The organism is Rhizobium sp. AAP43, assembly GCF_001296045.1.
GTDB lineage: Bacteria > Pseudomonadota > Alphaproteobacteria > Rhizobiales > Rhizobiaceae > Allorhizobium.
In genome coordinates this window covers 576475-634145 of the sequence record NZ_LJHS01000005.1, presented here as the reverse complement: position 1 = coordinate 634145, position 57671 = coordinate 576475, and the positions used below count along the sequence as shown (strand labels likewise).

Below are 57671 nucleotides of genomic sequence, written 5' to 3'. Positions count from 1 at the left end.
GGTCATACTGGCGGTCGTTCGGATCGTGCCCGGCCTGGGCCTTTCTCCCTACCTTCTTGTAGAAAAGCTGCATATCCAAAGACTGACGACTACGCTTATTGTCCGCATTCATCGCTGTTTTCCATGTGACGATGGCCAAGCTTCGTCTGCACTGCAATCAAGCACGCTTACCGATCGAGGATGCTCTGGATTTCCACCATGTTGGAGCGAACGCGCAGGATGTAGAATCCCATGGTCGCCAGATGGGTCGGCATGATCCAGCCATCCTCGCTGCCATTGGAAATGATCGCCGGCTGCACCCGAAGGGCCGACTGCAGCTGCCGCTCCATTTCGGTCCAGATGGTGGTGAGATTACGCTCGCGGATGACATTGCCGAAATCGGCCCGTGTCGCCTGCAGAAGCGCATACTGGGCATAGAGCTGGCCATAGGCGAACCAGAACCGGTCATCCGCGCGAGTGTCGAACCAGCCGGCATTGAACTCTTCCGAGCGGCGACGCAGGATGTCGGATGTATTGCCGAGATCGCTTGCCATGCCATCCAGCAGCTGCAGCAGATTGTCCGAGCGCGTGTCGAAGATGGCATCACAGCTGGCCAGAGACGTATTGAAGCGGTTCCAGCTCTCGACGGCAGCGCGGTAATAGCTCGGTGTCGGCGTCTTGAAGCCGAAGGGATCTGTCCCGAAATACCAGGTGCTTTCGTCGAACTGGATATTGCCGCGCGCATCCTGCAGGTCATTGTTGATCCCGGAGGTTCCACGAACGCGGCCGAGATTGTCCGCAAGCTGGATGCCGGTCCGGCGCACGACCTGATTGACGCCCCGCTGGAACGACGCCTTGTTATCCATGAACGGCGTGTTGTCCCAATCGATACCGAAGAAGCCGAGCTTATAGGCAAGCGTCGAGGACACCCAGCTGTTCTGGTTGACGTTCTGATCGGTGAGCGTCGCACTCATCATGACAACGGCCGAATCCTGGCACCGATCGGCCTGATCCGGCAAGGCAGCCCCCGCCGGCACGGTCCGTTCGTCAAATTTGTACGCCTGCACAAAGGCCGGGTCGAAGCCGTGCCAGACCTGCGTACGGTAGAAGAACGAGCCGTAAAACACGACAAGCAGCACAAGGAAGGCGAGGATCGGGCCGCGAATGACCCAGGTCCGATCGCGATACCAGCCATGGGCGGCGAGAAATGGCCAGAGCAGCCAGGCCACGCCCATGCCCACACCACGCCCGAAGGCGGCAAAGATGCGCTGGAAAAACGCGATGATCGGATCAAGCATGCTGATCTCCTAGTCCATAGAGGCGGTTTCGAAAGCCCGTTTTATCCTGCAGATAAGTCGCCTTCAGGCGCGATACAACATAATCCCGGTAAGCCTCGGGATAATCGTCGTAAGTTCGGTAAAAGCCCTGCTTGTCGAAGACGAAGCGCGAGACAAAATCGTCAGCGGTCAGATGGGCGATCAACCGGTTTGTCAGCCACTGATCGGCATGCGACGGCAGCGCCCTGACGAGCCACGGACGATAGCGCGGCTCGACATCAGCGATCCTGAGGCCACCGGTTTTCTGCAGCGTGCGAAGCGCCTCCTGAAGCACGGGATAGACGCCGTGTTCGGTAATCGCCCGCGCCTGACCATGCTGCAGGGTCTGCAACCAGACCGGATCGACACGGGTGAAGCTCGGCACCGGATCAAGTCGCGAGGCGACGGAGAGCAGCACCATTTCGGCGCGGTGTGCAAGAAGGCCGGACGCCTCCACCCAGCTCGCACGCGGCAGTTCGATCCGTCCGGTACGGGCGAGAAAGTCGAAGACCTGCGCGCTGTCGTGGATCGAGATATAGCTCACCTGCCAGGGCCGCGACCGCCGGAAGCTAGGCGCCTCGGGATCACAGATAACGGTGGTGATCTTCTCGTCGACAAAGACGAAGACCCCGCCGAAATGATCGGCCCAGAAGGCGTCATGGCGAAACACCAGCTTGTCCGGCACCAGCGTATTCTGCCTGATGTCGCCGGCCTCGCTGGCCAGCGCCACCATCCGGTTGAGCATCGCATCGTCACGCCAGGCGGTCGCACTCGTGGCCAACTGATCGCACAGCCGGCGCAACTCACCCGCCTTTCCGAGCAGATCCTCGGCCGACAGGACCTTGAACGTCACCTCGTTGATCGACAGCAGATGCTCGAGCGTCAGCACTTCCGCGACGCTGTCCTCGATTTCACCATAGAGCGTATCCTTCAGCGTGATCGCATGGATCGCCCTGAGATTGGCGGCAAAGAACTCGTGCATCAGGCCGGCCGTGTTGGAAAAGCTGGTATGCACGACCGGCAGTTCGTTCTGTTCCGGCGTCAAAATGATGAAGCGCCGGTTGACCTTCTTCGGATCGAGATAGTCCGGATCGCCAAATTCCGCCGCGATCTGCGGCGAAAAGCCGGTGATGTCGATATCGAATTCGGCCAGCTTCGTTTCAGGCAGCCCGAAGCCACTGAGCGCCTTGTTGTAACGTGCGACGAGATGCGGTTCGCGAATGGTGAGCAGGCGACCGTAGATGAGTTCGGCTTCGAGGAGGCGGTTCATGGGAGACGGCCTGCCGGCAGATATGTCAGGTCTCCGCTGATTGTGCCTTCGGTACGACGACCATCAAGTACCGCGATCAGGGTTTCCAGCACAGCCTCGCATTCCTTGAGGATATCGACGTTCCAAAACCTGACCACTGACCACTCATTCGCGTTCATAAAGGCATTCCGTCTTGCATCATACGCACTGTCAACGTGCTGGCTACCGTCCACTTCCACCATCAGAAGTGCCTCACGGCAGGCAAAACCGGCATAGTAGGGACCGATTGGGAACTGGCGGACGAATTTTCGCCCCGCAAGACGCCGTCCTCGAAGCTCAGCCCGCAATACGGCTTCGGCATCGTTGTCGACTTTTCGCAGGCTTCTCGCACGTGCCGTCCTCCCCTTGTTCGCCCCTCGCATGTATTGGCCCTCGCCCAGTCGTTCGGCGTTCTGCAAATGCCCCTCAGCCTACCCTCTCCCCGCAAGCGGGGAGAGGGAGGAGCGCTCGGCCGGCGGCGAGGCCTTCTCCTCGTTTACGGGAGAAGGTGCCCGAAGGGCAGATGAGGGGCAAGCGCAACATCAGCCCCTCACCACGTCCCCTCCGCCTTCAGCCTCCCGATCTCGCCAATCGCCCGCTCCCGCTGCCTTTCCCGCCGAATGATCTCGTTGACCGCCGCTTCATCCGACTTGTCGGCATAGCGGAATTCGCTGTCGGCGTAGCGGTTGATCTCCTGCAGGATCATCGCCATCGTTACCGGGCCGCGCAGCTCGGAGATCATCGCTTTCTTCTCGTCATAGGGCTTGTGCAGGAAGACATCAGGGCTCTCGAACCAGACATCGGGCAGCTCGACATCCATGGCTCGCATCTTCACGGCGTCGGTGATGTTCTTGATGGCGCGGCCAGTGAAGCGAGGCTCGGCAAGCTTGATTGCGTGCAGATAGGCGCCGACATCGGCCAGCGTCTCGATCTTGCCGTTCGCCGCTTCATGACGCTCCCAGACCGCCACAAGCCCCTCTTCCTTCGGCCTGTCGTGCTCGCCATAGGACCGGCTGACGGCCTTCTGGATCTCCTGACCGGCAAAGAGCTGATGCTCGCCTAGCGGAATGTCGTGGTTCTTGCCGACCAGCAGCGAGAAGATGTCGATATAATCCTCGCGCGTCTGCGGTCCATCGACCAGCCACCGGGCGCCGGCGCGCTGGCGCAGCGCATCGTCGACATTTTCCGGATAGTTGGAGAACATGCCGAAGGTGGCATTGCCGCGCACGACGGTCGAGGCGCCGGCAAAGCTCTCCATCAGCACGGCGGTCACCTCATGCTGGCCTGATGATGCCCGATCGTCGGAGCGCTTGGCCGTGACCTGGTCGACGTCGTCGATCGTGCCGAAGCCGATGACGCGCGGGTTGAGCACGTTGTTGACGAAGCTCTTGGCATTCTGGCCCGACTTGCCCTGATAGGACGAGATCTGATCGACGCCGAAATTCTCGTAATGGAAGGCATAACCCGCCATCCGGCAGTAGTCGTTCAAGAGACCCGCCAGCATCTGGATCAGGATCGTCTTGCCGGTGCCCGGCATGCCATCGCCGATAAAGGTGAAGAGAAAGCCGCCGAGTTCGACAAAGGGGTTCATCTGCCGGTCGAAATCATAGGCCATCAGCATCTTGGCAAGCTTCAGCGCCTGATACTTGGCGATGTGATTGCCAATGATCTCTTCCGGCTTCTTGAAGCTCATCGACAGCGGTTTGGATTTGGCGCTCGGCACGGCGTCGAAGCCATCAAGGGTAAAGTCATCCTGGTCGACGCGGATATGGGCGTTCTCGAAGGCTCCGAGATGCTCGAAGCGGGCCTTGCGCGTCAGCAGCCCCTGCAGGGCAAGTTCGGCAAAGGCGCGGCTTCGGCCGATCACGGTCGTGTCGTCGCCCGCCCCCTTCAAGGCTGTATCCAGTCCGCCGATCAGACTTTTCAAGCCGTCCTGGGGCGTATCGAACAGGAAATCCGGCTCGCGCAAGCCGTCAAGCTGCGCGCTCTCGCCCGCAACCGTTGCCAGCAGATAGGCTGAAAAGGCGAAGGCGCAGACATAGGATGCCGAGGCTAGCAGCCCCTTGAACCGGGCCGCCTCCTCGCCCTGCAAAGGGGCGGTGATATTGCGGGCCTGCAGGCTCTCAAGCTCGGTCTGGCGGGCAAAGACCTCGCCGACGGCAAGCGCAATCTGAACGCCGCGCCTGATACGGTAAAGCACCGTATGCTGGGCAGGCGTCATCAGCGGATCGCCCTGCCCCGTCGCCTGGATGGTCTTTACAAGCTCGACCTCGCGGGTCTTGCGCACCGCGCCCGTCGAAACGGTCGAGACGAAGCGCCGCCCCGTGCCAGCGATGGCGCTGCCTGCACCCTCGCCATCACCGCTGTCGAGCATGATGAAACGGGTGACGAGCCCCTGGGCAACGGTCAGGTGTTTGGCAATATCGGCTTCGTGCAGCGTGGTCAGGCCTGCGGTCAATTCGCTCATCTCTCAAACCTCGCTGACGATCTGATCGCCGGAAATCACGTGTACCTTGAAATTCTCGAAGACCGCCTTGGTCTCGCCGGCTGCATACAGCGCCTGATAGGCATCATGCGGCACAAGCGCGTGCTTCTCGTAAGCCGAGACGCCCATGCGCGCCGCTTCGAGATCATGGGTCTCGATGTGGAATTCCTGCGATGCCGGCGTCGAGGAAAAGAAGCCCTTCACCGCTGGCTGCTCGCGTTTGGAAAACACCTCCTGCACGGTCCAGGTCATGACCCAGGCATTCTCAGGCTTGCGCACCCGGCTGAGGATGTCGTTCACACGCCCGGTATTCTCGGTAATCCCGGCGGAATAAAAGGGACCGAGGACGACACGGCCGAGCGATTTCGGATGCAGCATCTCGAAATCCCGATCCATGTTTGTGGCGATCGTCGCCGGCGTCAGCGAATAGGACGAATTCTTGCCGCAGAAATCATCAAAGGCCCGTGCAAGGTCCGGATTGAGCAGGCCGCCCACCGGCAGCGGAATCTCGACCTCGGCGTTCAGCCTGCCTTCCTCCGTCACCAGGATACGGCCGACATTCTCGGAACTGTCCTCGACGGTGGCCAGATAGATCATCGGCAGCGTGCTCGTGCCATCAAACGCTGCCCAGCTGACGAGATAGCTTGGCCGACGCGACTTCGGATTGACCGCGACCCCCACGGTCGTCGGCAAGACCAGAGGCGAGAAAATTTCGCCGGCACTGACACGCTCCAGATAGAGGCGCTCGGCGATCTGCTGCTGCAGGGCTGACGGAAAGGCACGCTGGCGCAGGATGAAATCCACCATGTCCTGCTTCAGCGCATCGGCAGCCGGAATGGCGGCGAGCCGTTGGGCGGAACCTGCCCGGTCGTTTTCCAGTTCCAGGACGTTCTGAAAGACGGGAAAACCGCTCTCAGCCCGGGCGATGCGGAACTGCCCGGTAAAGTCGATGCGGTTCTGCCAGCAGGCGAAGGAATTGCGCAGCCGGTCCAGATAGGGAAGCATGTGAAGCGCTGATTGCCCAAGCAGCGCGTCCGCCGGCTGCGGACCGGAGAAAAATGTCTCCAGTCCGCCAAGCGCCGAGCGAATGGCGTTGAAATAGGGCGAAACCGCCGTTTCGGTTGCATGGATCATCGCGTCATCTCCCTCGTCCCCCGACGCTATCTCTCTGCGCCCTTACTTCGTGCCGATAAAGGGCACGGCCGCTCCCGGGATCATCGTCGTCGGAAGTTGCCCATCCCAACGCTCGGCAGCGGTCAGGTTGATCAGTTCCGGATTGTCGCGCAAGGCCGCACCCTTGGCGCGGATCGCATCGGCCTCGGCGTCGCCGGCAAGACGAGTGGCTTCGGCTCGCGCCTCGGCTTCCGCCCGGATCGATGCCGCCTGGGCGTTGGCCTGGGTGACGGTGATCTCGGCCTGAACCTTCTCGCGCTCGGCATTCTGGCGCAGTTTCTGTACCTCGACCTCCGCCAGCATGCGGTTTTCGATCGACTGCTCATAGGCTTCGGAGAAATCGATGTTCTCGACCTGCACGCTGTCGATGATCACAGGCCCGATGACCGATTCGCGGATTGCCTGCTCGATCTCGGCATTGAGGCGCGCGCGCTCCTGAATGGCGGTCGCCGCATTGAACCGTCCGAAGACCGTCTTCGTCTGCTCATAGACCCGCCGGTCAACCAGGCGGCTGACGAGACCATCCTCGCCGCCGTAATCGGCATAGATCCGCTCCACCTGGTCGGGCGGCAGGCGATAGTTCACCGAGAGCTTCAGGTTTGCCGCCTGCTGGTCGCGGGAATAGGTGGCCACTTCGTCATAGATCTGGGCGCGGCTCTGCGTGCTCACCATGACCACCCGGTCAAGGAAAGGAAGCTTGAAACCAAGGCCCGGCTCGGCTGTCCCGACCACGGCGCCGGTGCGCAGGATGACCCCGCGCTCACCTTCGTCAACCGTGTAGAAACTGCCGGTGACGACCATCAGGACGGCGATACCCGCAACACCGGCCAGAATGAGGCCACGCAGAACCGAGCTGCCCACGCCGGATTGCGCAGGCACCGCATTATTACTCATGCTATCTTTCTCCTGAAACAGCGGGCGGCTCCGGCCCGCTTCAAGGCTTCACGTAATTGGCCGAATTGTGCTTTTCGATCACCGTCTGGAAGCGGCGGGAAAATGCATCGTCGGCGAGCTTCTTGCGGCGCTGGATATCTGCGGTCGAGAGCATGTTCTTCTCGTGCAGCTCCAGGAGATCGCCGATATGGCGCTGGGCGGCAGCACCAATACCGGCCATGGTTTCCTCGGCCGCCGTATCGACCTGGGAACCGAGCGTGTTGATCCGGTGAGCAACCTCCTGCTGGGCAGCGGTCTTCAACGAATCCTCAAGCGCCTTGTAGAGCACGATGCGCTGCTCGGTATCGATGGTCAGCTTGTTGATCAGCGTGTTCTGCGCCGCGATCTGGTTGTTGAGCGAATCGACGAAGGTCTGGAACATCGAGGTGTAGCGTTCCAGCGTCTGGCTTTCCGCCAAGAGCTCCTGCTCGCGTGCCTGGGCCTGATTGTATTCGGTCGCAAGCTTGGAGCGCTCTGCCTCCAGATCGGTCCGCTCGCCGGTGTCGGTCGAGGCGGCGATCTTGCTTTCGATGTCGAGCAACATCGGGTTCAGCTGCTCGATCCGGGTTTGCGTCGTCTCCAGATTGGCAATGGTCTGCTTGCGCCGTTCGATGACCTGGATCAGGCTCTGTTCCGAACTCGCATAACGCTGCTCAAGCACAGCCTTCTGGTCCTTCAGGATGCCGACAATGCTATCCGACTTGGCCAGCAGTTCCTGCAGATTGCCGGCAAGCGACATGTTGCGCACGCGCTCGGTGCGCATCCGTTGCGCCCGCTGCCTGGAAAAGACACCGATGAATTTTTCAAAGCCGGAGAAGCTCTTCATGCTCTCGAATTCGGAGCCGAAGACATTGGTCGCATCCTCGAGCCCGATGATCAGGTCGGCGATGTTCGATTCCATCACCTTCTGCTGATTGAGCACATCCGAGATCCGGGCGTTTTCAATGTCGAAATTCGGATCGGTGAGCTTGCTGTCGCTCTTCGCCAGCGTATCGAGCACACTGCCCGACTGCTCGATCTTGCCACGCATCTCCGCAACGATCGCCCGCGTCTTCTCGATTTCACTGTCGAAGGATTGCAAACTCGCCATGTCGTCTCCCTGTCGTCCCACCGGCAAAGCGCCGGACCCTTGTCGTGGCCACCATAACGCGTTTCCAGACACGAAAAAGTATCGCATCGCACACATGCGTTACACCCTACCGATATGGAGGGTGTTGATGACGCTACAAGATCTTCTGGTGGAAAATTGCGACAGCGGAGCAACACCGTCGCAATTCAGGGTCGAAATACAGGCCTTACTGACCGCCGGCCGCCGGATCCTTGAGATAAGCGATGATGTTGGCGATATCCTCGTCTTTCTTGACGCCGGCAAAGGCCATCTTTGTCCCTTTGACCATGGCCTTCGGCGCCTTGAGATATTCGGTGAGAAGCGCTTCGTCCCACACTTTTCCCTGGCCGAATTCGGTCATGGCCGGCGAGTATTTGTAGCCTTCAGCCGTACCCACGGCGCGGCCAACGACGCCAGAGAGATGCGGGCCCACCTTGTTCTTCGCCTCGGTGGCGACATGACAGGCCTGACAGACTTTGAAGGCCTTGGCGCCGGCAACCGGATCCCCGGCCGCAATCGCCGATACCGGCGCGGCCAGCATGGCCATGGCACCGGAAAGCAACACGAATTTGGACGACGTCTTCATGAACACTCCTATATTCCCTTCACGCGCTGCCGATGCAGCATCGCTGATAAGAACCATGATGGACCGGTTCCACAAGTCCGCGCTTTGACGCGGATCAATCCGGGCAAGATCGGCGTCCAGCGCGACGAACACCGCATCTCAGACACAAAATTTGTCAGAGTCGCAAACGGGGCCGCTCCTGCGACGCAAATGCGCGGGCCTCCTTGCAATTTCGGGTATTGAATGTTGAGTTGGGAACCTCAAAAAAAGAACCGGGAGTCTTCACTATGAATAGCCTCACCACTTGTCGTCGCCTTCTCGCAGCCACCGTATCGCTGATCGCCGTCAGCGCGGCACCGCTCTCCGCTGCCGAAGCCGAAAGCTGCTCGACCGTTCGCTTCTCCGATGTCGGCTGGACCGACATCACGGCCACCACGGCAACCGCTTCGGTGCTCCTGAAGGCGCTCGGCTACGAGCCGACGACCACTGTTCTCTCCGTACCGGTCACTTACTCGTCGCTGAAGAACAAGGACATTGACGTCTTCCTCGGCAACTGGATGCCGACCATGGAAGCCGATATTGCGCCTTATCGCGACGACAAGTCGGTCGAAATCTTCGGACCGAACCTTGAAGGCGCAAAATACACGCTCGCGACCAACGCCAAGGGCGCTGAACTCGGCATCAAGGACTTCGCCGATATCGCCAAGAACAAAGACGCCCTCGGCGGCAAGATCTACGGCATCGAGCCCGGCAATGACGGCAATCGCCTGATCCTCGACATGATCGACGGCGGCAAGTTCGGCCTCGACGGTTTCGAAGTGGTTGAATCCTCCGAACAGGGCATGCTGGCCCAGGTTGCTCGTGCCGAAAAGGATGGCGAACCCGTCGTCTTCCTCGGCTGGGAACCGCATCCGATGAACGCCAACTTCAAGCTGACCTATCTGTCCGGCGGTGACGAGATCTTCGGCGCGAACTTCGGTGGCGCGACCATCTTCACCAACACACGCGCCGGCTACACGGCCGAGTGCCCGAATGTCGGCAAGTTCGTCACCAACCTCAAGTTCTCGCTCCAGATGGAAAACGAGATCATGGGCAAGATCCTGAACGACGGCGAGGATGCGGAAGCGGCCGCCAGCGCCTGGCTGAAGGCCAACCCGGCAGCAATCGAGCCCTGGCTCGCCGGCGTCACGACCAAGGACGGCAGCGATGGTCTTGCTGCAGTGAAGACGGCCCTCGGCCTCTAATCTTCGTTCATCGAATGTGGAACCGCGCGGCCGGGAGGGAGGACCCTGCCGCGCGGCCTCCAGGCAATGATCATAAGCCTATTCGGGGACACGCATGGATTTCCTGACTGACTACAAACTGCCCATCGGCCCCGGCTCGAAGAGCTTCGTCGACTGGCTCACCGCCAATGTCGATTTCGTTTTCGACTTCATCGCCACCATTCTGAGCGCGTCGATCAACGCCATGCTCTTTGTGCTGCAAGGCACCTTCGTGAAGGGCACGGCGGCAGAGAGCTTTTATCCGATCCTGATGATCCTCGTCTTTTCGCTGGTCGCCTGGGCCATACGCCGTTCGGTCGGCGTCGTCGCCTTCACCTTCCTCGGCCTGCTCCTCATCTACAATCAGGGCTACTGGAAAGAGACGATGGAAACGCTGGCCCTGGTGCTGGCCGCAACCGGGGTCTCGATGGTGATCGGCGTGCCCGTCGGCATTGCTTGCGCCCGTCGCCCCTGGCTCTATGCAGGCGTTCGCCCCGTGCTCGACCTGATGCAGACCATTCCGACCTTCGTCTATCTGATCCCGGCGCTGATCCTCTTCGGACTTGGTATGGTGCCCGGTCTGATCGCAACGGTCATCTTTGCCATTCCCGCCCCGATCCGCCTGACGCGCCTTGGCATCATCTCGACGCCGCCTTCGCTCGTCGAAGCGGCTGTCGCCTTCGGTGCAACGCCGATGCAGGTGCTGCGCAAGGTGGAACTACCCTTCGCCATGCCGCAGATCATGGCCGGCCTCACCCAGACCATCATGCTGTCGCTGTCGATGGTGGTGATCGCAGCACTCGTCGGTGCAAGCGGCCTCGGCGTGCCGGTGGTGCGTGCGCTCAACACCGTCAATATTGCCCGCGGCTTCGAGGCGGGCCTGTGCATCGTCATCCTGGCGATCATCCTCGACCGGATCTTCCGCATTCCAGGAGAAGACGCATGACCGACGCAGTCATCTTTAAAAATGTCGACATCGTCTTCGGCGACAATCCGGCCCGCGCCATCGAAATGATAGACGAAGGCAAGACCCGCGACGAAATCGGCCGAGAAACCGGCCTCGTGCTTGGCGTCGCCGAGGCCTCGCTCACGGTCAAGGAAGGCGAGATCCTCGTGCTGATGGGCCTATCCGGCTCTGGCAAGTCGACCCTGCTGCGGGCCGTCAATGGCCTCGCCCCAGTGGTCCGCGGCTCCGTGGGCGTCAAGACCGCGGAGGGCTATGTCGACCCCTACAAGACCCCGGCGGCACATCTGCGCGACCTGCGCATGCACACCGTCTCCATGGTCTTCCAGCAGTTCGGCCTCCTGCCCTGGCGGACCGTCGCGGAAAATGTCGGCTTTGGCCTCGAGCTGGCGGGCGTGCCAGATGCCGAGCGCCAGAAGACTGTTGCCCAGCAGCTGGAACTGGTCAATCTCGGCCAATGGGCGCACCGCAAGGTCAACGAACTCTCGGGCGGCATGCAGCAGCGTGTTGGTCTCGCTCGCGCCTTTGCCACGGGCGCCCCGATCCTTCTGATGGACGAGCCCTTCTCGGCACTCGATCCGTTGATCCGCACCCGTCTGCAGGACGAGCTCCTCGAATTCCAGGCCCGCCTGAAGAAGACCATTCTCTTCGTCAGCCACGACCTGGACGAAGCCTTCCGCATCGGCAACCGGATCGCCATCATGGAAGGCGGGCGGATCATCCAGTGTGGAACGCCACAGGAGATTGTCCAGAACCCAACGAATCAGTATGTCGCGGACTTCGTTCAGAACATGAACCCGATCAACATGCTGACCGCTGCCGACGTCATGCGCCCCGGCGCTTCGTCACAGGACGCCATGGTCAGCGGCACCACAGCGCCCGGAACGGCGCTGGTCGAGGTGCTTGACGCCCTGTCGCAGCGACCAGGCACAATCGGGGTCGTTGACAATGGCGCCGTCATCGGCACGATCAATGCACAGGATGTGATCACCGGACTGACGCGGCACCGCCGCAAGGCTTGAACCTTGGGCGCGTCGCCTCGTCCGAAACAGGATGAACGATGACGACGCCCGAGACAGAGCCCAGGCAGCAGCCAGCGGGCGAGCCCGCTGGCCAGCCGACGGAAAAACCCGCCGACCGGCCCCAGGTGATTCGCGAGACGGACGAGGATGCGCGCCGACAGGCACGCGTGCTCCTGCGTGGCGCACGCTATGCGGCCATCGGCGTGATCGATCCGGACACGCATTTCCCCGCCGTCAGCCGGGTCGTGATCGGCAGCGATAGCGATGGCGCTGCCGTCATTCTTGTCTCTGAGCTCTCCGCCCATACCAGGGCACTGACGACCGATCCACGCACGAGCCTTCTCGTCGGCGAGCCAGGCAAGGGGGACCCGCTCGCCTATCCCAGGCTCAGCCTGCAATGCAGCGCGCAGGTGGTTGAACGCGGCAGCTCAGATCATGCGCGGCTGCGTGAGCGCTTCCTCGCACGCCATCCGAAATCGAAGCTCTATATCGACTTTCCCGACTTCCGCTTTTTCCGCCTCGTGGTGGAGCGTGGCAGTCTGAATGGCGGCTTCGGCCGCGCCTACCACCTCTCAGGAGCGGATTTTCGCATCGAGACGACCCACTGTGATTTCTGGGGGTGCGAAGCAGACCTACTGCTAGAATTGGGGGTGCTGTTTCCGGGGCTTGCAGAAAAGATTGCCACCACTACCTATGGCGCACCACCTGGAGAGTGGACTTTCACTGGTATTGATTCTTCCGGAATCGATATATCTTACAAGGACTTGTTAATTCGACATGAGTTTTTGGAGCCAATCCGAACAAAAACACATATGATTTTAGAGTTACCTAATTCAGTATACGCAGTACCTTAAATTTAGGCATATACAAATTTGGAGCCCCTGCTACATTTCGTGTCATAGCTAAGGCACGGATTTTCAACGACTGCCCCTCCCCCATCAGGCAATCGAGATAGGAAAGTTGAACAGATGAAAACAAGAGATTTGTCGGAGCAATCCAACGTAGCAGCAAGCCTGCTGTCGGCCATGGCGAACCCGAAACGCTTGATGATCCTCTGCAGCCTCGTTGAAGGTGAGGTTCCGGTCGGCGTGCTCGCTAACCAGGTCGGCCTCAGCCAATCGGCACTGTCTCAGCACCTGTCCAAGCTGCGCGCGCAGAAGCTGGTCAAGACCCGCCGCGACGCCCAGACCATCTATTACTCCTCCACGTCGGAATCGGTCATTAAGATCCTGTCGACACTGGAAAGCATCTATTGCGCCCCTGCGGCCGCTAAGAACGCCGCTTGATGACAGCGCTCCCAAGCGGATGGAACGCGGCATAGAGCCCGGCCATCCCACGGGATTACTGCGTTGAAGATATCCGGTCACGAACCGGAACCGATCGAGCCCCGTCCCGAATGACCGGCCGGGGCTTTTTCATGTCCGCAGCCATTTGCAAAGATGCAGATAGCAAACGATGCCTCCTCCCCGGCCATTCTCGATGGCAAAGGGGCGATCGCGCAATCCGCGAGGCGCATCACTTAAATTCAGGGATCCATGACCTTTCGTGATGCCGCCTTGACGGTGTTTCGATCACTGCTAACGTGACGACGCAAACAAAGCCGCCGGCGCATCAACCGGGGCCGGGCAGTGGCCGCCCGTGATGACAAGGCCATGGAGAACACGATGTCGAACCGCCTCAATTCCACGCCTAACGATCTGCGCGCCTTCTGGATGCCGTTCACTGCGAACCGCCAGTACAAGAAGGAACCGCGCCTTTTCGTTGGCGCCAAGGACATGCACTACACCACCCATGACGGCCGCCAGGTGCTTGACGGCACGGCAGGCCTCTGGTGCGTCAATGCCGGCCACTGCCGCCCGCTGATCACCGAAGCGATCCGCGAGCAGGCCGGCGAACTGGATTACGCTCCTGCCTTCCAGCTCGGCCACCCGAAAGCCTTTGAACTCGCCAACCGCCTGATCGACATCGCGCCCGACAACATGGCGCATGTGCTCTATACCAATTCCGGCTCTGAATCGGTCGAGACTGCCCTCAAGGTCGCGCTCGCCTATCAGCGCGTAAAAGGGCAAGGGTCGCGCACCCGTCTGATCGGCCGCGAGCGCGGTTATCACGGCGTCAACTTCGGCGGCATTTCAGTGGGCGGCATTGTCTCCAACCGCAAGATGTTCGGCACTCTGCTCACCGGCGTCGACCACATGCCGCACACCCATCAGCCGGCCAAGAACGCCTTCACCAAGGGCATGCCCGAACATGGCGGCGATCTGGCCGACGAACTCGAACGGATCGTCACCCTGCATGACGCCTCGACGATCGCGGCCGTCATCGTCGAACCCGTCGCCGGCTCGACGGGCGTCCTGATCCCGCCAAAGGGCTATCTGCAGCGCCTGCGCGAACTCTGCACCAAGCACGGCATCCTGCTGATCTTCGACGAAGTCATCACCGGCTTCGGTCGTCTCGGAACGCCCTTTGCTTCGCAGTATTTCGACGTGAAGCCTGACATCATGGTCACCGCCAAGGGCCTGACCAACGGCGTCATTCCGATGGGCGCTGTCTTTGTCACCGCCGAAATCCATGACGCCTTCATGGCCGGCCCCGAGCATATGATCGAGTTCTTCCACGGCTACACCTATTCTGGCAATCCGATCGCATCGGCCGCAGCGCTCGGCACGCTCGACACTTACCGTGACGAGGGCCTGCTCACCCGTGCCGCCGAGATCGCACCCTACTGGGAAGAAAAGCTGCATTCTCTCCGCGATTGCCCGAATGTCATCGATATCAGAAATCTCGGCCTGATCGGCGCGATCGAACTGAAGCCCATTGACGGCGAGCCGACCAAGCGCGCCTTCAACGCCTTCCTCAACGCCTATGCCGATGGTCTGCTGATCCGCACCACCGGTGATATCATCGCGCTGTCGCCGCCGCTGATCATCACCAAGGAGCAGATCGACGAACTCTTCGACAAGCTCCGCAAGGTGCTGGAAAAGAACATCTGAGATCAGCCACCGATAAGTTGGGAAAAAAGCGGTCCGAGTGGCCGCTTTTTTTGCGCCGCTCGCCTGGAAAACCAGATCACGACGGATCTTTCCTGACTGGACCGCAGACCATCTTGTCTGACAGCGAATCGCCCCTTATCCTGCGACAAGAGATTCGCCCAGCCGAACCCGACGCGAATGACAGCTTAAGGTTCAGCCGACGAGTACAGCAGCATCCAGCCGCCTCGCTATCGACATCAGGTCGCCGGCAACCGGCCCGGAGCACGTCCCGGCAGGAAAACCCGTGGTCGACCTTTTCAAACGCATGTTCCGCAAGGATCCGTCTTCCGAAGCCAGCACCGTCAAGGCTCCGGTCGCCGCCCCCGAGCGGCAAGAACTGCAGCTTGCCGCCCGCCGCGCCCAGATCGCCAATGACCTGATGGAATTGCAGCAGATCGCAATGGCAGAGCTGGCACTGCGCAAGCAGCAGGAAGCGGCGGCAGCCGGCAACGGCATGCTCGCCCAAGCCGATACAATCGGACACAGCGATTTCGATGGCGACACGCCATACGGTCAGCGCGTCGCCATCCTCTGATCGCCATCCGCTGATCGGCCCAAACGACAACAATCATCGTGGTAAACTCCTGGGCGTGACAGATGACCGCTGCTCGCGGTCTTTTGTCTCCTTCCGATTTTGGCTAAAGCTGGTCTGGGGAACGAAACAAAAGAACCCAGCCGGCGTAAAAATCGACAAAGATCGGTTGCGCCACCCAAGGAGCACGACATGAAATTTCACCTTCTCGCAGCGACCGCACTCGCGGCCCTGATCGCCGCTGCACCGGTCGCCCATGCCGACATCACCATCGGTCTGATGGCACCGCTCACAGGTCCGCTGGCCGCCGTCGGCGCGCAGATCAAGAACGGCGCAGAAACCGCCGTCGAGGAAATCAACAAGAAGGGCGGCGTCAACGGCGAACAGCTTGTCATCAAGGTTGCCGACGATGCCGGCGAACCGAAGCAGGGCGTCTCGGCCGCCAACCAGCTGGTCGGCGAAGGCATCCGCTTCGTCGTCGGCCCGGTCACCTCGGGCGTTGCCGTGCCTGCCTCCAGCGTACTTGCCGAAAACGGCACGCTGATGGTCACCCCGACGGCCACCGCCCCTGACCTCACCGCACGCGGCCTCACAACAGTGCTGCGCACCTGCGGCCGCGACGACCAGCAGGCCGACGTGGCTGCCAAGCTCGTGCTTGAAAAGTTCAAGGACAAGAAGATCGTGATCCTCAACGACAAGGGCCAGTACGGCAAGGGTCTCGCCGATGCCTTCAAGGCTGCCCTCAACGCGGGCGGCGTGACTGAAGTCTTCAACGACGCACTGACGGCCGGCGAGAAGGATTACGGCGCGCTCGTCACCCGCCTGAAGGCGGAAGGCGTCGAAGTCATCTATTTCGGTGGCTACCATCCGGAAGCCGGTCTGATGGTCCGTCAGATGAAGGACGCCGGTCTTTCCGCCCAGCTGATCGCCGGTGACGGCCTGTCGAACAATGAATTCGTCACGATCGGCGGAGACGCTGCCGAAGGCACGATCTTCACCAATGCCGCCGATGCGCTGAAGAACGACGACAGCAAGGCTGCCGTTGCTGCCCTGACCGCAAAGTCCGTTCCGGCTGAAGCCTTCACGCTCAACGCCTATGCCGCGGTTGAAGTGCTGGCTGCCGGCATCACCAAGGCCGGAAGCGCCGACGACGCCGAAGCCGTGGCCGCAGCCCTCAAGGACGGCTCGGAAATCCCGACCGCCATCGGCAAGCTGACCTATGGCGAGACGGGCGACCTGACCTCGCAGAGCTTTGCCGTTTACAAATGGGAAGGCGGCAAGACGGTTTCGGCTGAGTAAGGCTGGAAGCGCGACGTTTGACGGAAAGGCGGCCGGCAGCGGCCGCCTTTCTTGCTTGCAGTGACGAGTAGGATTTGGACCGTGGGCTTGGCTGCAGGCTCAAAGCAGCCGGTCCCGAAACTCTGGTGATGGCAGCCAGCAACGGTCACGCTTGCCGAAGATCCTGTAGCGGTTGCGTGCCACCAGCCGGTAGAGCGGATCACGGATGGCGCGCGGCACGAGCCGAAGCACCGAGAGTACCTTCCAGGGCCAGCCGAGGCCGGCATAGATAGAAAGGACCGCATCGCTGTCGCGAAGCAGACTGTCGCCGTCGACGAGGATCATCGTGTCCGGATCAGCGGGGTCAATGCCGAACCGACGATAGAGATCGGCACCAACCGCCCCTTGCATCGCCGCGAGCCGGAAGCGCCTCGCCGTATCGTGCTGCAGCACGAATTGCGCATTCGCCGAGCAGAGAATGCATTCCGCATCGAAAACAATGATCGGGTTATTGGGGGCGGGCTTGGCTGTCATGACATGAGAATTAGGCTTCAGAATGCCAAGCAGCAATGCGGCAGACCGTCACTTCAACGACGGCATCCCGTGACAGGGATCCAGGTGTTGCTAGGATAGCCTTGTGCAGCAGACACCGGAACCTGCGGAGAGCGAAATGAAAAAGGGCTACAAGGACTTGCTGGCCGAGGCGAATGCGCTGGTGCAGGCGATTGCGCCGCAAGACGCAGCCCCGCTACATGCAGAGGCTGACACGGTCTTCGTCGACCTGCGTGATCCGCGCGAACGCGAGCGCGAAGGCACGATCCCCGGCGCCTTCGCCTGCCCGCGCGGCATGCTCGAATTCTGGATCGACCCTGAAAGCCCCTATCACAAGCCGGTCTTTGCCGAAGACAAGCGCTTCGTTTTCTTCTGCGCCAGCGGCTGGCGCTCGGCGCTGGCGACGAAGACGGCGCTGGAAATGGGGCTGGAACGCGTCTGCCATCTGGACGGCGGCTTCACCGCCTGGCGTGAGGCCGGACTGCCGGTGGAAGCGCTGAAGCTCAAAGGATAAGGGAGCAAGCGCAAGGTTGCTGCCATTTTCCGTCGCGATCCACACGCAAGCACATTAGGATGGCACCAAACAAATAAGGACCTTCCATGCCCCAGACGATTCGCATCGCCAACGAAACGCTTGCCGTAGAAGTCTCGACACTGGGTGCCGAAATGCAGTCCCTGAAGACGGCAGATGGCAGCGACTGGTTGTGGAATGGCGATGCCGCCTGGTGGACGGGTCGCTCGCCGATCCTCTTTCCGATCGTCGGCAAGGCGCCCGGCGACCGTCTGGCCGTGAGCGGCACGACATATCCGATGGCGCAGCACGGAATTGCCAGGCGCCGGGAGTTTGAACTGGTGGAACAGAGCGCGACCAGCTGCCGCCATGAACTCTCCTCCTCCGCGGAAACGCGCGAGGTCTATCCCTTCGATTTCCGCCTGACGCTCGAGCACCGCCTGGAAAACGACAGCCTTACAGTCATGGCGACGGTGGAAAACACCGGCGACACGCCGCTCCCTTTCGGCATCGGCTTTCACCCGGCCTTTCTCTGGCCATTGCCGGGCGCCGACGGCCGGGCGCATCACATCATTCTGGATAACGGCGCCGAGCCGGGCGTCGTGCAGCTGGAAGATGGCCTGATTGGCCAGACCTTGCCGAACTCGCCTTTCAGCAAGGGGAGGCTTGAGCTCACCCATGCCCTGTTCGACAAGGACGCCCTGATCTTCCCCGAAGGCGCCGGCACCGGCCTGCGCTTCGGCACGGACGGCGGCCCGACCCTGCATTTCACCTTTGAAAACCTGCCGAATATTGCGCTCTGGCAGAAGCCCGGTGCCCCATTCCTCTGCGTCGAGCCCTGGCACGGCATGGCGGCGCATGCCGGCGGCACAGCGGAACTCGTCGAGCGGCCGTACACGGTGGCGCTGGCGGCGGGCGATGCCATGCGCTTCGGCTTCACGGTTCAAATCAAGCGCTAAGCGGATCGCCGCAACGGGACGGCTGTCGCCCGCAATCCGGCGACCACCTTTCCGCTTGTCGGCGCGTCGCCATCCGATACTCTCTTGAAGTGCAAACCACATGGAGAGGGCAATATCGGATGTGCAATCATTGCGTGATGGAAAATGTAAAGCGGACCATGCTGTCGCGTCGCTCGCTGTTCAAGGGCATGGCGGTTGCCGGCGCGGCAGTCACCGCCGGCGGCATCGCAAAGCCGGTGCTCGCCGAGCAGAGCCCGAGCAAGGTGATCGACCTCACCCATGCCTATGACGGCGCCTTCCCAACCTTCGACGGGACGCCCGGGATCGAATATGAATGGGCCGTGGAATTCGCCAAGAACGGCTACCAGCTGCATAAGCTGACGATCTTCGAACATACCGGCACGCATATCGACGCGCCGCTCCACTTCAGCGCCGACGGCCAGAGCGTCGACGAGATCGAGCCCGAAAAGCTCGTGGCCCCCCTTGCCATTATCGACATCACCGACCGGGCGAAGGAAGAGGCCAACACGACCCTGGAAGCCGCAGACGTCGAGGCCTGGATCAGCGCCAATGGCGAGATCCCCAAGGGCGCGGTCGTCGCCTTGCGCTCCGGCTGGGCGAAGAAGGTAACGGATCCCTCCTTCCGCAATGACAGCGCCGGCAAATTCGCCTTCCCCGGCTTCGGCAAGTCGGCGACCGATCTGCTCGCCACGCTTGACGTGGCCGCGATCGGCGTCGACACGCTGTCGCTCGACCCGGGCAATTCGGCGGACTTCGCCGTGCACACAAGCTGGCTTCCGGGTGGCCGTTACGGCATCGAATGCCTGAACAATCTCGAAGAACTGCCGGTCAAGGGCGCGACCATCATTGTCGGCGCGCCAAAACACAAGGGCGGCACCGGCGGCCCGGCGCGCGTCCTGGCCCTCGTTTGAAGGAAGGCACCCGATGGCAGTTCTTCCCCTTCTGAGCGATGAGGAGGCGAGCGCCAATGCGCTCGCCGTCTTCAACGACATCCGCGAAAAGCGCGGTACCGACTACGTCAACAACTTTTGGCGGGCGCTGGCCCATGATCCGGACGAGCTTCGTAGCGTCTGGGACAGACTGCAAACCGTTATGGCGCCTGGCGCACTCGATCCGCTGGTCAAGGAACTGATTTACATTGCAGTTTCCGCGACGAATGGCTGTGCCTATTGCGTTCACTCCCACACGGCGTCGGCCAAGGCCAAGGGCATGACCCCGGCAATGCATGCCGAACTCCTGCAGGTCATTGCCATGGCAAGCCGGACCAATGCACTGGCTGTCGCCCTCGGCGTGCCGATCGATGAGCGTTTCGATGCGATACCTCCGGCGAGCGGGTCTTCTGTGTAAGAGGCGGACTCGCGGATATCGCAGCCCTTCCCCTCTGCCGGTGGCACTCGCTACAGTGGGGGGAACAACAGAACAGGAGACGCCGCCATGACCGACCTCGAACGCCGCATCGATCAGGGCACGGGCCGCGAACCAGCGGATATCGTTCTGAGGGGCGGTCGCTTCTTCGATCTCGTCACCGGCGAGCTCGTGGCCTCCGACATCGCGATCTGCGGCGACACCATTGTCGGCACGGTCGAGGCCTATGAGGGCCGCGAAATCATCGATATCTCGGGTAAGATCGTCGTGCCCGGTTTCATCGACACGCATCTGCATATCGAAAGCTCGCTGGTCACGCCGCATGAATTCGACCGCTGCGTGCTGCCCTATGGCGTGACGACCGTGATCTGCGATCCGCATGAGATCGCCAATGTGCTCGGCACCGAAGGCATCCAGTTTTTCCTCGACTCGGCCGAACAGACGATCATGGACATCCGCGTCCAGCTTTCGTCCTGCGTGCCCGCCACCCATCTGGAAACGGCGGGTGCCGATCTGCCCATCGAGCGTCTCCTGCCCTTCCGCCACCATCCCAAGGTGATCGGCCTTGCAGAATTCATGAATTTCCCAGGGGTGATCCACAAGGATCCGATCTGCATGGCGAAACTCGAAGCCTTCCAGGACGGACATATCGACGGCCATTCGCCGCTGCTCTCGGGCCGCGACCTGAACGGCTATCTCTCCGCCCGCATCCGCACCGACCACGAATGCACGACGGCAGCCGAGGCGATGGAAAAGATCCGCAAGGGCATGCATATTCTGGTACGCGAGGGCTCGGTCTCGAAGGATCTGCACGCGCTGATACCCATCCTCACCGAGCGGCTCTCGCCCTTCCTGGCGCTCTGCACCGACGACCGCAACCCGCTCGACATCGCCGAACAGGGCCATCTCGACTATCTGATCCGCGAGGCGATCAGAAACGGCGTCGAACCGCTCGCCGTCTATCGCGCCGCATCGATTTCAGCGGCCCGGGCATTTGGGCTGCGTGACCGCGGCCTCGTAGCACCTGGCTGGCGCGCCGATCTCGTCGTCGTCGACACCCTGGAAAACTGCAAGGCCGAAATGGTGTTCTCCGCCGGGCGTCGCGTGACCGACGCACTGTTTGCGACCCGCAAGTCTGTCGCCCCTGTTGGCCTCGACAGCGTCAAGGCACGGATCGTCAAGGCCGCCGATTTCGGCGTGCCGGTGGCCGAAGGCGAAACACCCGTGATCGGCGTGATGCCCGGCAAGATCATCACCGAGCACCGCCGCTTTCGCCTGCCGACCTCCGGCAACCAGACCTCGGTCGATCTGGACAACGACATCATCAAGGTCGCCGTCATCGAACGCCACGGCAAGAACGGCAATCATGCCAACGGCTTCGTCCAGGGTTTCGGCCTGAAGAAGGGCGCAATCGCCTCGACCGTCGGCCATGACAGCCACAACATCTGCGTCGTCGGTGTTTCGGAAGAAGACATGGCGCTCGCCGCCAACCGGCTGGGAGACATCAAGGGCGGCTTCGTCGTGGTCGAAAACGGCAAGGTCACGGGCGAAATCCCGCTCCCCGTCGCAGGCCTCATGAGCCTCGAGCCCTATGAGAGCGTGCGCGACACGCTGCATCACTTGAGACAAGCGGCCTATGCCCTTGGAACGACTCTCGAAGAACCCTTCCTGCAAGTCGCCTTCCTGCCATTGCCGGTCATCCCGCATTTGAAGATTTCCGACAAGGGCATGGTCGATGTCGACAAGTTCTGCCTGATCGGGTGATTGGCGTTGCAAGACGTCTAGAGTTGTACCATATTCGGGACAACTTGGAGATTAGAGCGTGGATACGATTTTCTTCTCGAAGGCCCGAGCCGAACTCGCCGGTCTTCTCGACAAGGTCAATGACGACGCAGCCCCGGTCGAGATCATCAGACGGGACAAGCCCTCGGCTGTCCTGATGGGCAAGGATGAATATGAAAGCCTGCTTGAGACGATCCATCTCCTTTCATCGCCCGCCAATGCCGCACGGCTTCTGAAGGCGAAGCAGGACATGCTCTCCGGCAACACCACCGAGCCGTCGCTGGCACTCGGCATGAATCTGTAGATATGCGGATCGCTTTCGTGCCGGACGGCTGGACGGACTATGTCTACTGGCAAGAAAACGACCGAAAGACACTGGCAAGGATCAATGACCTGCTGCGCGACATGACCCGCCATCCCTTCGAGGGCATCGGAAAACCGGAACCTTTGAAGGGAACGCTCAAGGGCATGTGGTCGAGGCGGATTACCCAGGAACACCGGCTCGTCTATAGCGTTGTCGGAACCGGCGCTGAGCAGACGCTGGTCATCCTGCAATGCCGCTTCCACTACTGACGAGGGATCATGCCAGAAGAGACTTCGAAACCGGTGACACGCACGCTCCGCCAGCGCCTCGCCCGGCTCTATTTCGGCCATGACACGGCGGCCATCCGCTTCCAGTTTGCCTTAATGGTGATCGATCTTGCGATCATCGCCTTCTTTCTCGCAGGCCCCTATCTGCGGGATCGGCCAAGCTATCTTATCCTGGATTATCTGATCGCCGCCTGGATCGCGCTTGAGCTGGTAGCGCAAGGGGCAGCTTCAGGCTCGGTTCGCCGCTATTTCTCCCGGCCCATGACCTGGCTGGACATCTTTGTGCTTGCCACGCTGCTGTTTCCGCAATGGCTGTTCAACTTCGCCTTCCTGCGGGTAGCCCGGATCTGGGCCGTGGCGCAAAGGCCGGTCTTCAAGCTGATGTTGCGGCGGCTCGGCCTTCGCGAGCAGGGAGACGTGGTCACTGCCTTCATCAACCTCTTCGTCTTCCTCTTCCTGGTAACCGGCTTCGTCTACACCTTCTTCTTCTATGCCGAAGACGCCGGCACCGGCTTCATCGATGCGCTCTACTTCACGGTAGCCACGGTGACGACGACCGGCTTTGGCGACATCACGCTTCCCGGCACATTCGGCAAGCTGACCTCGATCGTCACCATGATCATCGGTATCTCGCTCTTCGTGCGACTCGCCCAGGCGATCGTCCGGCCCTACAAGGTGACCTTTCCCTGCCCCGAATGCGGGCTGCAGCGGCACGACGCCGACGCCGTGCACTGCAAGGCCTGTGGCCATGTCTTGAACATCCCGGACGAGGGCGCCTGAGCCGCCCCCGCCACCTGAATCGATCAGAACCGCGCGCAAAAACCGTCGAGCGGGCCGAGCTGGATTTCGCCGTCGACCAGGGTTCCGGCCAGTCCCGGCATGGCGATACGGTCCTTGACCGGATTGCCGAGGGGCAGCGCAATATCCTGCGGGCCACGCCGCAGGTTGAAGACGAAGAGCAGCCGCTCCTCGCCGAGGCAGCGGGTAAAGGCGAGCACGTCCTCATTGGTGTCAAGGAATTCGATATCGCCCTGGATCAGCGCGGGATGCGCCTTGCGGAAGGCAAGCACCGCCCGGTAATGCGAAAGAACCGATCCCTCCTCCCCATCCTGCGCCCCGGCTGACAGCGGCAGATGGTCCGCCGGCACCGGCAACCAGGGCTTTCCTGTCGAGAAGTCCGCCTGCGGCTCGCCAGCTGCCCAAACCATCGGCGTCCGGCATCCATCGCGCCCCTTGAAGGCCGGCCAGAAGCGGATGCCATAGGGGTCGCGCAGATCCTCGAATGTCAGTTCCGCCTCTGGTAGACCCAGCTCCTCGCCCTGATAGAGGCAGATCGAGCCGCGCAGGCTGGCCAGCACATTGATCGCAAGCTTGGCCACCGGGCCGCGCTCTTCCGGCTTGTCGATAAAGCGGCTGACATGGCGCGTCACGTCATGATTCGAAAACGCCCAGCAGACCCATCCGTCCTTGACCTGTCTCTGGAAGCTGTCGACGCAGTGGCGGATATGGCTTGGCGTGAAATCCGGCCCGAGAAGGTCGAAGGTGTAGCACATGTGCAGCTTGTCGCCGCCGGATGTATAGGCGGCAACCGTCTTCAGCGAACGCGCACCGTCACCGACTTCCCCAACTGTCGTGCGGTCAGGATATTCCTCGAGCAGCGCCCGGAAACGCTTGAGGAACTCGACATTCTCCGGCTGCGTCTTGTCGTAGAGATGGCTCTGCATGCCGTAAGGATTGACGTCAGGCGCATCGAGGCCAGCGTCTTCGCTATCGGGCATATGCGGCGGGTTGTCCCGCAGTTCCTTGTCATGGAAATAGTAGTTCACCGTATCGAGGCGGAAGCCGTCGACGCCCCGGTCGAGCCAGAATTTCGTTGCCGCCAGAACGGCATCCTGGACGTCCCTGTTGTGGAAGTTGAGGTCCGGCTGCGAGGCGAGGAAATTGTGCATGTAATACTGCTTGCGCACGCCGTCCCATTCCCAAGCCGGGCCGCCAAACACCGAAAGCCAGTTGTTCGGCGCCGTGCCGTCCGGCTTCGCGGCCGCCCAGACATACCAGTCAGCCTTGGCATTATCACGACTGGTCCGGCTCTCCTTGAACCACGGATGCTGGTCGGAGGTATGCGAGATCACCTGGTCGATGATGACCTTGAGGCCGAGCCGATGCGCTTCGCTCATCATCGCGTCGAAATCGGCAAGCGTGCCGAACATCGGATCGACATCGCAATAGTCGGAGACGTCATAGCCCATATCGGCCTGGGGTGAGGTGAAGAAGGGCGAGAGCCAGATCGCGTCGACCCCGAGCGAGGCGATATAGGGGAGCCGCTGGATGATGCCCCTGATGTCGCCGATCCCGTCGCCATCCGTATCCTGGAACGAGCGCGGATAGACCTGGTAGATCACGGCACCGCGCCACCAGTCGGGATTGCTCGTCTTGGTGGCAACAGCGGGTTTCTTCGTCATGCGCAGTTCCTTCCTCTGGAATCGGGGAGGCATGTTCCAACATCGCCCTAGGCAAGCGCCTTGCGCAACGAATGTCAAACATGCCCGGCGGGGAGACTGACATGAAGCTGTAATGTTCCCCTCGCATAAGCGGGATACAGCCATTTTCAGGCGGAATCGCCGCACAAGCGGCGTTTCGGACGAAGGCGGAGACGTCATGCCGAAGCTGACCATTGTGACCGATGCCTGGCACCCACAGGTGAACGGGGTCGTACGATCGATCGAAACCACCAATCGTGAATTGAAGGCGATGGGGGTCGACGTGTCGATGATCACGCCCGAGCCCTTTGCCAGCGTTCCGATGCCAACCTATCCGGAAATCCGTCTGTCGCTCGCCTGGCCGGGCACGGTCGGCCGGATGATCGAGGCTGAGAAGCCCGACTATGTGCATATCGCCACCGAAGGCCCACTCGGGCTCATGGCCAGGCGCTGGTGCATCCGCAATGGCCAACCCTTCTCAACCAGCTACCACACACGTTTTCCCGAATATGTCGCCGCCCGCCTGCCCCTGCCGATCCGCTGGCTTTATGCCTTTGTCCGCTGGTTCCACAATCGCGGCGGTGCCTGCATGGTGGCAACGGAAAGCCTGCGGCGGGAACTTTCCGCCAAAGGCATCAACAATCTCTGCCTGTGGAGCCGCGGCATCGACACCGGCCTGTTTCATCCACGCGAAAAGGCGGAGAACCCGTTCGGCCTGCCCCGGCCAATCTTCATGACGGTCGGCCGCGTGGCGCTGGAAAAGAACCTGCCTGCGTTTCTGGATCTTGATCTGCCGGGCTCGAAAGTCGTGGTCGGCGACGGCCCTGCCCGCGCCGAGCTTCAGGCGCGCTATCCGCATATCCTGTTTACCGGCGTCAAACACGGCGAGGATCTGGCCAACACCTATGCACAGGCTGATGTCTTCGTCTTTCCGTCGAAGACCGACACCTTCGGCAATACCATTCTCGAGGCGCTGGCCTCGGGCGTTCCCGTTGCCGCCTATCCGGTGACTGGCCCGATCGACATTATCCCTGCCGGCTCGACCGCCGGCGTGCTTGACCGCGACCTGAAGACGGCCTGTCTCGCAGCACTTGAAGCCTCGCCGCAGTCGGCACGGCGCCTCGCCGAAACCTATTCCTGGGAGGCGGCAACGCAGCAGTTCTTCGACAATGTCGTGGAGGCCAAGGAGCAGCGCCGCAAGCGGGGCCTCAGGCAACGCTTCGGCATTCGCCCGGCAGAAGCAGAGATCCGCGGCACACCGGCGGCGGAATAGCGCTTGGACACTCAAAAAAAATCCGGTGAACGCGGGCTCACCGGATTTTCTCAAATAAGTTGTTTAGACGCATGCCCGGGCGGCAATCCGCGACGACACGCTTCCTGGAAACGCTTTAGCGCTTCCTCTTCCGTCCCTCGAACGGGTTTTCGCCCGCCTTGAAATGGATGCGGATCGGAACGCCCGGCATCTGGAAATCGGCGCGCAGGCCATTGGTCAGATAGCGCACATAGCTTTCCGGCAGCGCATCGGGGCGTGTGCAGGAGATCATGAAGGCCGGCGGACGGGCCTTGACCTGCGTCATGTATTTCAGCTTCAGGCGGCGACCGGACACGGCTGGTGGCGGATGCTGCGTCGTCACCGAATCGAGCCAGCGGTTGAGCTTCGACGTCGAGATGCGCTTGTTCCACACCATGTCGGTGTCGATGATGTTCTGCATCAGCTTGTCGAGGCTGTAGCCGGTCTGCCCGGAGATCGGCACGGCGCGGATGCCGCGGGCCTGCGGCAAGAGCCGCTCGGTCTTTTCGCGCAGGTCGGCCAGCACCGCCTGCTGGTCCTCGACGAGATCCCACTTGTTGAAGGCGAGAACGGCGGCACGGCCTTCGCGCAGGCACAGATCGACGATCTGAATGTCCTGCTTTTCGAAGGGAATGGTCGCATCGAAAACGATGACCACGGTTTCGGCAAAGCGGATGGCGCGCAGCGTATCGGCAACGGAGAGCTTTTCCAGCTTCTCCTGAACGCGGGCCTTGCGGCGCATGCCGGCCGTGTCGAACATCTTGATGGTCCGGCCGCGCCAGTCCCATTCGACCGAGATGGAATCGCGGGTGATCCCGGCCTCAGGCCCGGTCAAAAGCCGGTCCTCGCCCAGGAAGCGGTTGATCAGCGTCGACTTGCCGGCATTCGGACGGCCGACGATCGCCACGCGCAGCGGCTTGGTGTCGTCATACTCGGGCTCGGCTTCGTCATCTTCGCCGTCCTCGTCTGTCGGATGCAGAATGACGTCGGTTTCCGCAACGTCTTCCGCTTCCGGAAACGCCACATCCTCACCGATGGCCTCAACGATGGCATTGCGCAGGTCGATCATGCCCTGGCCATGTTCGGCGGAAATCGGAACCGGCTCGCCGAGACCCAGCGTATAGGCATCGTAAAAGCCGCCATCAGAGCCCTTGGCTTCCGACTTGTTGGCGACGAGCACCACCGGCTTGCCGCGACGGCGCAGCATTTCCCCGAGCGTCTTGTCGACCGGCGTCAGGCCGAACTTGGCATCGACGACGAAGAGCGACAGGTCCGCCTCGTCGATGGCCGCTTCCGTCTGAGCGCGCATGCGGCCTTCGAGCGTTTCGGGATTGGCCTCTTCGAGACCGGCCGTATCGATGATGGTGAAACGCAGGTCCACGAGCTTGGCGTCGCCCGGGCGACGATCGCGGGTGACACCCGGCGTGTCATCGACCAGCGCCAGCTTCTTACCGACGAGACGGTTGAAGAGCGTGGACTTGCCGACATTCGGGCGCCCGACGATGGCGACTGTGAAACTCATGGAACTTAGCTTTCCGGCCCTTCAGGCCTTGTTGTCTCAGGGCGCCTTACCGGATGCCTTGATGTTGTCGAGCAACATCTGGGCACGGTTGGCGACATTGCGCGGGGCTTCCGCGTCTTCAGTGATCTGTTCAAACCATTCACGCGCACGCGGCATGTCATCGGCCTTGTAGGCGGCAAGCCCGAGTGCTTCGCGCGCGCTATTGCGCATGGCATGCGCCGGCGTTGCCATCACTTCGACCAAGGCTGAAACGTCAGCATAGGACCCGGTGTCGATCAAAAGCCATGCAGCACGCATCTTGGCGGCGTCACGCACGGCAACCGGAACGCTTGCGTCGTCGCTGATCGTCCGGAACGAGGCAATCGCTTCGGCAGGCTGGCCCTTTTCGGCCTCAAGCGAGGCAACGCGGAAACGGGCGAGAATGCCATAGGCTCCGAAACCCTCCTGCTCCAGCGCCTTGAGGGCCGCCTCGGCTTCGTCGCGCTTGCCCTGCTCGGCCAGCGTCAGCGCCGCGATGAACTTGTCACCGGCACCGGATGCCTGTGTCGTGTCCCAATGGTCCCAGAGCCGATGGCCCGCCGTGCCAAGCACGATCAGTGCGGCAATGCCGATAATGATGCGGCTGTAACGCTTCCAGGCATTGCGCACCTGGTCCGAGCGGAGCTCTTCGTTCACTTCGCGGATGAAGCTGTCGTTCTGGTCAACCATACATATTCCCGGACTTGACCGTCCGGCCCTCATTGACATGCAGTCTTGTGATTGCCGGCCTTCTAGCCGATTTTTGCCCGCTTGTAAGGGGAAAACCGCCAAAAGGCCAAGCCATCACATCGCAAGCGGTGCAACCCCGATCAAGACTTCGTGCAGCCAGAAGGTGATCAGCGCCCAGACGGCCAGTCCAACCACCACAGAGATCGCATCCCAGCGAGCCGAAACAAAGGGCCGTGGCGTGATTTCGCCAGCCCGCATCCGGCGCTTGTAGCTGATGCGCAGGACCACGCCCCAGGCGAGGATCGCGACGAAAAGCAGGACCGACGCCAGATCACCATTGGCCAGCAGATGCGCGGCCGCCCAGATCTTGATCGCCAGCACGATCGGATGCTTGGTCTTGGTGGTAATATGGCCGGCCGGCAGGAAACCGGACACGAGACAGATCATCGCAAACAGCATCAGCGTCGTCGTCAGATGGCTCATGCCCATGGGCGGGAACCAGAGATTGACGACGGGCGCGGTGGCATAGCCCCAGATCAACACGATCAGCGAAACCAGGCTGAGAACCGAGTTGATGATCCTCCAGCCCATCTCGCCGAACCGATCGATCATCGAAAGCCGAAAGCCGGGGGCGACGACACGGATCAGGTGCGTGGCGAGAAAGAGAATTAGTCCGAGGATCAGAAGAGCCATTGCGAAAACCTTTCGTGGAAATGCGCCTAAGCCTTACTGCCCCACGACCGGAATTTCCAGCGCGTTCAAAGCTTCGCCGCATTTGAATGACAGGGCTGACCGCGATTTCGAGTAGGGACCGTCTTTCATGTTCAAGCGTATCCTCGCCCTCTTTCTCGCCCTGTCGCCCATGGTCGTGTCGCCTCTGCCGGCCTTGGCCGAAACGACGGCACCGGATGGCGGCAAGCCGGCGGCACGGCCGCGACAGATCCTGCTCGTCTCCTTTGATGGCGCCCATGACAACCGCCTTTGGCAACGAAGCCGTGATTTTGCCCGTCGCAGCGACGCGAAATTCACCTATTTCGTCTCCTGCACGACGCTGATCCCACGGGAGCGCGCCGGCGACTACAAGGCTCCGGGCAAGAAGGCGGCCCGCTCCAATATCGGCTTTGCCCCAACCGTTGAGGACGTCGCGACCCGCCTTGACCACATCTGGTCGGCCCACAACGAAGGCCATGAGATCGCCAGCCACACCTGCGGCCATTTCGATGGCAAGGACTGGAGCCGCGAGGACTGGCTGAGGGAATTCGACAGCTTCGACCGTGTCATGCTCAACGCCTGGAAGGACAATGGCCTGACTGATCGTGAACCGGATGGCTGGGCCGATTTCGTCCGCACGGACATTACCGGCTTTCGCGCGCCCTACCTCTCGGCCCCCGAGAGCCTGTTCGAAGCCGAGCGGGCCCATGGCTATCGCTACGATGCGAGCACGGTCACCGATGCACCGCTGATGCCGAAGGACAAGAAGGGCCTCGCGCGCTTCGGCCTGCCGCTGATCCCCGAGGGACCGAAAGGCCGGAAGATCATCGCCATGGACTACAATCTCTTCATCCGCCATTCGGCCGGCATGGACCATCCGAGCAAGGCCGACGAGTTTGCCGAGCGCAGCTACAAGGCCTTTCGCGCCGCCTTCGACAACCAGTATGACGGTGACCGCATTCCGCTCCAGATCGGCCTGCATTTCGTCGAGATGAACGGCGGCGCCTACTGGACCGCCATGGAGCGTCTGGTGTCAGAGGTCTGCCACCTGCCGGACGTCGCCTGCGTCACCTATAGCGAGGCGCTGGCCATGATGGCCGACGACCGCCGCCGCGTGGCCCAGTCCGGCCAGTAACCCACCGGATGCTGAACCAGGCTGGCCCGCCTGTCGATCAATCTTGCGGCTTTGCACCGGCCCGATTGGTGAGATAGACCCCAAGCATGACAATCACGGTGCCGATCATCATCGGCACTGTCAGCGCCTCACCAAAGACCAGTGCGGCCTCGATCGCCGCAAGTGGCGGCACGAGATAGATCAGCGAAGCGGCCTTCGACACATCGCCCTTGCGGATGAGATGCAAGAGGAGCGCGATCGCGCCCATCGAAATCCCAATCACCGACCATCCAAGCACGGCAAAGAAGCCGAGCCCCCATTCGACATGCATATCCTCCAGCGCCCAGGCCACCGGCAGGGTCACGAGCAGCGCGCCCACATATTGGAGGGTTGCGACCGCCCGAAGATCACCCTGCTTGAGGAAACGCTTCTGGTAGATCGTACCGGCCGTCACGGCTGTCATGGCCAGCACATTGACCGCCACCGCATAAGCGGGGATCGCCGACGCATCGAGCACCAGCACGTTCGGCAGGACAGCAACGGCGATGCCGCAAAAGCCGAGGACCAGACCGATCTTCTGCGTGAGGCTGAGATCTTCGCCAACCAGAAAGCCGGCTGCAACGGCTGTCATCAGCGGCTGCAGGCCGGCAATGATCCCGGACATGGCCGCCGGCACGCCCTCGCCGATCGCCCACCAGACCATGCCGAGATAGAGCCCGTGAAGCAGCACGCCCGAAGCGATCGCATGCAGCCAGCCACTTCGCTCCTTCGGCCATGACACCCCGGCAAACCGACAGACGGCGTAAAACAGCACGATAGCCGACGCATAGCGAATGACGAGGAACGTCAGCGGATCTGCATAGAAATCCGCATATTTCGCACTGACCCAGCCAGTCGACCACAGGAGAACGAAGAGAACGGGGGCGAGACGGGTCAGGGTCATGATGGCTTTCGAGCAAATCAAGGACTGGCAAATGGGAGGGGACAAAGGCCCATTTGCCGCGTCCCCGCTCGTTAGGCGTCATGCGCCACGAGGTCAAAGCAGTTTTCCTGCACGGCACGATCAAATCGCTTGAGCCAGGGGACCAAAACCGACTGGAATATTTTTTTACGCAAATAGAAAGCCTAAATATGAGGCAACGCGCAGGACATCGGCACCCTGGACCGGGCCAACTTCGTCACCGACTGGGCGATATTCCGGCATACAACTCAAACTATCGTAGCGTTGCCTGCACTAAACTCATGCACTTGCATAATTATAAGGCGACAGCGCCGTCTGCAAATTCTTACACCACGGCCAGCCAGCCCGCTTGCATTGCTAAAATGGTTGTATTCAAATGAGAAAAAAGGGGGATGGCGGCATTGGCATTCGATGAAATGATCACGGCGGAGAACACTCCGCGAGCGCCCTACAAGAACTATCACGACTGGTATTCGAGCCAGGATCCGGCAAGGCTTCTGGCGAAATCGCATGATGCAGAAAATATCTTCCGCAAGACCGGCATCACCTTTGCGGTCTACGGGCACGAAGATTCCTCGGAAAAGCTGATCCCCTTCGACATCATCCCGCGCATCATCTCGGCGCGCGAATGGCGCAAGCTCGCCCAGGGCATCGAGCAGCGTGTCCTGGCCCTCAATGCCTTCCTGGACGACATCTATCACAAGCAGGAAATCATCAAGGCTGGCCGCATCCCGCGCGAGCTGATCGAAAAGAACGTCGCCTTCATTCCGGAAATGATCGGCTTTCGCCCGCCCGGCGGCGTCTATACCCATATCGTCGGCACCGACATCGTGCGCACCGGCGAGGACCAGTTCTACGTTCTGGAAGACAATGCCCGCACCCCCTCCGGTGTCAGCTACATGCTGGAAAACCGGGAAACCATGATGCAGATGTTCCCCGAGCTCTTCCAGCTCAACAAGGTTCAGCGCGTCGAGGATTATCCGCATCTGCTGCGCCAGTCGCTCGCCTCGCTTGCCCCTCCGGGCTGCAGTGGCAAGCCACGCGTCGCCGTACTCACCCCGGGCATCTACAATTCCGCTTATTACGAACACTCCTTCCTCGCCGACATGATGGGTGTCGAGCTCGTTGAGGGTTCGGATCTGCGGGTGATCGACGGCAAGGTGAAGATGCGCACGACGCGCGGTTACGAGGCGATCGATGTGCTCTATCGCCGCGTCGATGACGACTTCCTCGACCCCCTCACCTTCCGGCCGGATTCGGCGCTGGGCATCCCCGGCATCATGGACGTCTACCGCGCCGGCCACATTACCATTGCCAATGCGCCCGGCACCGGCATTTCCGACGACAAGGCGATCTACAGCTACATGCCGGAGATCGTTGAATTCTACACAGGCCGCAAGGCAATCCTCGAAAATGTGCCGACCTGGCGCTGTTCGGAGGCTGACAGCCTGAAATACGTGCTCGAACATCTGGACGAGCTCGTGGTCAAGGAAGTGCATGGCTCCGGCGGCTACGGCATGCTGGTCGGCCCGACCGCCACCAAGCAGGAATGCGCCGACTTCGCCGAAAAGCTCAAAGCCCGGCCCTCCAACTACATTGCCCAGCCGACACTCTCGCTGTCGACCGTGCCGATCCTCGTCGACAAGGGGATCGCGCCGCGCCATGTCGACCTTCGCCCCTATGTCCTCGTCTCCGACAAGGTGCAGATCATCCCTGGCGGCTTGACCCGCGTGGCCCTGAAAGAGGGCTCGCTCGTGGTCAATTCCAGCCAGGGCGGCGGCACCAAGGACACCTGGGTATTGGAGGACTGACATGGTCATGCTCGGAAGAACTGCCAACGGCCTCTATTGGATGTTCCGCTACATCGAGAGAGCTGAGAACATTGCCCGCCTCGTCGATGCGGGCTTGCGCATGTCGCTGACCCGTACAGGCGCCTCGGATGACGATTGGGATGCCGTGCTGCAGAGCGCGGATGTCCGCGCTCTTTACACGGAAAACTGTGGCAAGCTGACATCCCAGGATGCCATCGACTTCCTGCTGCGCGACACGGCCAATCCGTCGAGCGTGATGTCCTGCATCGAGGCTGGCCGCAACAATGCCCGCATGGTGCGCACGGCGCTGACCCGCGAGACCTGGGAAGCAACCAACGAATGCTGGATCGAGCTCAAGCAGATGCTGGCCGGCAAGCTGAAATCCGCCGATCTGCCGGAGGTAATCGACACGATCAAGCGGCGTGCAGGCCTGATCCGCGGCGCCTTCCACGGCTCGATGCTGCGAAACGAAATCTACAATTTCGCCCGCATCGGCACCTTTATCGAGCGGGCCGACAATACCAGCCGCATCCTCGACGTGAAATATTACGTGCTTCTGCCGGCGATCACCCACGTCGGCTCGTCGCTCGACAACATGCAGTGGGAATCCATCCTGCGCTCCGTTTCCGCCCATCGCTCCTATCGCTGGGTCTATGACGGCGAATACAAGGCGACGAACATTGCCGACTTTCTGATCCTGAACGGCCAGATGCCGCGATCGCTTGCCTATTGTTACGAGAAGATCGCCTCCAACCTCACCTATCTGGGCAAGGAATACGGCGAACGCCTGGCCGCCCACGAAACGGCCGATGACGTTCTCGCCTCGCTCAAATCGACGACCATCGCAACGATCATGGACCAGGGACTGCACGAATTCCTCGATACTTTCATTGCCCAGAACAACAGGCTGGGCAGCGAGATCACCGAGGGATACAGGTTCTACAGCTGAGCAGGAAATCGAGCCCATGCGTTTGCGGATCACCCACACCACCGAATACCGCTATGACGATCCGGTGCAGTATTCCCTGCAGCGCCTCCGGCTGACGCCTTTGAGCGGCCCCGGCCAGACGGTCGAAAGCTGGAACGTCGTCGTCGACGGCGCCAAGGTCGAGGCCGGTTTTTCAGACCAGTTCGGCAACAAGACGCATCTTGTCTCGACCGAAGGCGACAGCCATAGCGTCCACATCGTCGCCTCCGGCGTGGTGGTGACGCAGGACCGCGCCGGCGTCTTCGGCCCGCATCAGGGCTATGTTCCGCTCTGGCTCTATCTGCGCGAGACGGAAAGCACCAAAGCCGGTCCTTTGATCGAAGAACTGGCAAAGAGCCTGAGCGGCGAATCGGACCTTGCCCGCATGCATGACCTCATGGGCAAGCTCAACGAGCAGATCGCCTATGAGCCCGGCACCACCGATACCGAAACGACGGCGGAACAGGCGCTGGGAGCCGGTCGCGGCGTCTGCCAGGACCACACCCATGCGATGATTTCGGCAGCTCGCCTCTTGGGCATGCCGGCCCGCTATGTCTCCGGCTACCTGATGATGGATGACAGGACAGAGCAGACGGCGACCCATGCCTGGGCCGAAGTCCATCTTCCCGGCCTCGGTTGGGTCGGCTTCGACGCCGCCAACAATCACTGCCCCGACGAACGCTATGTCCGGATCGGCACGGGTCTCTGCTACGCCGACGTTGCGCCTGTTTCCGGCATGCGCATCGGCCTGGCCGGCGAGGATCTGGAAGTGACGCTCGTGGTAGAGCAGCAGGGACAAAGTCAGAGCCAAAGCCAAAGCCAGAGCTGACCTGATACGCATAGGCAGAATACAGGCGCCCCGCCCCCATTGCACGGGCGGACGCTACGCAAGCTCGACACCATGCTGGGATGCTCAACTCACCCGGCTGCCATGGGTTGGCGGATACACGCAATCAGAGCCGAGCGCATGTTGTTTGGAAAGTCACTCTTCCAGTCCGTGGTCGACCGACTGGCCGACGAGGCCACCGATGACGCCATTGGCCATGAAGATACAGCGGCACAATCACGACAGGCTGACGCCTTCCGCATCCGGGGGCTTGGCAGCGGTTTCGTGCCGGAAACACGCGATACCGCCCAAGAAACGGCGACCGTGAGCCGCAGCGCCTATCTGGACGTCATGGACGATTTGCGCGAGATCGAGGAAGCGCGTCTGGCTGACACCCCTCCCCAGCCGCCGGCCGAACCCGAGCCACCCGCTTGGCTCGATCGCCTGTCAGCCGACGACATTGCCGCCGATCTGGCGATCCTGCCCGACGATGACCGGGAAACGCTTCAGTACAAGCGGCGGCGCTTCGCCAGAGACAACCATCCCGACCGCGTCCACGCACAGTTCGCACGAGCCGCCACGATACGCATGAAGACGGCCAATTTGCTGGTCGACGAAGCCCTACGCCGCGCCAGCCGCTGATCACTCCGATAGATCAGATCCGCAGCCGGGCCTCCGCTGGCCAGCCGACGGGTTCATTCGTAAAGGCGGGCAAGAAGCTTGTTGACCATATCCCGCTCGGCCACACCACCCAGCTGGTTCAGCACCCATTGCTCATGCCCGAGCCAGATCGGCATCAGCTCCTCGAGATAGGCTTGTCCGGCCGGCGTCATGTACAGCGACTGCACGCGCCGGTCCGATTCGGACTTGCGGCGCTCGATGAACCCCTTGTTTTCCAGGCCATCAACGATGGCGACGAAATTCGCCCGCTGAATGCCGAGCGCTTCGGCAACTTCGCTCTGTTTCGATCCCTCATTGCGGGTCAGCAGCAGAAGCACGGCAAAGTCGGTAGGTCGCAAGCCCTTCGAGGAGAACGCCTCGTTAAAATGCTGAAAAACCGCCAATTGCGCCCGCCGCAGTCGGTATCCTACAGCATCGTCCATAACCGAAAAGTCGAGTCTCGACACATTCGGAGTAAAATCGTCAGCCCCAGTATCAGGCATTTATTCGCCTTTTATTATGTTCACCCCTGAAGGAAAAACCTTCCCCTCCGATACAGTCTGATCTTACCGATCTGCAACCGGACCTCAAGGGTACGAGCGCACAGCAGCCTGCGATTTTAGTCTATTTCCTAGAATTTGACTGGTTTCCAACCAATAAAAGCCACTGTTTCCGATCAGCGCTCACAGCGAGCTCGCAAGGAACGACAAAACAGCTCGGCAAGACCTTGGCGAATATGCAGCCACGACCTGTTTTTACGATTGAAGCCCGCATCCGACTGCGCTATGACCGCTCTCGGAACGGCGAGTCATACCGCCGCGGATGCACCCGTAGCTCAGCTGGATAGAGTGTTGGATTCCGATTCCAAAGGTCACAGGTTCGAATCCTGTCGGGTGCGCCATCTTAATGTGATAGTCCAGATTTCCAGCAACGCAGCAATCATCGCGGTCCTTATCATGCCGATAGGCGTCACCAGCTGACGACAGCTCGGCTCGCCGATCCGTGCCTGCCTCGAAAAATCGGCTCCCGACCGCCGCCAGAAGGATGCGGACAGAAAAGTCATGCGGCCGATGCGCGGAGGCGGAAGATCAGAGCGTCAAACAGCCCTGCCCGCTGGCCACCAGCGCGCCGAGAATGCCGGCCCGCGTGTTTTCGTTGTGAGTTAAGATCGCAGCGCGTGCGCCCTCGGGGTCACGGGCCCGCAGCATGGCCACGATGCGGTGATGATCGTCATTGGTTTCGGGATTGATGTCGCGCACTCTGGCGCCCATGTAAAACAGGCGGGCGCATTCCTCCAGATGGCTCATCACCAGCGCGTAGAGACGCGGATTGCGCGAGCCACGGGCGATTGCCGAATGGAATTCCTGGTTGGAATCGACAAAGGTCTTGGTGCTGACCTCCTCGCCGATCACATAGGTCACGTCTGCCAACCGGTCGAGCGCGTCGAGCTCGTCATCCGTCAGGTTCTTGGCCGCCAGCGCCGCCGCCGTGCCTTCCAGCATGCCACGGACCGCAAACAGGTCGTTCATGTCCTTGACCGTGACAGGCGTGACCCGGTAGCCGCGGCGCGGAAAGGCCTCCATAAACCCTTCGACGCAGAGCCGCGCCAGCGCCTCACGCACTGGCGTCTTGCTGACCTCAAGTTGCTCGGCCAGCTCCGGCTCGGAGACCTCCATACCGGGCGGCATCGCGCCTGTGATGATGCGATTGCGCAAAACCGCATAGGCTTTTTCCGTCAGCGATTTTCCACGCTTTTCGCCCGGCACATCCGCCATGCCCCCAATGCCTGCCTCGTTCAAAGCCGATCTCCAGTTTCGCATTTCACCGATGCGCCCCTCACCCCAATTTCGCCAGCTTATGCCCGTTGAACAGCTATCTCTACACGTACAGCCGATCGCCGGATCGGGTGCCACCAGAGATTTTGACAGCCCATATCATCTGATATACTACGTAATATATTTTAGTGATGCAATCGGCGCGGCCCGCTAGAAATGGCCGTCACAGTCCAGGTGTCATCGTGTCGGAAATCCTCGTCATCAACCCGAACAGTTCGGTATCCGTCACCCAGTCCATGCAGGCCTGCCTAGAACCAGTGCGTGACGCCACCCGGCACGAGATCCGCTGCACGGAACTGGCCAAATCGCCGCCGGGCATAGAGAGCGATGCGCATGTCGCAGACGTGATCCCCAATATCCTGGAAGCCGTGGCGGAAAGCGAGGCCGACGCCATCGTGCTTGCCTGCTTCTCCGACCCCGGCATTCAAGCAGTCCGCAAGGCAACGCAACGGCCCGTGATCGGCATTGCCGAGGCGGCCTATCTCGCAGCACTTGGGCTCGGCCCGAAATTCGGCATCGTCTCGCTCGGCCAATCCTCCATCGACCGCCATCTGCGGTATCTGAAGACACTGGGTCTCGACAGCCGCATGGCTGGTGACCGCTCGATCGACAGGACGGTGGTGCAGCTCATGCAAACCGACGTCGTGGAGACGGTGGCGCGCACGGCAAAACGGCTGCGCGACGAAGACGGTGCGGACGTGATCATCCTCGGCTGCGCCGGGCTTGGCGGTTACCGCCGGGCCATGCAGGAGGCGCTCGGCATACCCGTCGTCGATCCGGTGCAGGCCGGCGTTGCGCTCGCCTGCACCACACTCGACCTGCGCTACGCCATCGCCAAACCTCAGGGACAAACCGCATGACGCCCTATGACACAGTGATCCGTGGAAAACTCGGTCTTGCCGACGGCCCGTTGGACCAGGCCTGGATCGCCATCCGTGATGGCCGTATCGCCGCGATCGGCACAGGCGAGGCTCCCACCGCCGCCGAAGCTTTCGATGCCGGCAGCGACCTCATCATTCCGGGCGTCATCGATGGCCAGACCCATGCCTGCAGCTATGGCGGCCTGCCCGGCATCCGCTCGACGACGCGCTCGGCGGTTGCCGGTGGCATCACCACCATCGTCGACATGCCCTATGACAATCCCGATCCGCTTAACACCCTCGCCCGGCTGGACGCCAAGATCGCCGCAATCGAGGAACATGCCCACGCCAATGTCGCGCTCTACGGCACCGTCATGCCCGGCCAGTCGACGGATGATATCGAGCCCCTGATTGCAGCCGGCATCGTCGCCTTCAAGATCTCCACTTTCGAAAGCAGCCCGACGCGCTTCCCCCGCATCTCCGCCAACCAGATCCTCGAACTCTTCGATGCGCTTGCGCCAACGGACATTCCGCTTGGCGTTCACAATGAGGACCAGGAAATCGTGCGAGCCCGGATCGCAGCCGCAAAAGCTGCCGGGCGTGACGGCATCGAAGCGCATTCGGAAAGTCGCCCCCCGGCCGCCGAACACGCCGCGACAGCGCAGTTCCTGGAACTCGGGGCCGCAGCGGGCGCCCATGCCCACATCGTTCATCTGACGACGACGCGCGGCTTCGACTTGGTCGAGAACTACTTAAACGACGGATACCGCGCCACCGGCGAGCTCTGCGTCCATTATCTGTGGTTCGATCCCGACATCGACGGTCAGGAACTCGGCGCAAAGATGAAGGTCAACCCGCCCATCCGCCCCGGCCAGATCGGGGCGCTCTGGGATGACGTCGCCGCCGGGCGTGTTGCCTTTGTCAGTTCCGACCATTCCAGCTGGCCGATCGACAACAAGTTCACGCCCTCGATCTTCGAAGCCGGTGCCGGCGTGCCCGGCCTCGAAACGCTGCTGCCGGCCTTCTATACCGGCGCAGAAATGCGCGGCTTCGATGCCCTGCAGATGACCGTCGAGCAGCTCTGCGAGCGACCGGCGAAATTCTTCGGTCTCTGGCCGCAAAAGGGCAGCCTGCAAGTGGGTGCCGATGCCGATATCACCATCCTGAAGGCCGAGCCGCAGGTCTGGGACTCATCGAGGGCGCATGACGACCTCTACTGGAGCCCCTTTGACGGTCGGGAATTCTCCGTCCGCGTGGCCCGCACCTATGTCGGCGGCAAGCTTGCCTTTGACGGCAGCAACGTCGTCAACGCCCCCGGCGACGGCCGTTATGCCGCCCGTGGCAATTCCACTTGGTTCTGATTGAAAATACTGCTGAGGAGCATGACATGGCCCATATCACGACCGACACGTCAGGCGTTTACGTCATCGCCTGCACACCCTTCACGGACACCGGCGCCGTCGATACCGGAAGCATCGACAGCATGGTCGACTTCTACTACGAAAAAGGCGCCGATGGCCTGACCATTCTCGGCATGATGGGCGAAGCACCCAAGCTCACCCAGGCGGAATCGATTGAAATCACCCGCCAGACGCTCAAGCGGTCCGGTGACAAGCCGGTGATCGTCGGCGTCTCGGCTCCGGGGCTGGCAGCCATTGGCGAACTGACGAAAGCGGTGATGGACATGGGCGCTGCCGGCGTCATGGTCGCCCCGCCCTCCAGCCTGCGCACCGACGAGCAGATCATCGGCTACTACCGCAATGTCGTCGAGACGGTCGGCACCGACGTTCCAATCGTGCTGCAGGACTTCCCCCTTGTGACTGGCGTGCAGATCTCCTCAAAGACCCTCGGCGTCATCTTTGAGGCCCACGACAATATCGTCATGCTCAAGCATGAAGACTGGCCGGGCCTGCAGAAGATCACCGACCTGCGCGAGGCCGAGGCCAAGGGCCGCCGACGCGTCTCGATCCTCTGCGGCAATGCCGGCGTCTTCCTGCCTGAGGAAATGCAGCGCGGTGCCGATGGCGCGATGACCGGCTTTGCCTATCCCGAAATGATGGTCGAGGTCTGCCGCCTCGCCAACGCAAACAGGCACGATGACGCACAGGACCTGTTCGACGCTTATCTGCCGCTCATGCGCTACGAGCAGCAGCCGGGCTTGGGCCTCGCCATCCGCAAATATGTGCTGGCCAAGCGTGGCGCGATTGCAAGTGCTGCCCAGCGCCGTCCGGGCGCCTCTCTCAATGCGCGTGCGATTGCCGAAGTCGAACGGCTGATCCTGCGCCAGACAGCCAAGCTCGAAGCTCTCAAGCAAACCGTATAAGGCTTTGATTTTAAGGATTTTCAGATTTCCAGCAAGACCGCACTGGTTCTCGGCGCAAGCCAAGGTCGGCTTCAGCGCCGGTGCAGAGTTCGGCCGGCTATGAAGCCTTTATCCGCGTCAACTTCGGTTGCCCTCGCCCGCTCCTCAGCCTGGGTTTGGCACGCATGAAACGGGCGCCTTCGACGCGAGGAATGTAGGAGGCCAGATAGTCGTCGATGCAACGATGATGCTGGTTGAAGGCGTGGGAGGGGGAGTAACAACAAGCTACTGCTTTCCCCCACGCGCTACACTCAAAGGCTGCAAAAGCGTCATGTCCAGATTCTTCATCACAAGAATTTGTGCGCCACACGAACGTCCAAACGTCACCACGCCCACAGCCTCTGCAACCGTATAACAGGAGATTTACCGCTTTATTAGGCTGGGCCGATGTAGGAATGGTTGAAACAACCATCGGAGCATTGAGCTTGCTCGTTCACGTACCCAAAGATCGCATCCGCAAGGGCATGTTCATCGAATTGGTGGAATGCCCGCACTCCGAATTCGGCAAAAGGCGGTTCTTGCTGACCAGCGACCGCGATCAGAAGGCCATTGCCGCGACATCCGCCGAACGGGTTCTGGTCAATACGGCCTTGGGCCTGGACCAGAATGGCAGGCCAGTCCCCGGCGCGTCCACAAAGAGCGAACTCGCCCGGATCGAACGCGTGCAGGAGAAGGTGGAAACGGCCACCGTCGAGTTGCGCGGCAATCTCGACGCCATTGGCGCCGGTGAGCGACCCGACTTTGACAAGCTGGCTCCGCTTGTTCAGTCCATGGCCAATGTCTGGCACGCAACCCCGACCGTCGCGCTGGAAATGACCCGGCTTAAAAGCAAGGACGAAGGGACCTATGTCCATTCGCTGGCGGTCGCCACCATGATGACCCAGCTTGCAGACGCTTCCGGCCTCGACGATGAGACAGCAACCTTGCTCGGCGTCGCCGGCCTCCTGCATGACATCGGCAAACTGCAGATCCCGAGCGACATCCTGAACAAACCCGGCCGACTGACAGACGAAGAGCGGCAGATCATTCGCGACCATCCGGAAAACGGCTTCCAGCTGCTCAGCCAGTACGGCGAAATTCCGCCTCTGGTGCTCGATATTTGCCGACTGCATCACGAAGTGCTGGACGGGAGCGGCTATCCGCTTGGGCTGAAAGCATCGCAGCTGACGCTACCGGTCCGGATCAGCACCGTCTGCGACGTCTTCGAGGCGCTGACCTCGGCCCGCCCCTACAAGGCGGGTTGGCCGGTCGAGCAGGCGCTCGACTGGATGTTCGAGCGGCCGCAGCTGTTTGACCGCAAGCTCGTCGTGCGCCTCGGCGGCCTGTTGATGCCGCATGCTCAAGAATCACGCTATAACTGACTTCTGCCTATCACTGGCAAAGACAGACCCGGTCCCTGCACGCACCCCGCTCAGCTTCTGAGACCGGGGGCCTCGTGCCCACTGCGCTCCACATATTCGGTATAGCCGCCGCCATATTGGAAGACCCCTTCCGGCGTCAGCTCCAGCACGCGGTTCGATAGGGCAGCCAGGAAGTGGCGGTCGTGGCTGACGAAGAGCATCGTGCCCTCATACTGTGACAGCGCCTTGATCAGCATTTCCTTGGTGTCGAGGTCGAGGTGGTTGGTCGGCTCGTCGAGCACGAGCAGGTTCGGCGGATCAAACAGCATGATGGCCATGACAAGACGCGCCTTCTCGCCACCCGACAGTACCCGCACGCGCTTGTCGATATCGTCACCGGAAAAGCCGAAGCAGCCTGCAAGCGCGCGAAGCGGCGCCTGACCCGCGCGCGGGAACGTCGTTTCAAGCATCTCGAAGATGGTCATATCGCCATCCAGAACATCCATCGCATGCTGGGCGAAATAGCCCATCTTGACGCTGGCCCCAATGGTAACCGTGCCCGTATCCGGCTTCGAATCGCCGGCCACAAGCTTCAGAAGCGTCGATTTTCCGGCCCCGTTGATGCCCATGATGCACCAGCGTTCGCGGCGCTTCACCATGAAGTCGAAACCGTCATAGATGACCTTGTCGCCGTAACGCTTGGACACACCCTTGACGTTGATCACGTCATCACCCGAACGCGGCGCGGGCTGGAATTCGAAGGCGACGACCTGGCGGCGCTTCGGCGGCTCGACACGATCGATCTTCTCCAGCTTCTTCACCCGACTTTGCACCTGGGAGGCATGAGATGCACGCGCCTTGAAACGCTCGATAAACTTGATTTCCTTGGCCAGCATCGCCTGCTGACGCTCGAATTGCGACTGCTGATGTTTCTCGTTCAGGGCGCGCTGCCCCTCATAGAAGACATAGTCGCCGGAATAGCTGTTCAGCTGACCGGCATCGATCTCGATGATCTTGGTGACGATGCGGTTCATGAACTCGCGGTCATGCGAGGTCATCAGGAGCGCGCCCTCATAACCTTTCAGGAACTGCTCCAGCCAGATCAGGCTTTCGAGATCGAGATGGTTCGACGGTTCGTCGAGCAGCATCACGTCCGGTCGCATGAGAAGAATGCGGGCCAGCGCCACGCGCATCTTCCAGCCACCCGAAAGCGCGCCAACGTCGCCATCCATCATCGCTTCGGAGAAGGACAATCCGGCCAGCACCTCGCGCGCCCGCCCTTCGAGCCCGTAGCCGTCGAGCTCCTCGTAGCGCGCCTGCACCTCGCCGTAACGCTCGATGATCGAATCCATCTCGTCCATACGGTCGGGATCGACCATCGCCGCCTCAAGCGCGCGCAGCTCGGCAGCAATTTCGCTCACCGGCCCTGCCCCGTCCATGACCTCGGCCACGGCAGGACGACCGGACATTTCACCGACATCCTGATTGAAATAACCAATGGTGACGCCCTTATCGACGGACACCTGACCTTCATCCGGCTGTTCCTGCCCGATGATCATCCGGAAGAGCGAGGTTTTGCCAGCCCCATTCGGACCAACGAGACCGATCTTCTCGCCACGATTGAGCGCCGCAGACGCCTCGATGAAGAGGATGCGGTGGCTAAGCTGCTTGCTGATGTTTTCGATACGGATCATGGAACGGCGCCTGATGGAAGTCGGCGGCCCTTATGTCATGACTGACATCATCTGTCGCAGGGTTTTTGCATCTGCGAACACGAACACAAAGGAAAACGGCGCCCACATGGGGCGCCGTTCACGTGGATGGTGATCAGGGCTCGATCAGAAGTTCTGATAGGCCGTGATGAGAGCTTCGGCCTGCTCCTGGCTGAGCGCCTGGACCTGCGGATCCGTCAGGGCCTCAAGCTGGGCCTGCACGAGCACGCTGGTGATGTCATTGACGGACAGGCCGGCAAGCGCGGAGTTGGAGATTGCCGCCATATCGTCCGTGTCGAACTTTTCCAGGTCTTCGTCTTCCATCGCATCGATCTGGGCTGCCGTCAGGCTGGCCGTCTGATCTGCGGTGAAGGCCTCGATCTGGTCAGCCGACATGGCCGTAATCTGGGCTGCCGACAAGGCCGCAACGGCGGTCTTGCTGAGGCTCGGGATATTGGCGACGCCGATTGCCGCGATCTGGTCTGTCGACATGGCCTTGATCTGGGTTGCCGTGAGGACACCGACCTGATCCGCGCTGAGGTAACCAACCTGATCTTCCGTCAATGCGGCAGCCTGCGTGCCCGTAAGGGCAGCGACCTGGGCAGTCGTCAGCGCCTCGACCTGCGACTGAACAAGAGCAGCAACAGCTCCCGTAGCAAGGCCACCGATCGCCTTGGCGCTGATCGCAGTCACCTGCGCGTCACTGAAGCCCTCGATATCCGCCACTTCAAGCGCTCCGACCTGAGCCGTACTCAGGGCTGCGATCTGCGGTTCCGTGAGGGCAGCGGTCTGGTCATCACCCCAGGCCGTGATCTGGGCGGCCGTGAGGCCGGTTACCGCCTTGACGCTGATAGCCGCGATCTGTGTGGCATCAAATGCGTCCGTCTGCGTCGTCGACATACCGGCGATCTGGGCCGAGGTCAGGGCCCCCATCTGGGCAGTGTCGAAGAACTCCAGCTGCGTCGTGGTGAAGTTGCCAACCTGCGCTGCCGTCATCGCGCCGATCTGACCGGGGGTCAGAGCCTTTACCTGGTCCTCGTCAAGGGCCGCGATAACCAGATCGTCCATGCCAGTGATCGCCTTGGGGCTGATCGCGGCAATTTCCGCAGGCAAGATCGAGTCGAGGTCATCGGCCATCAAGGCACCGACCTGAGCGGATGAGAATGCCGCGAACTGCGTAGCAGTCAGGCCTTCAATGTTCTCATTGAACGTGTCTACCTGTGCCGCCGTGAGACCCGGAATGGCCTTGACGCTGATGGCGCCGACCTGGTCATTCGTCAGAGCCTGGATCTGCGGGCTTGTCAAAGCTGCAACCTGGGTCGAAGTCAGCGCGCCGATCTGATCCGTGGTGAGAAGATCGATGTTGTCCGGATCGAAGGCTGCAACCTGTGCCGCGGTCATGGCCGCGATCTGAGTCGGCTTGAGTTCTGCGAGCTGCCCTGCGGTCAGGGTCGTGATCACCGCCGGATCAAGCGAAGCGATTGCCTTGGCGCTGATGGCGCCCACTTCTGCATCCGAGAACAGAGCAATATCGTCTGTCGTCAAAGCGGCAACCTGTGCGCTGCTGAGTGCACCAACCTGCGCTTCCGTCAGACCGCTGAGCTGGTCATCTTCCAAAGTTCCAAGCTGGGCGGCAGTCAAGCCGGCCACACCCTTGGTGCTGAGTTCGCCGATCTGAGCATCCGTGAGTTCCGCAAGCTGTGCATCGGTGAAGGCACCGACCTGAGCCGCGCTCAAGGCGCCCAGCTGGTCGCTCGTCAGCGAAGCAATCGTGTCGACGGCGAGCGCCGCGATCTGGTCTGCCTTCAGAGCGGCAATCTGAGCCACCTTGAGGGCCGCGACCTGAGCACCGTCAAGATCGGCGATGAATGCGGTGGAAAGACCGCTCACAGCCTTCGAGCTGATGGCACCGATTTTGTCAGCACTCAATTCGTCAACATCGGCAGCTTCGAAGCCGGCCGCCTGTGCTGCCGAAAGTGCACCCAGCTGGTCTTCCGTAAAGCCCGCAACAATCTCTGGCGCAAGCACGCCGATCTGGGCAGCCGTCAAGCCGCTGATCGACTTGACCGAAATCGCACCGATCTGGTCGGCGGTCATGGCACCGAGTTGATCATCGGTCAGAGCCTTGACCTGAACGGCGGAAAGGGCACCGATCTGCTCTTCCGACAGGAAGGGGATCTGCGTCGTGGTGAAGGCCGCGATCTGCGTCGTCTTCATCGCTGCGATCTGCTTGGCCGTCAGGGCTTCGACCTGGTCCTGGTCGAGGACCGCGATGCCTGCATCGACCACAGATGCGATCGCCTTGACACTGATCGCCGCGATCTGGTCCGGGCTGAATGCGTCGATGTCGCCCGACTCGAGGCCTGCAACCTGAAGGGCGGAGAGAGCCGCGACCTGGGCCGTCGAAAACGCGCCGGTCTGATCAGTGCTCATACCGGTGATCTGCGCTGCCGTAAGGCCGGCAATGGACTTGACGTTGATCTTGTCGATCTGCGTATCCGGGATCGCCTGAATCTGAGCGACGGACATCGCCTTGATCTGCAGAGCGGTCAGGGCACCGAGCTGGTCGTCGGTCAGCTTGCTGACCTGGTCAGTCGTCAGGGCAGCCACCTGGGTGGGCTTCATGGCTGCAATCTGCGTTGCGGTCAGGGCGCCCAGCTGATCGTCATCAAGTGCTGCGATGGCAGCATCGGACAGGCCGGTGATCGACTTCGGGCTGATAGCGGCGATCTGGTCGACGCTGAAGGTCGCAATATTCGCGTCTTCGAAGCCGGCAATCTGGACAGCTGTGAGTGCAGCGATCTGGGTGGGCAGGAGTGCGTCGCTCTGGTCGGTCGTCAGGGCGCCGATCTGGTCAGCGGTCAGGCCGGTGACAGCCTTGGGGCTGATGGCGGCAAGCTGCGCACCATCAAGCGCACCGATCTGTGTCGTGGTCAGCGCCTTGACCTGGACGGCCGACAGGCCCCCCATCTGGACGGTCGACAGGCCTTCGAGCTGGGTCGTCGTCAGGACGGCGATCTGGGTTGTCTTCATTGCGCCGATCTGGGCAGCGCTCAAGAGGTCGATCTGGTCATCGGTGAGAGCAGCAACGGCATCGTTGGTGAGACCGCTGATGGCCTTGGCGGAGATCTTCGAGACAACCGCGGCATCCATATCAGCGATGTCGGCGGCCTCGAAGCCGGCAACCTGGGCGGCGCTCAGGGCAGCAACCTGAGCTTCCGTAAAGCCGGCTGTCTGGGTTTCGTCCATGCCGGTGATCTGGGCAGCAGTCAGACCAGCCACAGCCTTCGTGGCAATGGCGCCGATCTGAGTTGCATCAAGGCCAGCGATCTGGGTGGTCGACAGCACCTTGACCTGGGCAGAGGTCAGCGCGCCCATCTGATCGGCGGTGAATGCACCGAGCTGGTCGGCCGTCAAGGCGGCAATCTGGGTCGTCTTCATACCGGCGATCTGAGCGACGGTCAGTTCGCCGATCTGGTCTTCGCTCAGGGCCTGAATCGCAGCATTAGACAGCGCGCCGATAACCTTGGCGCTGATCTTGGCGACTTCACCCGTATCGAGGTCTGCAATGTCAGTGGCATCGAAAACTGCGACCTGGGCTGCGGTCATCGCGCCGATCTGGTCGCCGGTGAGTGCGGAGAACTGATCGGTGTCGAGCGCGCCGACCTGGGTCGCCGTGAGAGCTGCGATCTGCTTGGTCGTCAGATCGTCGATCTTGCCCGCATCGATGGCAGCGATCTGTGTGGTCGTCAGACCCTTGATGCCGGTTACGGAAATTGCCTTCAGCTGAGTTTCATCGAGAAACTCAACATCAGCCTCCAAAGCACCGATCTGGTTCGCGCTGAGGACGGCGATCTGTGCGGCGGACAACGCCTTCACATCCTCCTCAACGAGATTTGTGATCGCGGTGGTGGACATGGCCTTGATCTGGTTGACCGAGAGCGAGGGAATGATCGTCGTCATTAGGAAGCCGCCTTTTAGCGTTGACCAATTTTCGATTGACTCTCCTGCCGTGCGCCGCGTGCGATCCCGAAGGACCTTCACGGGCTCAGGCGCATCCTGCACCTGTAAACGGCTCAGACCGGGGCACTCTCTGCCGCACAGTCCCACTGCTGGACACAGCTTTGAAAGAAAGACATGGCTCGCTCGAGCCCAACCGGGAACGCATCATGCATGCGGGACCAGGTCCCGCTCCCCTCACCTGACCGTCAGCCAATCCGCCATCCGGTCTCTGTCACCCTCCGCGTTCGAAGCAGCAGGCGACACTCGTATCTGCTGCAATCTAGGGCCTGATTTGATAATTTTTTCTTAATCGCCAATAATAGGAAACCGCTGGGGCAGTCTTCATATGACATTAACGGTTCAGAATGGGCCAATCGCCGAGGCGTCGCCGTTTCCTTTATTGTTCAGACAAGGTCAAATCTCAGAATTCGTGATGAAATCCGGATCATAGCTCGATGCGAGCCGCAGCAACTTTGATCGGAGACGCGAGGACATGCAAAGCCGAGCACATGACCCATAATGGGATGATTTCAACTGCAACCAATTTTGGGTGGAACAGTAACGCCGAGGTGAGTGCCGTCTTGCTGCATAGGGCGCAGTTGCCGAAAGCAATCGGTAAGCGTGCCACACGTTAGCTGGCCGCCATCGGCCTGATGCTGCGCGGCTTGGTGGGCACACGCTGACATCGCCCATGCATGCGCCGGATTGCCACATTGGGAAAATGACCGATTGCGCGAAAGCTCGGTTGGCTCCAAAGAAGCCCGATCACAGCGCGGAAATGAGCATGAGCGAAGAAACGATTACCCTTTACCAGGCCATCGGCGGCGACGCGACGGTGAAGGCTCTCACCGACCGCTTTTACGAGTTGATGGACACACTGCCGGAAGCCGCACGATGCCGCGCGATCCATCCACCGGACCTCTCCGGCAGCGCGGAGAAATTCTACGACTACATGACCGGCTATCTGGGTGGTCCCCCGATCTACATGGAAAAGCGCGGCCACCCTATGCTGAGGCGCCGGCATTTCGTGGCGGAGATCGGTCCGGCTGAGCGCGACGAGTGGCTGCTATGCTTCCGTCAGGCACTGGAAGAAACGGTGCACCATCCGAAGCTGCGCGAGCTCATCTTGCCGGCCATCGAAAAACTTGCCCACCACATGCAGAACAAGGAATGAGAATGCAGAGCAAACAGGAAAGCGGATCGGGTCTTCTCGTCAGCCTTGCGGGATTGGTCGGAGCGCTGGGCGTCGCTCTGGCGGCTCTGGCAAGCCACGCTGGTGGCGAAGCCTTGCTCCGGCCCGCCTCGATCATCTGCCTCACCCATGCGCCGGCACTCCTGGCGCTCGGGCTGATCGGCTTGAGGTTGAAGCTCGGATTTGCCGCAGGACTGGGCATCGGCGCCGGCACGCTTCTCTTCTCCGGCGATCTGGTCGCACGCCACTTTCTCGGCAGCGGCCTGTTCCCGATGGCCGCCCCAACCGGCGGCATCACCCTTATCTTGTCGTGGCTTGCCCTGACACTCTCCGGCCTGCTCTCCCGGCGCGGTTAACGCGCTCCAGGCAGAGAGGGTCGAGGGCTCAAGCCTCAGGCGTATCAGTGAGAAATGCCAACGGCATCGGCAAACATCAGCAGATTGCCATGCGGATCCCGGACATGGAAGCGGACGGGATGTTCCTTGTCGCCTTGCGGCATGATCGCATCGATCCCGCGCTCGCGGAGATCACGGTAGAAATCCGCCGGCGCGCCGGTTCGGAAGAAAACCGAAGTGCTTTCGCATTGCAGGGGGTCGTCACTTAACCAGAAGTGCAGTTCCAGACCGTCCCGTTGGACAACCAGATAGTCGTCACAGGCAGCGGCGACTTCCTCGAAGCCGAGGTTGCCGACGTAAAAGTCTCGGGTCTGGGAAAAATCGAGCGAGGGGAGGATCGGTACAGCGTTCAGTGTCGGTCTGGCAATGGTATCGGGAGCGTTCATGCCTTGGGTTCCTGTTTCCCGCGCCGGTGAACGATCCGCACCAAGGCAGCCTAGCGGCGACCTTCGGCGTTTCTGCGCCACCGGGGCGCGGGGAAGTCGATGACGAGGGCCGTGGCCCCCAAGAATCCTCGATACATGGTTCCAGGATTTCGTTTATGCAAGCCCGGTAAAGTGATGATTTCGCAAACCGTCACTTTATTGAAACACAAATGCGTGCTCATGTTTTCCACAGGCGCAACCCCAGGCAATTCGGGCCCTGTTTCGGCACTTATTTCGCGCATTTCAGTCCCATTTTGCGCACGCTCTTCGCTCATCCCTCAGTGCCTCTGTCATTCAAGCTCTGCAGGGCTCGCTCGAGGCTCGACTTCGAACCGTTGCGCAACGGAATAAAGGTCTTGCCGAATTTCTTGCAGCCGCTCTTTACCCTGAGACACGCATCATGGCTGATACAGTCGATGGGGCAGAAGACACAGTCGACCGAGGGCAGTACCGTGTCGATACGGGAAACCGCCTCGCGCAGTCCCCCATCATGATGAATAAGTTCCGCGCCGAAATTGGTGGCGATCTGACGGAGATGCGCAACCTGACAGTCGCGCCCCCCAACATAGAGGAAGCTCTGGATCGGGTCTCGCTTGGACGTTGTCGCTGAGCCCTTACCCCCCGACTTCTCCTGCACCTGCTTCTGCGCCTTTTTGCCCTTCTTGGCCATAATCCCTCCTGAGGTCGGGCCGCAGGAAATGCAACCGCCGACTGAACCGAAGGCGACACTAGTAAACATGACAAAAGGAGTAAAGATTAAATATGAGCGACACACTCATATTTCAACAAATAGCAGCCGACAGATCCGCAGAAGCAAGCCGCCGAGCGCGCCATCATCAAACAGAAGGCGGCGCAATGGATAGAAGCTGAATACCAATCGCCCCATCTTCGGGATCCGCGAATATCTCGCCAAAACCGATCAGTCGCCCATTGAGTTGCAGCTCCACAGGCTGGCCAAATTGACTGTCGAGTCGCAGACGCTCGCCCTTGCTCGCGCCCATCAGCTTGCCGAGCGGCAAGGTTGTCCGTCCCAGGACAGCCACGATCTCAACTGGAATCTCACGAATGTCCACATCCCCGCGGGACGGCTGCGCGCCGGCAACAGTTGCCGCCTGCCCCCGTGCCGCCGGCACCGCCCCTTTTGCTTCGACGGGCCGGTTATCGGCAATCCCGATTCGCCCGGAGGTCCGATCCTCCATCGGAAGCTCAAGCCGTTCAGCCGGGAAAGAGCGTCTACCCAAAGCTTCGCTCATGCGGTCAAATCCCTTTAAGAATGAATAGAAAAACTGGTCCTGAAATCCAAAGTCTCGGGAAGGTGGTCCGCGGCAGATGCTGCCGCGGTCGTCGGCAGGCGGAATGCTTGGCATGACGATAGATCATGCGCTTGACGCAAGGGCGGCGCATCCGCTGGTCGCCGCGCTGCCATCAAGCTTTAACAAACCGCTAAAATAACGAATTAACAATATGTTAGCAGGATAACCGAACATTAAGCGTCACGCAACGGCTGACACAGCACAGCATCATCCCTTTAAGGCGAAAACGGGAGAATCCGGGCGGCGATATCGACCCTCGCACCCAACTCCATCTATAAGCAAAAGCCTTGTGCGGCAGCGCCTCTAGAACTTTGCCCCTCATTTTTTTACCGTTTGATAAAAGTTTGAAGCTGCGTTACGCTCCATCCATCGCTTCGAATATAAAAGAGGGAACTGCGATGCGAAGACTGGAACCGGGCCTTAAAGCCGGGCGGCTTGACGCTGCCGATTATTCGAAAAACTTTTCCGATCTCCACCCACGCTTCGGCGATCACGAGGCACTCGTCGCCTCCGACCGCTGCTACTTCTGTTATGACGCGCCGTGCATGACGGCCTGTCCCACCGCCATCGATATCCCGATGTTCATCCGGCAGATATCGACTGGCAATCCGCTGGGCGCAGCAAAGACAATCTTCGACCAGAACATCCTCGGCGGCATGTGTGCCCGCGTCTGTCCCACCGAAACGCTCTGCGAAGAGGCCTGCGTGCGCAACACGGCCGAGGAACGCCCCGTCGAGATCGGCCGTCTGCAGCGTTACGCCACCGACATCGCTATCGAAGAGGGCCGCCAGTTCTACCGGCCGTCCGCCTCGACCGGTCGAACGATCGGTGTCGTCGGCGCCGGTCCTGCCGGTCTTGCAGCCGCCCATCGGTTGGCCATGCACGGCCACCAGGTCACCATCTATGAAGCCCGCGAAAAGGCCGGCGGCCTCAACGAATATGGCATTGCTGCCTACAAGACGCCCAACGACTTCGCCCAGAAGGAAGTCGACTACATCCTCTCGCTCGGCAATATCGACGTGCTGGACGGTCAGGAGATGGGCGTTGACTTCAAGCTCGCCGACCTCAAGGCCAAGCACGACGCCGTGTTCATCGGTGCCGGTCTGGGTAACGTCAACGGGTTGAACATCCCGGGTGCCGGCATCAATGGTGTGCTCGACGCCGTCGAATTCATCGCCAATCTGCGCCAGGCCGAAAGCAAGGCCGACGTACCCGTCGGCCGCGACGTCGTCGTCATCGGCGGCGGCATGACTGCGATCGACGCCGCCGTTCAAGCCAAGCTCCTCGGCGCCGAAAACGTGACCATCTGCTACCGCCGCGGCAAGGAGCACATGAACGCCTCGGTGTTCGAGCAGGATCTTGCGACCTCCAAGGGTGTGCACATCCGCCACTGGCTGCAGCCGAAGGAAGTGGCCCATCACAGCGGGCACTGTTCGGCAATTACCTTCGAATATACCCACCTCGAAAACGGCATGATGAAGGGCACCGGCCACACGACCGAGATCAAGGCTGACCAGATTCTCGTTGCGATCGGCCAGAAGCTCGACGGCCAGGGCCTGGATGGCCTCAAGATTGAAGGTGGCAAGATCGCCATCGACGCGGAAGGCCGCACCTCGCTTCCCGGCGTCTGGGCCGGCGGCGACTGCGCCTTCGGAGGCCAGGACCTGACGGTGTCTGCCGTCGCCATGGGCCGCGATGCGGCCGAAAGCATCAACCGCTCTCTCGCCGTCATGACGGCGGGCGCATCCGCCGTCGCATGACGCACCCGCTTCGAGAGGATTTGAACAATGGCTGATCTTCGCAATAACTTCGTCGGCATCAAGTCGCCCAACCCCTTCTGGCTGGCCTCCGCCCCGCCGACCGACAAGGCCTACAATGTCGAGCGCGCCTTCAAGGCGGGCTGGGGCGGCGTCGTCTGGAAGACGCTCGGCTCCGAAGGCCCGCCGGTCGTCAACGTCAATGGCCCGCGCTATGGCGCGATCTGGGGCGCTGACCGCCGCCTCCTCGGCTTGAACAACATCGAGCTGATCACCGACCGTCCCCTGCAGATCAATCTGCAGGAGATGAAGCAGGTGAAGATGAACTGGCCGGACCGGGCGCTGGTCGCCTCAATCATGGTCCCTTGCGTCGAGGAAGAGTGGAAGGCGATCCTGCCGCTCGTCGAAGAGACGGGCGCAGACGGCATCGAACTCAACTTCGGCTGTCCGCACGGCATGTCCGAGCGCGGCATGGGCGCTGCCGTCGGTCAGGTGCCGGAATACATCGAAATGGTCGTGCGCTGGTGCAAGCAATACACCCGCATGCCCGTCATCACCAAGCTGACGCCCAACATCGCCGACATCCGCAAGCCGGCGCGTGCGGCAAAAGCCGGTGGCACGGATGCCGTCTCGCTGATCAACACGATCAACTCGATCGTCTCGGTTGATCTCGACAGCTTCGCCCCCTCGCCCACCGTCGGTGGCAAAGGCACCCATGGCGGCTATTGCGGCCCGGCCGTCAAGCCGATCGCGCTCAACATGGTCGCCGAGATCGCCCGCGATCCGGAAACCTATGGCCTGCCGATCTCGGGCATCGGCGGCGTCACCACCTGGCGCGATGCGGCCGAATTCCTCGTGCTCGGCGCTGGCAATGTCCAGGTCTGTACGGCGGCCATGACCTATGGCTTCAAGATCGTCCAGGAAATGATCTCCGGCCTCAACGACTGGATGGACGCCAAGGGCCACCGGAGCCTCGACGACATCTGCGGTCGCGCGGTGCCCAACGTCACCGACTGGCAGTATCTCAACCTCAACTACATCGCCAAGGCCCGCATCGATCAGGATGCCTGCATCAAATGCGGCCGCTGCCACATCGCCTGCGAGGACACCTCGCACCAGGCGATTACCAGCATGGTCGATGGCGTCAGGAAGTTTGAGGTGATGGAAGACGAATGCGTCGGCTGCAACCTTTGCGTTAACGTCTGTCCGGTCGAAAACTGCATTACCATGGTTGGTCTCGATGCAGGGACGCTGGACCAGCGCACGGGCAAGCCCGTAGACCCGCAGTATGCCAACTGGACCACACATCCGAACAACCCGATGGCCGTGCAGGCTGCGGAGTAAAAGCTGGGATAAGCCCACGCATTTTAGCGTGGGCTTATCTAATAAAGCACAGATGATTTATTGTGTTCCATTTAGGAAATTTTCAGAGCTCTAATTCAACCTTGACGCTCTAGACGGCGGTCACGGAAAGCATCCGGTCGCCGATGACCGATCGGCGACGGGACCAAACCCATGACTGGCAAGAGCATCCGCTTTTTGGGCGTGGGGTCACGATGGGCAATCGTCATTCCGGTGGTGGCAATTGTTTGCGCCGCCGTCGCTGCCGTCATCTATGCAGACTGGCAGCAAAGCCGGATCACGCACGAAAACAACCGGCACATGGTCCAGGAACGTCTCGACCTTGTGCGCACCAAGCTCCAGGGCCAGATCAATGCCAATATTCGCCTTTTGCAGGGGTTGGTATCGGTCATCGGCGCCGAACCGGATCTGACGCAGGAACGCTTCTCTGCACTCGCCGCCAATCTTCTGTTGCACGAGGCACAGCTGCGCTCCATCCAGGCGGCACCCAATCTCGTCACAGCCTTCGCTTACCCGGCAAATCTCACCGATGATCAGATCGGGACGAGAATATTCACGGAAGATGAGGAACTGGCGCTGACGCGCAAGCTGAGGGAACAGAGCCGCTCCGTCGTTCGCGGCCCCCTGCCTCTCTCCTCCGGCGGATACGGATTGTCGATCATCCTGCCGGTGCGTTCGGTCAATGCAACCGCCGAACCGGTCTTCTGGGGCGCGGTGACCGGCGTGATCGACCTTGCACGCCTCTATGATCAAAGCGGCCTGATGACATTCGAATTGCCGATATCGGTCGTCATCTCCAAGGTGCAGGACGCAGGCCGTACCGCCGTGATTTACGGTGACGGCAACATCATGCAGCAGAATCCGGTGCATATGGCGATCGACTTTGGCAATGATCGCTGGACCATCGCTGCCATCCCTGTCGGAGGGTGGGAGAATTCGGGCACACCCTCGATGGCATTCCGCCTCGTCGTCGGATCTGTTGCAGCCACGGTAGCAGGTGCCTCCATCTGGGTCGGCCTGCTGATGCTCGACCGCCAGAAGCACGACGCAGCGCTGCGTCAGCGTGAGGAAAAGCTGAAAGCGCTGTCGCACCGGCTGGGCCTCGCCCTGGAGGCGTCGAAGATCGGCGTTTGGGAACTCGACGTCGAGAGCGGCGAAAACGCGTGGGACGCGCGCATGTATGAAATGTACGGGCTCGACGGATCGCAGGCGATGACGAGCGATAACTGGCTCGCTCTTATCCATCCGGAAGATCAGGCCGATGTATCCGCCAAGGTCAAACTTGCCATCCGCACCCAGATGTCTCAGTCCGCACAGTTCCGGGTTCTCTTGCCCGGAGGTGGCCACCGGCACCTCCGCAGCTTCGGGACATACTATCCCAACGCGAAGGGCACGGCCTCTGTCCTCGGTGTGAGTTGGGACGTCACGGAAGATGTCAGCCTTCACGAAGAACTGGTCGAGGCTCGCCAACGCGCCGAGCAGCAGAACACGGCACTGGATACCGCGCGCCGCCGCATGGAATACAATGCGCTGCATGACGCACTGACAGGCCTCCCCAACCGACGCTACCTGGACCAGCACCTGTCCGACATCGAAGCAGATCCCGACGGTCAGGGGCTGGCAGTCCTGCATGTTGACCTCGACCGCTTCAAGGAAATCAACGATACGCTCGGCCATGGCGCCGGCGACGCCATGCTGCGTCACGTCGCAAGGGCGCTGCGCGACAATGTCCGAGGTGAAGATTTCGTCGCCCGAATCGGTGGCGATGAATTCGTTGTCGTCTGCCTCGGTGCCGATGCAGATGATCAATTCGGCGAAATGGGCCAGCGCCTGATCGCTGCGGTGAACACACCAACCTCCTATGCCGGCCACGAATGTCGGGTCGGCGCCTCTGTCGGGATCGCAACGCGAACAGACGCGTCCGTCGATGCGCCACAGCTGCTGGTCAACGCCGACATCGCCCTTTACGAGGCCAAGCGGCTGGGTCGCAATCGTTTCGAGCGCTACACCGAGCTTCTCAAGGCACGCACACTCAACATCAAGAAGACGGCGGACGCCATTCTGCGGTCACTCGCGGCCGACGAGTTCATCGGCTACTACCAACCGCAATTCGATGCCCATACGCTGGAAATCAGCGGGGTCGAGGCGCTCGCACGGTGGAACCATCCTGAAATGGGCATCCTCACGCCCGACAGGTTCCTCGACATCGCCGACAGCTTGAGTGTCGTTTCCCAGATCGATGCGCGCATCCTCGAACAGGCACTGTCCCAGCTCTCCCGCTGGCAGTCTGCTGCACTCGGCATCGATCACGTGTCGGTCAACATCTCCGCTCAGCGCCTGTTCGATGAAAACCTTGTCGGACGGCTGGAGCAACTGGACATCAAGCCCGGCAGCGTCTCCTTCGAACTTCTGGAATCGATCTCCTTCGACGACAAGACCGATGCGGTGACGGCAAGCCTCTCGCGTCTTCGCAACCTTGGGATAGAGATTGAGATCGATGATTTCGGCACCGGCTATGCCTCGATCCTGTCGCTGCTCAAACTCTCCCCGAGCCGTCTGAAGATCGATCGCGAGCTGATCGGGCCGATTGTCGACACCCCGGCACAGAGACGCCTGATCGCGTCCATCGTCGATATCGGCCGATCTTTTGGCATCGGCATCGTGGCGGAAGGCGTGGAGACCATGGAACACGTGTCGATCTTGCGCGATCTCGGCTGCCAGACGCTGCAAGGCTATGCGCTTGCCCGCCCGATGACCGCCGACGCACTGATGGACTTTGCGTTGGCGCACCGTGCCCGCCGGGAAAGCCTGCTCAAGCTTAGCGCCTGACGCAAGGGCCCACGGCTTTCAGCCCATCAGGCTGAGGCTTTGGCCCGCTGCAAAGGCAAGATAGGCGAGGATGGCAAAGTAGACGAGCGTGAGCACCACCATCGCATGACCGGCGGCAACCACCGTGCCGTCGCGCTGGGAAATGCCGGTCGACAAGAGCAAAATCGCCACACCCGGCAAGGTGTTGGAAAACGGAATGAGGCCAAGCGGCAGCATCAAAAGGATGCCCGCAAAGGTGAGGATCGCACCATTGAAACGGTTCACCAGGCCACCGGTCGTCAGCCATGGCATGCGCGGCCGCACGTAGCGATCGAGCTTGCGCAGAATGGTCAGGCCGCGCATCAGAACCGGCTTCAGCTTGCCGCTGTCGAGCTTCCGGTCCGCCAGCTTCTGAGGCAGCCAGGGAAAACGGTTGAAGGTGATCGCAACCCCGATCAACACGATGCCGGCGCCGAAGACCGTCGACACGCCCGGAATGGAAACCGGCACCAGGAATGGCAACGACAGAAGCCCACAAA

54 protein-coding genes and 1 tRNA gene (2 of these 55 only partly in view) are annotated in these 57671 nt (G+C 61.0%); 32 read left to right on the top strand and 23 right to left on the bottom strand.

What is annotated here, in order from left to right:
- The 9 genes from IP76_RS06470 to IP76_RS06430 all read right to left on the bottom strand — a co-directional run.
- Positions 1-139 carry the 5' portion of a hypothetical protein gene (locus IP76_RS06470; RefSeq protein ID WP_156318483.1) on the bottom strand. The gene continues 74 nt to the left of window position 1, outside the view, so only the first 139 of its 213 coding nucleotides appear in the window; it begins with the start codon at positions 137-139; the stop codon falls past the left edge of the window.
- 28 nt (positions 140-167) lie between these two features.
- Positions 168-1277, bottom strand: coding sequence for a DUF2333 family protein (locus IP76_RS06465; protein ID WP_054157330.1), 1110 nt, complete (start codon positions 1275-1277; stop codon positions 168-170).
- Positions 1270-2565, bottom strand: coding sequence for a DUF6638 family protein (locus IP76_RS06460; protein ID WP_054157329.1), 1296 nt, complete (start codon positions 2563-2565; stop codon positions 1270-1272). Before IP76_RS06460 ends, IP76_RS06465 begins: the two co-directional genes overlap by 8 nt.
- Positions 2562-2966, bottom strand: coding sequence for an endonuclease domain-containing protein (locus IP76_RS06455; protein ID WP_054157422.1), 405 nt, complete (start codon positions 2964-2966; stop codon positions 2562-2564). The genes IP76_RS06460 and IP76_RS06455 overlap by 4 nt, the downstream gene beginning before the upstream one ends.
- Before the next feature lie 167 nt (positions 2967-3133).
- Entirely contained in the window at positions 3134-5050 is a 1917-nt protein-coding gene (locus IP76_RS06450) for an AAA family ATPase (protein ID WP_054157328.1), read from the bottom strand.
- Positions 5051-5053: 3 nt separating this feature from the next.
- Positions 5054-6202: a hypothetical protein gene (locus IP76_RS06445; protein WP_082352427.1), complete on the bottom strand. Its 1149-nt coding sequence runs from the start codon at positions 6200-6202 to the stop codon at positions 5054-5056.
- 42 nt (positions 6203-6244) lie between these two features.
- Positions 6245-7135, bottom strand: coding sequence for a prohibitin family protein (locus tag IP76_RS06440; protein WP_054157327.1), 891 nt, complete (start codon positions 7133-7135; stop codon positions 6245-6247).
- A 40-nt stretch (positions 7136-7175) separates the two neighbouring features.
- Positions 7176-8264, bottom strand: a complete 1089-nt coding sequence (locus tag IP76_RS06435; RefSeq protein WP_054157326.1) for a hypothetical protein — start codon at positions 8262-8264, stop codon at positions 7176-7178.
- 205 nt (positions 8265-8469) lie between these two features.
- On the bottom strand, positions 8470-8868 hold the full coding sequence (locus tag IP76_RS06430; RefSeq protein WP_054157420.1) for a cytochrome c family protein: 399 nt from the start codon (positions 8866-8868) through the stop codon (positions 8470-8472).
- A 266-nt stretch (positions 8869-9134) separates the two neighbouring features.
- Between IP76_RS06430 and IP76_RS06425 the strand changes: the two genes are divergently transcribed.
- From IP76_RS06425 to IP76_RS06390, 8 genes are all read left to right on the top strand, one after another.
- Entirely contained in the window at positions 9135-10091 is a 957-nt protein-coding gene (locus IP76_RS06425) for a choline ABC transporter substrate-binding protein (RefSeq protein WP_054157325.1), read from the top strand.
- Positions 10092-10185: 94 nt separating this feature from the next.
- On the top strand, positions 10186-11055 hold the full coding sequence (choW, locus tag IP76_RS06420; protein WP_054157324.1) for a choline ABC transporter permease subunit: 870 nt from the start codon (positions 10186-10188) through the stop codon (positions 11053-11055).
- Entirely contained in the window at positions 11052-12095 is a 1044-nt protein-coding gene (gene choV / locus IP76_RS06415; RefSeq protein WP_054157323.1) for a choline ABC transporter ATP-binding protein, read from the top strand. The genes choW and choV overlap by 4 nt, the downstream gene beginning before the upstream one ends.
- 38 nt (positions 12096-12133) lie before the next feature.
- Complete coding sequence (locus IP76_RS06410) at positions 12134-12949, top strand: pyridoxamine 5'-phosphate oxidase family protein (protein ID WP_082352426.1); 816 nt, start codon at positions 12134-12136, stop codon at positions 12947-12949.
- Positions 12950-13063: 114 nt separating this feature from the next.
- Entirely contained in the window at positions 13064-13381 is a 318-nt protein-coding gene (locus IP76_RS06405) for a helix-turn-helix transcriptional regulator (RefSeq protein WP_054157322.1), read from the top strand.
- Between the two features lie 378 nt (positions 13382-13759).
- The gene (locus IP76_RS06400; RefSeq protein ID WP_054157321.1) at positions 13760-15088 is read left to right on the top strand and encodes an aspartate aminotransferase family protein; all 1329 of its coding nucleotides are present in this window, start codon (positions 13760-13762) and stop codon (positions 15086-15088) included.
- Between the two features lie 283 nt (positions 15089-15371).
- The gene (locus tag IP76_RS06395) at positions 15372-15662 is read left to right on the top strand and encodes a hypothetical protein (RefSeq protein WP_054157320.1); all 291 of its coding nucleotides are present in this window, start codon (positions 15372-15374) and stop codon (positions 15660-15662) included.
- A gap of 189 nt (positions 15663-15851) precedes the next feature.
- Positions 15852-16958 carry a branched-chain amino acid ABC transporter substrate-binding protein gene (locus IP76_RS06390; protein WP_054157319.1) on the top strand — a complete coding sequence of 369 codons (1107 nt, stop codon included), beginning with the start codon at positions 15852-15854 and terminating at the stop codon, positions 16956-16958.
- A 99-nt stretch (positions 16959-17057) separates the two neighbouring features.
- On the opposite strand, the gene IP76_RS06385 is transcribed toward IP76_RS06390, so the two are convergent.
- The gene (locus IP76_RS06385; RefSeq protein ID WP_054157318.1) at positions 17058-17471 is read right to left on the bottom strand and encodes a thiol-disulfide oxidoreductase DCC family protein; all 414 of its coding nucleotides are present in this window, start codon (positions 17469-17471) and stop codon (positions 17058-17060) included.
- A 136-nt stretch (positions 17472-17607) separates the two neighbouring features.
- On the opposite strand from IP76_RS06385, the gene IP76_RS06380 reads away from it, so the two are divergent.
- From IP76_RS06380 to IP76_RS06345, 8 genes are all read left to right on the top strand, one after another.
- Entirely contained in the window at positions 17608-18003 is a 396-nt protein-coding gene (locus tag IP76_RS06380) for a rhodanese-like domain-containing protein (RefSeq protein ID WP_054157317.1), read from the top strand.
- An 86-nt stretch (positions 18004-18089) separates the two neighbouring features.
- Positions 18090-18959 carry an aldose 1-epimerase family protein gene (locus tag IP76_RS06375; protein WP_054157316.1) on the top strand — a complete coding sequence of 290 codons (870 nt, stop codon included), beginning with the start codon at positions 18090-18092 and terminating at the stop codon, positions 18957-18959.
- A gap of 119 nt (positions 18960-19078) precedes the next feature.
- The gene (locus IP76_RS06370) at positions 19079-19891 is read left to right on the top strand and encodes a cyclase family protein (protein ID WP_054157315.1); all 813 of its coding nucleotides are present in this window, start codon (positions 19079-19081) and stop codon (positions 19889-19891) included.
- Positions 19892-19904: 13 nt separating this feature from the next.
- The gene (locus tag IP76_RS06365) at positions 19905-20327 is read left to right on the top strand and encodes a carboxymuconolactone decarboxylase family protein (protein WP_054157314.1); all 423 of its coding nucleotides are present in this window, start codon (positions 19905-19907) and stop codon (positions 20325-20327) included.
- Between the two features lie 87 nt (positions 20328-20414).
- Positions 20415-22109 carry an adenine deaminase gene (ade, locus tag IP76_RS06360; RefSeq protein WP_054157313.1) on the top strand — a complete coding sequence of 565 codons (1695 nt, stop codon included), beginning with the start codon at positions 20415-20417 and terminating at the stop codon, positions 22107-22109.
- Between the two features lie 58 nt (positions 22110-22167).
- On the top strand, positions 22168-22431 hold the full coding sequence (locus IP76_RS06355; protein ID WP_054157312.1) for a type II toxin-antitoxin system Phd/YefM family antitoxin: 264 nt from the start codon (positions 22168-22170) through the stop codon (positions 22429-22431).
- Positions 22432-22433: 2 nt separating this feature from the next.
- Entirely contained in the window at positions 22434-22700 is a 267-nt protein-coding gene (locus tag IP76_RS06350; RefSeq protein ID WP_054157311.1) for a Txe/YoeB family addiction module toxin, read from the top strand.
- Between the two features lie 9 nt (positions 22701-22709).
- Entirely contained in the window at positions 22710-23498 is a 789-nt protein-coding gene (locus IP76_RS06345; protein WP_054157310.1) for an ion channel, read from the top strand.
- A 23-nt stretch (positions 23499-23521) separates the two neighbouring features.
- Here IP76_RS06345 and IP76_RS06340 read toward each other — a convergent pair whose 3' ends face one another.
- Positions 23522-25180, bottom strand: coding sequence for an alpha-glucosidase family protein (locus IP76_RS06340; protein ID WP_054157309.1), 1659 nt, complete (start codon positions 25178-25180; stop codon positions 23522-23524).
- Positions 25181-25376: 196 nt separating this feature from the next.
- Between IP76_RS06340 and IP76_RS06335 the strand changes: the two genes are divergently transcribed.
- Positions 25377-26471, top strand: a complete 1095-nt coding sequence (locus IP76_RS06335) for a glycosyltransferase family 1 protein (RefSeq protein WP_054157418.1) — start codon at positions 25377-25379, stop codon at positions 26469-26471.
- Positions 26472-26586: 115 nt separating this feature from the next.
- Here IP76_RS06335 and der read toward each other — a convergent pair whose 3' ends face one another.
- The 3 genes from der to IP76_RS06320 form a co-directional block, all read right to left on the bottom strand.
- The gene (der, locus tag IP76_RS06330; protein ID WP_054157308.1) at positions 26587-28011 is read right to left on the bottom strand and encodes a ribosome biogenesis GTPase Der; all 1425 of its coding nucleotides are present in this window, start codon (positions 28009-28011) and stop codon (positions 26587-26589) included.
- Positions 28012-28047: 36 nt separating this feature from the next.
- Positions 28048-28719 (bottom strand): tetratricopeptide repeat protein, encoded by a 672-nt coding sequence (locus IP76_RS06325; protein WP_054157307.1) that lies wholly within the window; start codon positions 28717-28719, stop codon positions 28048-28050.
- A gap of 114 nt (positions 28720-28833) precedes the next feature.
- A complete protein-coding gene (locus IP76_RS06320) occupies positions 28834-29412 on the bottom strand; it encodes an NnrU family protein (protein ID WP_054157306.1) in 579 nt (192 codons plus the stop codon).
- A gap of 127 nt (positions 29413-29539) precedes the next feature.
- Between IP76_RS06320 and IP76_RS06315 the strand changes: the two genes are divergently transcribed.
- The gene (locus tag IP76_RS06315; RefSeq protein WP_054157305.1) at positions 29540-30565 is read left to right on the top strand and encodes a polysaccharide deacetylase family protein; all 1026 of its coding nucleotides are present in this window, start codon (positions 29540-29542) and stop codon (positions 30563-30565) included.
- Positions 30566-30602: 37 nt separating this feature from the next.
- Here the strand turns inward: IP76_RS06315 and IP76_RS06310 are convergent, their stop codons facing one another.
- A complete protein-coding gene (locus IP76_RS06310) occupies positions 30603-31487 on the bottom strand; it encodes a DMT family transporter (RefSeq protein ID WP_054157304.1) in 885 nt (294 codons plus the stop codon).
- A 419-nt stretch (positions 31488-31906) separates the two neighbouring features.
- Between IP76_RS06310 and IP76_RS06305 the strand changes: the two genes are divergently transcribed.
- The 4 genes from IP76_RS06305 (at position 31907) to IP76_RS06290 (ending at position 35751) form a co-directional block, all read left to right on the top strand.
- Positions 31907-33316, top strand: coding sequence for a circularly permuted type 2 ATP-grasp protein (locus tag IP76_RS06305; protein ID WP_054157417.1), 1410 nt, complete (start codon positions 31907-31909; stop codon positions 33314-33316).
- 7 nt (positions 33317-33323) lie between these two features.
- Complete coding sequence (locus tag IP76_RS06300) at positions 33324-34265, top strand: alpha-E domain-containing protein (protein WP_054157416.1); 942 nt, start codon at positions 33324-33326, stop codon at positions 34263-34265.
- A gap of 16 nt (positions 34266-34281) precedes the next feature.
- Positions 34282-35112: a transglutaminase family protein gene (locus IP76_RS06295; protein ID WP_054157303.1), complete on the top strand. Its 831-nt coding sequence runs from the start codon at positions 34282-34284 to the stop codon at positions 35110-35112.
- A gap of 138 nt (positions 35113-35250) precedes the next feature.
- Positions 35251-35751: a hypothetical protein gene (locus IP76_RS06290; RefSeq protein WP_054157302.1), complete on the top strand. Its 501-nt coding sequence runs from the start codon at positions 35251-35253 to the stop codon at positions 35749-35751.
- A gap of 53 nt (positions 35752-35804) precedes the next feature.
- On the opposite strand, the gene IP76_RS06285 is transcribed toward IP76_RS06290, so the two are convergent.
- Positions 35805-36272, bottom strand: a complete 468-nt coding sequence (locus IP76_RS06285; protein ID WP_245281400.1) for a MarR family winged helix-turn-helix transcriptional regulator — start codon at positions 36270-36272, stop codon at positions 35805-35807.
- Between the two features lie 321 nt (positions 36273-36593).
- Between IP76_RS06285 and IP76_RS06280 the strand changes: the two genes are divergently transcribed.
- Positions 36594-36670 (top strand) — tRNA-Arg (locus IP76_RS06280).
- Between the two features lie 187 nt (positions 36671-36857).
- On the opposite strand, the gene IP76_RS06275 is transcribed toward IP76_RS06280, so the two are convergent.
- Positions 36858-37568 carry a GntR family transcriptional regulator gene (locus IP76_RS06275; protein WP_245281399.1) on the bottom strand — a complete coding sequence of 237 codons (711 nt, stop codon included), beginning with the start codon at positions 37566-37568 and terminating at the stop codon, positions 36858-36860.
- A 218-nt stretch (positions 37569-37786) separates the two neighbouring features.
- On the opposite strand from IP76_RS06275, the gene IP76_RS06270 reads away from it, so the two are divergent.
- The 4 genes from IP76_RS06270 (at position 37787) to IP76_RS06255 (ending at position 42187) form a co-directional block, all read left to right on the top strand.
- On the top strand, positions 37787-38464 hold the full coding sequence (locus IP76_RS06270; protein WP_054157300.1) for an aspartate/glutamate racemase family protein: 678 nt from the start codon (positions 37787-37789) through the stop codon (positions 38462-38464).
- Positions 38461-39825 (top strand): dihydroorotase family protein, encoded by a 1365-nt coding sequence (locus tag IP76_RS06265; RefSeq protein ID WP_054157299.1) that lies wholly within the window; start codon positions 38461-38463, stop codon positions 39823-39825. Before IP76_RS06270 ends, IP76_RS06265 begins: the two co-directional genes overlap by 4 nt.
- A 26-nt stretch (positions 39826-39851) precedes the next feature.
- Positions 39852-40787 (top strand): dihydrodipicolinate synthase family protein, encoded by a 936-nt coding sequence (locus IP76_RS06260; protein WP_054157298.1) that lies wholly within the window; start codon positions 39852-39854, stop codon positions 40785-40787.
- 434 nt (positions 40788-41221) lie between these two features.
- Positions 41222-42187: an HD-GYP domain-containing protein gene (locus IP76_RS06255; protein WP_054157297.1), complete on the top strand. Its 966-nt coding sequence runs from the start codon at positions 41222-41224 to the stop codon at positions 42185-42187.
- 50 nt (positions 42188-42237) lie between these two features.
- Here IP76_RS06255 and IP76_RS06250 read toward each other — a convergent pair whose 3' ends face one another.
- On the bottom strand, positions 42238-43860 hold the full coding sequence (locus IP76_RS06250; RefSeq protein ID WP_054157296.1) for an ABC-F family ATP-binding cassette domain-containing protein: 1623 nt from the start codon (positions 43858-43860) through the stop codon (positions 42238-42240).
- Positions 43861-44004: 144 nt separating this feature from the next.
- Complete coding sequence (locus IP76_RS06245) at positions 44005-47841, bottom strand: hypothetical protein (protein ID WP_054157295.1); 3837 nt, start codon at positions 47839-47841, stop codon at positions 44005-44007.
- Between the two features lie 823 nt (positions 47842-48664).
- Here IP76_RS06245 and IP76_RS06240 point away from each other — a divergent pair.
- Together IP76_RS06240 and IP76_RS06235 are read left to right on the top strand one after the other, a co-directional pair.
- Positions 48665-49054, top strand: a complete 390-nt coding sequence (locus IP76_RS06240; protein ID WP_054157294.1) for a group II truncated hemoglobin — start codon at positions 48665-48667, stop codon at positions 49052-49054.
- Complete coding sequence (locus IP76_RS06235) at positions 49051-49428, top strand: DUF423 domain-containing protein (protein ID WP_054157293.1); 378 nt, start codon at positions 49051-49053, stop codon at positions 49426-49428. The genes IP76_RS06240 and IP76_RS06235 overlap by 4 nt, the downstream gene beginning before the upstream one ends.
- A 44-nt stretch (positions 49429-49472) precedes the next feature.
- Here the strand turns inward: IP76_RS06235 and IP76_RS06230 are convergent, their stop codons facing one another.
- The 3 genes from IP76_RS06230 to IP76_RS06220 all read right to left on the bottom strand — a co-directional run bounded on the left by IP76_RS06230 (position 49473) and on the right by IP76_RS06220 (position 51145).
- Positions 49473-49853 carry a glyoxalase gene (locus tag IP76_RS06230; protein ID WP_054157292.1) on the bottom strand — a complete coding sequence of 127 codons (381 nt, stop codon included), beginning with the start codon at positions 49851-49853 and terminating at the stop codon, positions 49473-49475.
- A gap of 310 nt (positions 49854-50163) precedes the next feature.
- On the bottom strand, positions 50164-50562 hold the full coding sequence (locus IP76_RS06225; protein WP_054157291.1) for a DUF2325 domain-containing protein: 399 nt from the start codon (positions 50560-50562) through the stop codon (positions 50164-50166).
- 166 nt (positions 50563-50728) lie between these two features.
- A complete protein-coding gene (locus IP76_RS06220) occupies positions 50729-51145 on the bottom strand; it encodes a FliM/FliN family flagellar motor switch protein (RefSeq protein WP_197278310.1) in 417 nt (138 codons plus the stop codon).
- 458 nt (positions 51146-51603) lie between these two features.
- Between IP76_RS06220 and IP76_RS06215 the strand changes: the two genes are divergently transcribed.
- The 3 genes from IP76_RS06215 to IP76_RS06205 all read left to right on the top strand — a co-directional run bounded on the left by IP76_RS06215 (position 51604) and on the right by IP76_RS06205 (position 57153).
- Positions 51604-52965 (top strand): NAD(P)-dependent oxidoreductase, encoded by a 1362-nt coding sequence (locus IP76_RS06215; RefSeq protein WP_054157289.1) that lies wholly within the window; start codon positions 51604-51606, stop codon positions 52963-52965.
- A gap of 27 nt (positions 52966-52992) precedes the next feature.
- Positions 52993-54306 carry an NAD-dependent dihydropyrimidine dehydrogenase subunit PreA gene (gene preA, locus IP76_RS06210; RefSeq protein WP_054157288.1) on the top strand — a complete coding sequence of 438 codons (1314 nt, stop codon included), beginning with the start codon at positions 52993-52995 and terminating at the stop codon, positions 54304-54306.
- Between the two features lie 171 nt (positions 54307-54477).
- Positions 54478-57153 carry an EAL domain-containing protein gene (locus IP76_RS06205; protein ID WP_054157287.1) on the top strand — a complete coding sequence of 892 codons (2676 nt, stop codon included), beginning with the start codon at positions 54478-54480 and terminating at the stop codon, positions 57151-57153.
- Between the two features lie 18 nt (positions 57154-57171).
- On the opposite strand, the gene IP76_RS06200 is transcribed toward IP76_RS06205, so the two are convergent.
- Positions 57172-57671: the 3' portion of an exopolysaccharide biosynthesis protein gene (locus IP76_RS06200; protein WP_054157286.1), read on the bottom strand. Its footprint extends 139 nt past the window's final position; the window shows 500 of its 639 coding nt (coding positions 140-639); its start codon lies beyond the right edge, outside the window; the stop codon is at positions 57172-57174.

Coding starts and splice junctions, on each gene's coding strand:
- IP76_RS06245 (WP_054157295.1), bottom strand. CDS start 47,841: ATGACGACGATCATTCCCTCGCTCTCGGTCAACCAGATCAAGGCCATG.
- IP76_RS06300 (WP_054157416.1), top strand. CDS start 33,324: ATGCTCGGAAGAACTGCCAACGGCCTCTATTGGATGTTCCGCTACATC.
- IP76_RS06455 (WP_054157422.1), bottom strand. CDS start 2,966: ATGCGAGGGGCGAACAAGGGGAGGACGGCACGTGCGAGAAGCCTGCGA.
- IP76_RS06265 (WP_054157299.1), top strand. CDS start 38,461: ATGACGCCCTATGACACAGTGATCCGTGGAAAACTCGGTCTTGCCGAC.
- IP76_RS06405 (WP_054157322.1), top strand. CDS start 13,064: ATGAAAACAAGAGATTTGTCGGAGCAATCCAACGTAGCAGCAAGCCTG.
- IP76_RS06255 (WP_054157297.1), top strand. CDS start 41,222: ATGGTTGAAACAACCATCGGAGCATTGAGCTTGCTCGTTCACGTACCC.
- choV (WP_054157323.1), top strand. CDS start 11,052: ATGACCGACGCAGTCATCTTTAAAAATGTCGACATCGTCTTCGGCGAC.
- IP76_RS06410 (WP_082352426.1), top strand. CDS start 12,134: ATGACGACGCCCGAGACAGAGCCCAGGCAGCAGCCAGCGGGCGAGCCC.
- IP76_RS06320 (WP_054157306.1), bottom strand. CDS start 29,412: ATGGCTCTTCTGATCCTCGGACTAATTCTCTTTCTCGCCACGCACCTG.
- IP76_RS06260 (WP_054157298.1), top strand. CDS start 39,852: ATGGCCCATATCACGACCGACACGTCAGGCGTTTACGTCATCGCCTGC.
- IP76_RS06430 (WP_054157420.1), bottom strand. CDS start 8,868: ATGAAGACGTCGTCCAAATTCGTGTTGCTTTCCGGTGCCATGGCCATG.
- IP76_RS06295 (WP_054157303.1), top strand. CDS start 34,282: ATGCGTTTGCGGATCACCCACACCACCGAATACCGCTATGACGATCCG.
- IP76_RS06250 (WP_054157296.1), bottom strand. CDS start 43,860: ATGATCCGTATCGAAAACATCAGCAAGCAGCTTAGCCACCGCATCCTC.
- IP76_RS06380 (WP_054157317.1), top strand. CDS start 17,608: ATGAAAAAGGGCTACAAGGACTTGCTGGCCGAGGCGAATGCGCTGGTG.
- IP76_RS06445 (WP_082352427.1), bottom strand. CDS start 6,202: ATGATCCATGCAACCGAAACGGCGGTTTCGCCCTATTTCAACGCCATT.
- IP76_RS06230 (WP_054157292.1), bottom strand. CDS start 49,853: ATGAACGCTCCCGATACCATTGCCAGACCGACACTGAACGCTGTACCG.
- IP76_RS06215 (WP_054157289.1), top strand. CDS start 51,604: ATGCGAAGACTGGAACCGGGCCTTAAAGCCGGGCGGCTTGACGCTGCC.
- IP76_RS06285 (WP_245281400.1), bottom strand. CDS start 36,272: ATGCCTGATACTGGGGCTGACGATTTTACTCCGAATGTGTCGAGACTC.
- IP76_RS06340 (WP_054157309.1), bottom strand. CDS start 25,180: ATGACGAAGAAACCCGCTGTTGCCACCAAGACGAGCAATCCCGACTGG.
- IP76_RS06465 (WP_054157330.1), bottom strand. CDS start 1,277: ATGCTTGATCCGATCATCGCGTTTTTCCAGCGCATCTTTGCCGCCTTC.
- choW (WP_054157324.1), top strand. CDS start 10,186: ATGGATTTCCTGACTGACTACAAACTGCCCATCGGCCCCGGCTCGAAG.
- IP76_RS06315 (WP_054157305.1), top strand. CDS start 29,540: ATGTTCAAGCGTATCCTCGCCCTCTTTCTCGCCCTGTCGCCCATGGTC.
- IP76_RS06435 (WP_054157326.1), bottom strand. CDS start 8,264: ATGGCGAGTTTGCAATCCTTCGACAGTGAAATCGAGAAGACGCGGGCG.
- IP76_RS06385 (WP_054157318.1), bottom strand. CDS start 17,471: ATGACAGCCAAGCCCGCCCCCAATAACCCGATCATTGTTTTCGATGCG.
- IP76_RS06240 (WP_054157294.1), top strand. CDS start 48,665: ATGAGCGAAGAAACGATTACCCTTTACCAGGCCATCGGCGGCGACGCG.
- IP76_RS06450 (WP_054157328.1), bottom strand. CDS start 5,050: ATGAGCGAATTGACCGCAGGCCTGACCACGCTGCACGAAGCCGATATT.
- IP76_RS06290 (WP_054157302.1), top strand. CDS start 35,251: ATGTTGTTTGGAAAGTCACTCTTCCAGTCCGTGGTCGACCGACTGGCC.
- IP76_RS06460 (WP_054157329.1), bottom strand. CDS start 2,565: ATGAACCGCCTCCTCGAAGCCGAACTCATCTACGGTCGCCTGCTCACC.
- IP76_RS06205 (WP_054157287.1), top strand. CDS start 54,478: ATGACTGGCAAGAGCATCCGCTTTTTGGGCGTGGGGTCACGATGGGCA.
- IP76_RS06335 (WP_054157418.1), top strand. CDS start 25,377: ATGCCGAAGCTGACCATTGTGACCGATGCCTGGCACCCACAGGTGAAC.
- IP76_RS06345 (WP_054157310.1), top strand. CDS start 22,710: ATGCCAGAAGAGACTTCGAAACCGGTGACACGCACGCTCCGCCAGCGC.
- IP76_RS06220 (WP_197278310.1), bottom strand. CDS start 51,145: ATGAGCGAAGCTTTGGGTAGACGCTCTTTCCCGGCTGAACGGCTTGAG.
- IP76_RS06310 (WP_054157304.1), bottom strand. CDS start 31,487: ATGACCCTGACCCGTCTCGCCCCCGTTCTCTTCGTTCTCCTGTGGTCG.
- IP76_RS06365 (WP_054157314.1), top strand. CDS start 19,905: ATGGCAGTTCTTCCCCTTCTGAGCGATGAGGAGGCGAGCGCCAATGCG.
- preA (WP_054157288.1), top strand. CDS start 52,993: ATGGCTGATCTTCGCAATAACTTCGTCGGCATCAAGTCGCCCAACCCC.
- der (WP_054157308.1), bottom strand. CDS start 28,011: ATGAGTTTCACAGTCGCCATCGTCGGGCGCCCGAATGTCGGCAAGTCC.
- IP76_RS06440 (WP_054157327.1), bottom strand. CDS start 7,135: ATGAGTAATAATGCGGTGCCTGCGCAATCCGGCGTGGGCAGCTCGGTT.
- IP76_RS06390 (WP_054157319.1), top strand. CDS start 15,852: ATGAAATTTCACCTTCTCGCAGCGACCGCACTCGCGGCCCTGATCGCC.
- IP76_RS06235 (WP_054157293.1), top strand. CDS start 49,051: ATGAGAATGCAGAGCAAACAGGAAAGCGGATCGGGTCTTCTCGTCAGC.
- IP76_RS06375 (WP_054157316.1), top strand. CDS start 18,090: ATGCCCCAGACGATTCGCATCGCCAACGAAACGCTTGCCGTAGAAGTC.
- ade (WP_054157313.1), top strand. CDS start 20,415: ATGACCGACCTCGAACGCCGCATCGATCAGGGCACGGGCCGCGAACCA.
- IP76_RS06225 (WP_054157291.1), bottom strand. CDS start 50,562: ATGGCCAAGAAGGGCAAAAAGGCGCAGAAGCAGGTGCAGGAGAAGTCG.
- IP76_RS06325 (WP_054157307.1), bottom strand. CDS start 28,719: ATGGTTGACCAGAACGACAGCTTCATCCGCGAAGTGAACGAAGAGCTC.
- IP76_RS06400 (WP_054157321.1), top strand. CDS start 13,760: ATGTCGAACCGCCTCAATTCCACGCCTAACGATCTGCGCGCCTTCTGG.
- IP76_RS06350 (WP_054157311.1), top strand. CDS start 22,434: ATGCGGATCGCTTTCGTGCCGGACGGCTGGACGGACTATGTCTACTGG.
- IP76_RS06425 (WP_054157325.1), top strand. CDS start 9,135: ATGAATAGCCTCACCACTTGTCGTCGCCTTCTCGCAGCCACCGTATCG.
- IP76_RS06370 (WP_054157315.1), top strand. CDS start 19,079: ATGTGCAATCATTGCGTGATGGAAAATGTAAAGCGGACCATGCTGTCG.